Source organism: Corynebacterium sp. HMSC070E08 (genome assembly GCF_001808895.1).
Taxonomy (GTDB): domain Bacteria; phylum Actinomycetota; class Actinomycetes; order Mycobacteriales; family Mycobacteriaceae; genus Corynebacterium; species Corynebacterium hiratae.
This window is the reverse complement of the sequence record NZ_KV794749.1, coordinates 1-55,997: the sequence shown is the minus strand read 5'-3', so window position 1 is coordinate 55,997 and position 55,997 is coordinate 1. Positions and strand designations below refer to the sequence as shown.

The following is a 55,997-nucleotide window of genomic DNA, read 5'->3' as shown; positions in this document are numbered from 1 at the left end:
ATACCTACTGGATTTATCATGAGCCGGAACGAACTGCACCCCTTGACGTCCAGGAGGAAGCGCTTCACTGGCACGCCGAGTTGGCGGCGAAGGTGGGCAAGACGCTGATGATCCATAATCGCGAGGCAGATGAGGAGCTCATGCGCGTGCTGGGGGAGTGCGCTCAAGTGCCGAAGGTCATGTTGCACTGTTTCTCCTCGCCACTTGAAGTGGCCAAGGAGGCTCTGGAGCGTGGCTACGTTTTGTCCTTTGCTGGCAACGTGACGTTCAAGCGCAACGAGGAGATGCGTCAAGCCGCAGCGCTCGCGCCAGCCGGGCAGCTGCTCATTGAGACGGACGCGCCGTACATGACCCCGGAGCCCTTCCGTGGTGCGCGTAATGAACCTTCGTTGATTGGTCATACGTACCGCTGCGTGGCGCAGGCGCGCGGCCAAGAAGTGGAGGACTTGGCCGCAGAGGTGGCTGAAACCTTCGCCGAGGTCTTCGGAGTGTGATGATCTTCACTCAAAGCAAAGGTGCTGCTCAACGGTGGCGCGCGTGTTTGGTGTGACGAGTGTGTTGCCAGTGGTGGCGGCGTGTGAGAACGTCTCGATCGTTACGCTCTGTTACCGTATCGTTATCCAAAGTTAGTCCGGCCTTGATGTTGCCGGCTGGCGTGCATTCGCACGCCACGTCAGGTGCTGAGGAGAGTTCAAAGACCTCTCTGGGCACGAAGCAACGCAGAGACGAGTAAAGGTTTATGTCCCCGAAGAAGCAGATCAAGCGAATCAACAACTCCCGCTCCCTGCCACTGCGCATGGCCACCGGCGGTGTGCTCGGCACGTTGGCTGTGGGTGGTGTCGTTGCCGTCGGTTCTCAGAAGGACATCACGCTCGACATCAACGGTGAGACCACCCAGCTGGCTACCTTCGCCGGCGATGTTAACGCGGCTCTCGAGGCCGCAGGTGTGAGCGTTGGCGGGGAGGACGTTGTCTACCCGGCGCTTTCTGAGCGGGTCTCCGATGGTGACTCGATTACCGTTCGCACCGCCAAGCCGGTTGCGGTGACCATCGATGGCGTGGAGACGAAGATGTCCTCCACTGACCTCACCGTGTCTGACCTGCTGGGCGGCCTCGACGGCATCGTCCCAGGCGCTGCTATCACCTCCGGTTCCAAGACCGTCGAGGATGATGAGGTTCTGACTGAGGGAATGAACCTTGAGGTGGTATCCCCGAAGATCATTAAGCTCTCTGACGGTGGCTCTGTGTCCTACGCCAGCGTTGCGGCTAAGACCGTGAAGGACGTGCTAGAAGCCCGCGGTATCACCGTGGGCAAGGATGACCGCGTGTCGCCGGACCTTGACGCTCCCGTCAAGGCCGGCACGGCCATCACCGTGGACCGCGTGGACATCTCCGAAGAGGAGAAGACGGAGGACTTCGACGCACCAGCTACCTACGTTGATGACCCGGAGCTGGAAGAAGGCACTGAGGAAGTCCGCGAGGAGGGCACCCCAGGCTCGCGCACCGTGACCCGCAAGATTGTGAAGGTCAACGGTGCGGAAGAGTCCAACGACATCATCAAGGAAGACGTGCGCACCGAGGCCGTCGCCGCAGTCATCGCGCGCGGTACCAAGCCGAAGTCCACCGCACCGGCCGTTGCTGAGGGCTCCGTATGGGATGCCTTGGCACAGTGTGAGGCCACCGGTAACTGGTCCATCAACACCGGTAACGGTTTCTCCGGCGGCCTGCAGTTCACCCCGTCGACCTGGGCTGCCTTTGGCGGCACCGAGTACGCCCCGCAGGCCTGGCAGGCCTCCCGCGAGCAGCAGATCGCCGTGGCCCAGAAGGTTCAGGCCGCACAGGGCTGGGGCGCATGGCCCGCCTGCACCTCGAAGCTCGGCCTGCGCTAAAGCTTCAGCGCCCTGCGTATTAGTCTGGATGACATGACACAACCCCACTTGCTGGGCCCGGTGGAGATCCGCGAGCTCGCCGCTGAGCTCGACGTGACGCCGACAAAGAAGCTGGGCCAGAACTTTCTGCATGATCCCAACACCATCCGGCGCATCGTGGCTGCCGCGGACCTGCAACCGGAGGACCGCGTGGTGGAGGTCGGCCCTGGTTTGGGTTCGCTGACCTTGGGACTACTGGGTGAAGTCGAGCACGTGACGGCCGTGGAGATTGACCCGCGCCTGGCAGGCAAGCTCCCAGATACCGTGGCGGCGCGGGCAGCCAACTTTGCGGATCGCCTCACCGTGGTGGAGAAGGACGCACTCACCGTTGAGGCAGGGGAGTTGGGGGAGCCGACCGCCTTGGTAGCTAACTTGCCCTATAACGTGGCGGTGCCGGTGCTGCTCCACCTGCTGGAGGTCTATCCATCCATTCGTCGTGTCCTGGTCATGGTGCAGCTGGAAGTAGCTGAGCGCCTCGCCGCCGCGCCGGGCAGCAAGGTCTATGGCATCCCCAGCGTGAAAGCATCCTTCTATGGACCGGTTCGCCAGGCCGGCACGATTGGCAAGAACGTGTTTTGGCCGGCACCTAAGATTGAGTCAGGGTTGGTGCGCATCGACTGCACCCGCCCCTTCGACGAGTCACTGCGCCCGCGTCTGTTCGCGCTGATCGACGCCGCCTTTGCGCAACGCCGCAAGACACTTCGCGCCGCCCTGGCAGGTTTCTATGGTTCCGCCGCAGCAGCCGAGGAAGCGCTGCGCGCGGCGGATATCGATCCGCGCCTGCGCGGTGAGAAGCTGGGCGTGGAGGACTTCGTCCGATTGGCGGAAGCCTCATGAGTAGGACAGGAGACGACTCCCCGCAGATCTGGCAGGCGCGCGCCCACGCCAAGGTCAACCTGCACCTGGGGGTGGGGGAGGCACGCGCGGATGGTTTCCATGAGCTGGCTACGGTCTTCCAGTCCCTCGACGTGCATGACCGCATTAGCTACCGCTGGGGCGAGGAAAGCAGCGTGGTGGTCACCGGCAACCACGCGAAGGGTGTGCCGGCGTCAACCGAGAATCTGGCGTGGCGCGCGGTAGAGCTGGTGGCTCACAACCTCATGTTGCCAGCTGCCGGCACGCTCACGATGGAAAAGAACATCCCCGCCGCCGGGGGCATGGCCGGTGGCTCCGCTGATGCCGCGGCCGCCTTGCTTTTGGCCAACCAAGCTTTGAGCACCGAATTCGGCCGTGAAGCCCTCAGCATGGAGAAGCTCTACGAACTCGCCGCGGAACTGGGCTCCGACGTGCCTTTTACCCTCATGGGCGGCACCGCCTTGGGGCGCGGGCGCGGCGAACTCTTGACCCCGATGCTCTCGCGCGGGCGCTATATCTGGGCAATCATCACCAATGCGGAGGGTTTGTCCACACCCACTGTCTTCCGCAAGCTGGATGAGCTGCGCGCTGCCGGCCGTGGAAGCACACCGCACTTGGACACGGAAGCCGTGGGCCAAGCCCTCGTCGGCGGCAACCCCCACGAGCTTGCCGCGGTGATGCACAATGACCTCCAGCCGGCAGCACTCTCTTTGCGTCCGGACTTACGCAAGATTCTCGACACCGGTGAGGCCGCCGGCGCCCTCAAGGGCATCGTTTCCGGGTCTGGGCCTACCTGTGCCTTCCTCTGCGAGGACGAGGAGACCGCACAGGAAGTGGTGGCCCAGGTCTGCGCCGATAACCGCGGAACCCGTGGCCTGGTGACCGCAGGCCCCGCAACCGGAGCAACGCTGGTCTAGCGCCAGCGCTGTAGGTAGCGGTCCTTAGAGGACGGCCATCTCCACGGGCTTGAAGTCGAGCTTGTAGCGCTGCGGCTCCTGGTCACCGAGGAGGTCAAGGACCACCAGTTCTTGCTTGTTCGCATCGGTGACGTAGGCATAGCCGTTTGCCGCCTTGAGGATCGGACCCGGCTGCTGCCACTCCTCGTTTTCCTTCCACGGGGAGATAGCGTCAATCTTCTTTGTTACCTCGCCGGAATCCGGGTCGATGACGTTGAGCTTGCCGTCGGTCGTGAGGACTAAGGCCTCGCCCAGGGGACCGCGGGCCAACGAGCGGAACCAATAGGATTCGCCCAGTTCAACCTTCTTGGCAGAGTAGTCCTCCGTATTGATGAGGGTCACTGAGGTGGGACGCTCGAAGTCGACATCCTTGTCGGTCTTGTTGTCTGCCAAGATGATGTTGGATTCCTCCGAACCCGCAGAATTGCCGGAGCGCTGGTATCCGTCCTTGCCCGCGTAAGCGGAGACGTCGATCTTGTGGAATTCGGTGCCGTCGAAGACGACGGGCCCATCCTCGCAGCCGAAGAAAAGGGAACCGTTGCCGGCGGCAGCTTCGCCGTGGACGCCAGGACACTCAGTGGTTTCCGCAAGGACCTTGCCGGACTTGTCGAGGTGCTGGATGGTGTGGCGCTCGTCTTCCGTGCCCTTCGTGGTGACCACGGAGCCGTCTTTCAGCGGGACGGCCACACCGTGGTGCGCAGCGCCTGTCTCGACGGTGTTGACGGGCTTGGCGTCTTCCTTGCCGATGTCCTCGGTCTTGTAAATCCGTGCCACACCATCGCCGTCGGAGAAGAGCGCGGTAAAGCCGTCGTGGTGAACCACGTGACCGGCGTGCGGTGCGTCGATGGCTGCGCTGAGAAGCTGCGGCTGCGCCGCGTAGTAGTGCTTGTGGTCGCCGTGGGGCTTGGTGATGCGCCCCGTGTCGAAGGTGAGGAAGCTATCGCCCTTGGTCACCATGATGTGGCGGTTATCGCCGGCATCGCTTAGACGGAGGAATGCTTTCAGATCTTCGCTCTCGATGACCTCACCGGTTTCGCCGTCGAGCGTGGTGAGGCCGTTTTTGTGGGAAAGAAGGATACGGTTTGGCAGCTCAGCTACCTCAGTCTCACCTTCCGCGGCTTCGAAGCCGTCATGGCTGTGCTCCCCATCATGGTCATCGTCGTGCTCGGCATGCGCGTGGGAGGCTTCAGCGCTGGAGGGCGACGTGGATTCCTCGCTGTCAGGGGAGGAGCAAGCGGACATGGTGAGGATCGTGGCGGAAAGTGCGGCGCACAGGGCGAGACGTTCTTTTTTCATAGTGCGCCAGAGTATTGGAAGTGAAAATCAATAGCAATAAAGGTAATGGTGCGGGGGTAACCGCGCCGAGGCACTAAGATGAACACTCGATATGGCGAACCTCATTAACCTTGAAAACGTAACCAAGTCCTTTGGGCTTAAGACCCTGCTGGACGGGGTCTCCCTCGGCGTGCAAACCGGTGATCGCATCGGCATCGTCGGCGTCAACGGCGGCGGCAAAACGACGCTGCTGGAAGTTCTCACCGGTATCGAATCCCCAGACTCGGGCCGCGTGTCCCACAACTCGGAATTGCGCATGGCGGTGGTGACCCAGCGCTTTGAATTAGAAGAATCGCTCACCATCGCCCAAGCCATCATCGAGCCGCTCGGGCTGGAAACCTTCGAGTGGGCATCCAACGCGAAGGTGCGCGATGTCCTCGGCGGCCTCGGCATTGTTGACCTAGGGCTAGACACCCCTGTGGGCTCGCTCTCCGGTGGTGAGCGCCGCCGCGTCAACCTGGCTGCCGCACTCGTTCAAGACCTCGACATCGTGGTGCTCGATGAGCCGACCAACCACCTCGACGTCGAAGGTGTGCAATGGCTGGCCAGCCACCTGCTTTCGCGCAAGCTAGCGGTCGTCGTCGTCACGCACGACCGCTGGTTCCTCGACACCGTGGCCACCACTACCTGGGAGGTGCACGACGGTGTCGTCGATGCCTACGAGGGTGGCTATAACGACTGGACCTTTGCCCGCGCCGAGCGCGCCCGCCAAGCCGATGCTATTGAGCAGCGCCGGCAGAACTTGGCCCGCAAGGAGCTGGCGTGGCTGCGTCGCGGAGCGCCGGCGCGTACCTCGAAGCCGCGCTATCGCATCGAGGCAGCCGAGGCACTCATCGCCGACGTCCCCGCACCGCGCGACAAGGTCGAGCTCATGGCCTTTTCCAAGCAGCGCCAGGGACGAGTCGTCATTGAGCTCGAGGACGCAAAGGTCACAACCCCGGACGGTCGCACGCTCGTGGATCACCTCACCTGGCGCTTGGCGCCGGGCGAGCGCATCGGCCTCGTTGGTGTTAACGGTTCGGGCAAGACCACGCTGCTGCGCGCCCTTGCTGGTGAAGTCGAGCTTGCCGCTGGCAAGCGCATCGAGGGCAAGACGGTGCGCCTGGGCTGGCTGCGCCAGGAGCTCGATGATCTGGATCCGGAGCGCCGGCTTCTCGACGCCGTCGAAGACGTCGCCACCTACGTTCACCTGGGCAAGAAGGAACTGTCCGCGTCCCAGCTCGCGGAGCGCCTGGGTTTTTCCGCCAAGCGCCAACGCACGCCGGTCGGCGACCTCTCCGGCGGTGAGCGCCGCCGTCTGCAGCTGACCCGCGTGCTTATGGCGGAGCCAAACGTGTTGCTTCTCGACGAGCCCACGAACGATCTCGACATCGATACTCTCCAGGAACTGGAGTCCTTGCTGGACTCTTGGCCGGGCACCTTGGTGGTCATTTCGCACGACCGCTACCTCATCGAGCGCATCGCGGATAACACCTATGCGCTGTTTGGGGATGGCAAGCTGACCAACCTGCCGGGCGGAATCGAGGAATACCTGCGCCGCCGCCAGGAGATGGAGGCCGCCACTGCGCGCGGCGTCCTCGATTTAGGAGAAGCCTCCAAGAACTCTGACGAGCAGAGCGCGGACGCCGCCCCGGTCAAGCGGTTGAGCTCCCAGGAGGAGCGCGAGCTGACCAAGAAGATGAATGCGCTGGAGCGCAAGATGGGCAAGCTCGACGATAAGACGGCGAAGCTGAACGAAAAGATGGCGGTGGCTGCAGAGAAGATGTCCTCCGGTGAGGGAGACAGCGGTGAGCTAGCGAAGCTCGACTCCGAGCTCAAGGCCATTGCCTCTGAGCGCGAAGAGCTAGAAATGGAATGGCTGGAGTTGGGGGAGAAGCTCGAGGGGTAGGCTCAGCCCTACCCGAAGAGCGCCGCGATGCCCAGCATCGCCGGCAGCGAGAGGAAAGTGGTGAGGAAGACCGTATCGCGCGCCACCGTTTCTCCCGACTGGTAAGTCGCGGCATAGTTGTAGACGTTCTGTGCGGTCGGAAGCGCGGCCAAGATAAGCGCTGCGTAGAGCTCGTTGCCGCTCAGCCCCAGCGCCAAGCCGGCCGCCAGCGCAATCGCCGGCATAGCAATGAGCTTGAGAACCGTGGCGGTAATCGTCGGCAGGCGGTCAACGGCTAACAGCCCGTCACCGGTGAGTGAGGCGCCAAAGCTCATCAGGATCATCGGGATGGAGGCACCACCAAGGATCTCGAGCGGAGCCATAATGACGTCGGGGACGTGCCAGCCTGCGGCGGACACGATGAAGCCGGCGATCGCCGCGATGACCACTGGGGCTGTCAACCCTGAGACCACGGAACTTAAAATCGAACGCAGGCTTGTTCCCTGGGCGTTGAGGCCGGCGATGATGAAGGGCGAGAGGACTGCCATTTGCAGCACCAGCGCTGGCACCACAAAGGTGGCATCACCGATGACATAGGTGGCGATGGGCAGGCCGATGTTGACTGAGTTGTAGTAGCTGGCTGCGGCTGCGCCGGCCATGGTTTCCGCTCCACTGCGCCGGAAGAATAACGCGCTCAGCACCCAATACAAGGCCATCGTGGTGACCGAAGCTATCGCGATGACGGCGACAACCGGCGAGGCAAAGGCCGCGGTATCAGAGGTGGCCACGCTGGAAAAGATCAGCGCTGGGGTCGCCGCCCAGAACGCCGTGCGATTGAATTGCAGGCGCGCCTCACCTTCGCCGATAACGCCGCGCCGAGCCATGATGAAGCCCACGCCGATAACCACAAAAATGATGGCGAAACCGGTTAAGACGTCCAGCAACAGTGATCACCTTTCGGATACTCGTTAAAAAATCCATACTAAAGCCAGCCTTGGCTATTCTTCCATGCCGGCATGCAGCCACCGGCAAGTGATAACAAAGTGGTATCGAAAATCCCACATGAGCGGGAAGTCTTTTTCCGCCGAAGCATTTTTGTGGCACGGTGGAAGGCATGAATTCTTTCCGTCGTGTTTCCCGCATGTCCGCCACCGCCGCCGTGGCAGCTACCCTCACCGCTGCTCTGTCGGTGTCCGCTGCCCAGGCCGCCCCGGTTAACTCCTCTTCCGCACAGCTGCAGGACGTAAACCAGCTGTCTTCCCAGGCCGTTGAGCAGGTCAACTCTTTAGAGATCGAGCTGCCTGCGCAGGCCTATGACCTGGCGAAGCAGTTTAATGTCCAGTTGCCGGGCTTCATTAAGAAGCCGACCCCGTCCGTCGCCGGCGAACTCGTTGGTGCTACCCACGCCCACCTGCTCAAGCAGGGCCACCACGAGGATGCCAACGCCAAGAACATCGCGCAGGAGTGGGCAAACCAGGCAGCAGCTGGCAAGGTCACCTTCCACGACAACGCAGGCGATGGGCTGACCCACCTGGAGGAGGGCAGCGGCAACATTTACAAGCTCACCGAATCTGAGGCCAAGGAGCGCGTGGACTGGCTCAACCGCGACGTGCCCGTGACCAAGACGGATGGCACCGGCTTCGGCGTCGCCCAAGCTTTTGACGGAACCTACGTCTATGTGGCGGAGTACTTCTTCAACAAATAATCCTCCCGAGAGGCTCTTTTTAAGGCCCTGCTGGAATTGGGCTAGCTCAGTTCAGCCATTGGCGGGGCCTTCTGCACGTTTTCGTGGAGAAGGTTACAGTGGGGCCCATGATTTTGATCAACGTACAGTTCCACGTCAAGCCCGAGTATGCCGAGACCTTCCTCGACGAGATCGACTGGTACACCAAGGCCTGCCAGGCTGAGCCCGGCTGTATCGATTTCAAGTGGTTCCGCGATCCGGAAGACAAGCAGCGCTTCCTGCTCCTCGAGTCCTACAAGGACGGCACCGACGTTGACCACGTCAACACCGAGCACTTCAAGCGCTCCTGCGAGGAGCTCCCGAAGTACCTGGTGGAGACGCCGGACATCATCAACACTCACATCGATGGAAAGACCAATTGGGATAAGATGGCTGAATTCTCCGTATAGGAGAGTGAGCAGCTTGGCTTCCAGTAAGAAGGAAGCACACAAGTAACGGCGAAGCGAGAACGGCCGGGGAGGCACATCCCCGGCCGTTTTCTATGTGCTCAGACCTAGAGGCGAATCACGTCAACTGCCCGAGTTGCCAAAACATGTGCTCCCGCCGCAGGATCTGGCCAGAACTTTGTCAACTTTGGCAGTGCTGCTGGGACAATGCTGCTAGCGCACTGCCCTGATTGGAGAGCAGCTGACTCGAGAGCGGCCGAAGGCTAGAGCGAGCAGGCCGTGGTGCTGGACTTGTCCCCGTTGGCGTACTGCTCGAGGGCGTCGGAAAGCGCCTGCACATACAGCGCTGCGCCCTCGGCCTGTGGGTGCACGCCGTCGTCGTAGAGCAACGCCGGGTTCTCTTGGGCCATGCCGCACCAGTCGGCCACGTAGACGTTGTCGTGCTCCTTTGCGGCCTCGATAATCTCTGCGCGCGCCTGACCCATCCAGTCGCGCTCGCCGTAGGGCACGACGAGGATAACCGTGCGATCGGAACCGAGGATGGTGAGGAGCTCGTCCATCTCGCCGTCCGCAGCCGGCCCGTTCGTTCCCAGCCCCACAAAGACGGTGGAACGTAGCTGTTCAGAGTCCTTCAGCTGTCGAATCGCAGGAATCGCCTCCCCATACTGGCGGGAAACCGCCGCATCGATGAGGATTCCGGGGAAGCGCTCGTTGAGGGCTTCGGAAGCAGCAAGCATGACCGAATCACCCACCGCGTTGATCTCCGTGCCCGCAGGTAGCGCCCGCTTCTCCTTCGGCTTCGTGGTTTCTGTCGGCGTTGCTGGGGCCGATGCGGCGGTCTGCTCATTGGCCTGCGACATGCGCTCCAATTCTCGCTCGAGCTCGGTCTGGTCCTGTGACGTGACCAGCCCATAGGCCACGCCCAGCGCCGAGAGGATCACCATGGCGGGCACGGCAGGCCACATGGCCTTGCCGAAACCGTCCTTCATCTCGGCCACAGTGGGGCGCGAGGCCCAATAGGTGCGCCACGTGGCGACATATCCGGCGCGGCGGAAGGGGTTCTCAACGAACTGATACGTCACCTCAGCCAGCAGGCAGGACACGGGAAGCGCGAGTAGTCCCAGCAGCCACGCCGGGGCATCAGACAGCTCGCGGAGGATCATCACCACCGGCCAATGCCACAGGTACAGCGAGAAGGAACGCTGGCCCAGCCACCGCATCACCCGGGTGCGGAAGAGCCATGTGAGCGGTCCGGTCTCACGCACCACGCCCCAGATCATTGCCGCGCCGAGGAGGCTGGTGAGGACCAGGCCGCCGCGGTAGGTGAACTCAAGGTCCGCGCCCATCCACACCAGCTGCGCCAGGTATCCGATTAAGGCAAAGGACCCGATGGTGCCGGCGATAACGCCTGTGCTTGTCGACGCCCACGAATCCGCCTTTGCCTCCTTCGACGTCGAGGTGAGTAGAAGGGATAAAAGCGCACCGATGAGGAGGCCGAAGGCATGGGTATCGGTGCCGTAATAAACACGTGTGGGGTCTTCGCCCGGAGTGAACAGCAGCGCCATCGCGGCAGCGGAGGCGGCGGCGAGGACAAGAGAAAGCGCGATGGGCAGGCGCTTGGGCTGGCGCCGCGACAGAGCAAAAGCTCCAAACATCAGTAGGGGCCACAGGAGGTAGAATTGCTCCTCAACCGCTAGGGACCAGTAGTGGGCAAAGACTTGCACCTCATTGGGTGCAAAGTAGGTCTGGCTGGTGGCGATCTGGGTCCAGTTGTTGACGAAGAAGAAGGTCCCCAAGAATTGTTCCCGGATCCCCACGGCGAGGTCCCCGCCAATCATGGCGACGAGGGCCGTGCACAGGCATAAGACGACGAGCGCAGCCGGAAGGATACGCCGGAAGCGCCGGACCCAGAAGTCGGTGAGGCTGATGCGCCCGCTCACGGCGAATTCGCGCACGAGCAGCGAGGTAATGAGGAAGCCGGAGAGGACAAAGAACATGTCGACGCCGAGGTAGCCGCCAGGGAGTAGATCCCCGAAGAAGTGGTAGAGCACGACCGCCAAGACCGCGAGACCGCGCAGCCCATCCAGGCCCGGTACCGGGCGCAGGCGCGCGCGACGCTGGCGCGTGACGGTGGCAGATTCCTTTGGCACCGCTGGAGTGTCAGCGCCCTTCGTGTTGTCCTGTCGCGCGGTTTGGCGCTGCTCGCGGGAGGGGCGTGGTGTTTTGAGCTGCTTGCTCGTCGGTGTGCCGACGGGCTGCGAGCGCCGCGCCAAGGCGCGCGATATCTCATTCTCAGGCCGTGGTTCGGGGGAACTCTCGGCGGGTGTGGGCTGAGCTGGGGGCTGCGAAGCGGCCTTGGCGATCCGCTCGACAGGCTGAGCCGGACGGGGCTGTTCGTCGCACTGCGGCCGGGTAGATTGAATACGCTGTGGCCGCGTAGCGCGCGGGAGCGGGCGGCGGCGCGGCGAGGGGGTTTCCTCGGCGGCCTCGCGGGCTTTGTGCAGCTTGGCCTTGCGCACAGCGGATGCCTTGGGGAGGGACCCCGGGTCCAGCTCAAGGGAGGTGTCCGTGGCCCGACGAGGGACACGGGGCCCAGGGGATCGCAGGAACTTCTTCACTGAACACTCCACACGTAAGGGATCGGGGGTCTAGGGAACCGGGGTAATCCTACTCGGGTGGTGGCAGAGAATCGGGAAGGTTTCCTGGGAGCGTGTTAGGTGCGCAGAAGCTGGCGCAGCACCGTGCTCACACCATTGTCGGTATTGGCAGGCGCGATAATATCCGCTATTTCCTTCAGCTTCGGATGCGCGTTGTCCATGGCGATAGCCGTCCCAGCGGCGCGCAGCATTTCGAGGTCATTGAGGTAGTCACCGAAGGCCACGGTGGCGGTGATTGGAACGTTGGCAAGTTCAGCGAGCTTGAGCAAGGCTGTGCCTTTATCCACGCCGCGGGCCATGACATCGAGCCAGACCTTGCCCGATACCGCCACGTTGTCCTCCGGTACGGCACGACGAATCGGCTCGTAGAGGTGAGCCTCGGAACCGGATTCGCAGAAGATGGCGATCTTGATGATGTCGCTATTGGGGACGTCGTCCAAGTCGTCGACCCACGTGACCGCCTTGTAATACTTGGAAATCTCCGCGCGTGCTGCCTGCGTGACATCCCGCGCCACGTAGGCGGTCTCCGGAGAACATAGAACGACGGTGTGCGCCTCGCTGATGGCGGCTGCGGCCTCGCGCGCCGCGCGCACGGTTTCTTCCTGCAGCGGGAAGGTGGCGATGATCTCGCTGCCGCGCAAAATCACCGAGCCGTTCTCGGCAATGAATGTGCCACCCTTTGGGAACATGTCTTGTAGGGTGGCCAGCTGGCGTCCCGAGGCCGGAACCAGCTCGCAGCCGCGGGCAGTGGCGAGCTCCTCAAGCTCTGAAAAGTCTGCGGGCAGCTGACCGTGGGCATCGAGGAGGGTGCCGTCCATGTCAAGAGCAACAAGCTGTGGGGGCAAGAATTTCACACCAATCTGAAGGTTGGGTTTAGAAGTAGGGGTCGATGTTAAAACCAGCCTCAAAAACAGGTGGCTGAAACATGTGTGATATGGAACACTGGTGCGCATGACTACGACTGATCCAGTACTCGTTTCCGTCCGCAACCATACCGGAGTCCTCGAACTCAATCGGCCGAAGGCCCTGAACTCGTTGACCCCGGACATGATCGATATCATCCGCCGCTCCCTCGAAACGTGGGCGCAGGACGATGAGATTGAGCAGGTCCTGATTTACTCCAATAGCCCTAAGGCATTTTGCGCGGGCGGCGATGTGCGTCACGCGCGGGAGGGAATCGCGGAAGGCAAGCTGGAGGAGGTCGATGCCTTCTTCGCCAGCGAGTACCTCACTAACGGTGATATCGCAGAGTTCCCGAAGCCCTATATCGCCGTCATCGACGGTGTTGTCATGGGCGGTGGATTGGGCATTTCCCTGCACGGCTCGCACCGCGTGGTGACGGAAAAGGCCTTCGCCTCGATGCCGGAGATGAACATCGGCTATGTCACCGACGTCGGTGTGGCCTATGCGGCCCAGCGCATGGTGGGCACCCGCGGTATCGCCTCACCGGGCTTGGCCAAGTTCTGGGGTCTTAGTGGATACCGCATGTATGCCGCAGACATGTTGTGGACTGGCGTGGCAACCCACGTTGTCAAGGATGCACACGAGCTGATTGAGGCCGCCATTGAGCGCGGTATTGATGCCGCGCTGGAGGATCTCGCCCTGCCCGCACCCGAAGAGCCCGCCCCGCTGGAGCAGGTGGCCAAGGACCTGGAGGAGACGTTTGCCCTGCCAACGTGGGAGGAAATCTCCGCGGAGCTGGACAAGCGCCCGCTCATTGCCGGTGAGGTCCGCCGCCTTATGGCAGGGGCGTGCCCAGCTGCCATTATCGCGGCTAACGAGCTTTATGAGGCAGAGGCCGGTGTCGACGACATTCACGAGGCCCTCCTTTTGGAACTCAAGCTGGGCATGCACATGTACCGCCGTCCCGACTTTTCTGAGGGCGTGCGCGCGGTACTAGTGGACAAGACCCAGGACGCAGCGTTTAACCCGGCCACCACAGAGGAGGTTGACGTCGAGGAGTTCCGCGCCGTGCTGAACTCCTAACGCTCCCAGCCGCTCACGCACTCAGCGCTGTCCGAGCACTTATAGGGGGCGCGCCCGGTGGTAGGCAGCGCGCGCCCGCTGCTCGTCCACGCCTGCCGGCACCGCAACGTTGAGGGTGGCTTGCGTGGCCGCCGGAGTCGGTGCGGGGAGGTGGAACGCGGGGGCATCGGACAGCGCGAGGCCTTGGCGGCCGTCGGGAAGCTGCACTGGCAGCAAGGTCCACAGGCCCAGAACTGGCATGGCCAGCTGTGGCAAGCGTGCAGAGCGTGCCTCAGTGATGGACACGCGGGCCCGAATCAACTCGGGGATAGCCTGGTCATATCCGAAGCGGCGCAGGTTCGCCGCTGCTTGGGCGGACATGGAGCTGGACAGCTCATCTGCCCAGGCCCAGGTGAAGGCGTTCGTGGAGGCGTCGATCGTCGCGATGAGGTGCGCGGGCACCGTGAGCGAGCCGTAATCGGAGTTCACCACGGTCCGCGACGTAACAGGATCAAGGTCCGCCCACAGGTTGGGGAAGCGGGCCTCCAAGAAGAAGTTGTGCTCGGTGGCGAGGAAGTGGGCGTCGGCCAACACCTCGCGCGCGCTGAGCCCAACGCGGCCCGGGGCCTGGGGGAGAGCTACGATCCGGGAGCCGTGGAAAAGCGCGAGATTTTCCGCGTGGCTCTGCGGAATGCCCAGGTAGGAGGACAACTCGGCGGTGGCTAGGCGCTCGTCGACGCCACCGGCGACGTCCCCTGAGTGCTCAATTCCGGCCAGGATGCTCACCCGAGGATCCGGGTTAATCTCCGCGAAATCGACGGCGACCAATGCTTCGCCATCGCCCTGTGGGACGCGGACAACAGGCCGGTCGCCCACCAGCCGTCGTGCCAAGCCGCGCAGCAGGGCAGAGTCAGGTTGTGGCCCGTGGAATTCCGGCTGCGGTGCGTGCTCTGCCATGCCGGTGGCCCAGCGAAGCTCCCCGTTGTGGATGGTGGCAAGACGCAGTCCATCGAAATCATAGACCCCGGAATCAGTGCTAAAACGCACGACGGCGCGCTGATCCAGGTCTGGCTGCCCTTCCTCCGAGGCTGCTGATACGGAATCGGTGGGAATGAAATTCACCTCGACGTCGCGAACGACGCCTAGGCGTGAGGCAAACGTGGCGTCGATGCCGGCTTGGATAAAGGCGCCAGCGGAGTACAGGTTCTGGGCTGAATCCATGGGTCTCCTTGACTAGTTTGTATTCCTGCGGAAGGGGTGCTCGATGGCCTCCTCGTAGGCCTGAAGGAGGGCTTGGGTGGATTCTACCCAGGAATGTTTTTCAGCTTCGCGGCGGGCGGCCTGTCCCATCTGCGCCCGGCGGGAGGAATCACGCAGGAGGCCGAGAGCGGCGCTGGCCCACGCGGTGTCGTCAGCGTCGGGCTCGATGAGATGTCCTGTGACGCCTTCTTCGATAACGAAGGGGATGCCGCCGGCATTCGTGCCGATGACCGGAACCCCAGAGGCGAAGGACTCGAGAGCCACGAGTCCCAAGGTCTCTGTGGCGGAGGGGAAGAGGAAGACATCCCCCACGGCGAAGGCGGCGGCGAGCTCCTCGCCGGAGAGGTAGCCCGTGAATACGGTGTGCGCAGGATCGAAGTTGGACTTGAGCTCCTCCAAGGCGGGGCCATCGCCGACGATGGCCAGGCGGGCGTCGCTAAGCTGTGCCCTCACCAGTTCCATCACGTGATCGAGGCGTTCCAAGTCCTTCTCCTTGGAGACGCGGCCGATATAGGTCACCAACGGGGAATCCGGGTTACCGTCGGTCAGGCGCTCGCGCATCTGTTCCGTGGCGCGACTGGGGTGATAGGTCTGCGTATCAACAGCCTTGGGCCACAGCTGCACGTTGCGGATCCCCATCATCCGAGCCTTATCCACCATGGGGCCGGAGGTGCACAGGTTCACCGCAGCCTGGTTGTGCAGATACTTCAGCGCGGCTTCGGTCAGCGGCCTAGTCCACCCAATCCCCAGCGCTTCAACGTACTCGGGGACATTGGTGTGGAAGCTGGCTACCAGCGGTACGGCATCGCGCTGCGCGGCAAAGACGCCGAGGGCCGCGGTCCAAATGGGATTGACCGCGTGGATGACATCGGGATCGAAATCCCGGATTTCCTTGAAGAATTTCCACGAGGGCAAACCGAATTTAATCTCCGGGTAGACCCACAGCGACAAACTGGGGATGCGGGTGACCTCGAAGCCGGCATAGGTGTCAGGGGCCTTGCCTGTGGCAAAAATCCGCACCTCATGGCCCATCGCGGCCAGCTGGTCCAGCGTGCGCGTCAGGCGGGTGACCACGCCGTCGATCTTGGGCAGGAAGACCTCGGTAACGATAGCGATGCGCACGAAGGTTTAAGCCTCCGCAGCGTCCGCGCCGTTGGCCAAGGCTTCGGGAACACCAGCGTGCTGCTGGCGCGTCCACAGCGACTGGGCTGGAATCTTGGAGCGGTCAACACGGTCGGCGTACTTACGCGCGACTTCCTCCACCTCGTGGAGCAACCCCTCCGACAAAGTGGTCGGCTCCAGGCCGAGCTCGAGGAACGTGTCGTTGGTGACGTGGAGTTCATTCTCTGCGGATTCCTTGCGCGGGTTCGGCACATAAGCCACTTCCGCACCAGAGATCTTCGCCAGTAGTTCTGCCAGGTCACGCACGCGGTGGGTTTCGGTCATCTGGTTGATGATCTTGACGCGCTCCCCGCGTGCCGGCGGATTCTGCAGGGCTAGCTCGATGCAGCGCACCATGTCACGAATGTGAATAAAGGCGCGGGTCTGTCCGCCGGTGCCGTGGACGGTCAGCGGATAACCAATGCCGGCCTGAATGAGGAAGCGGTTGAGCACCGTTCCGTAGTCACCGTCATAATCAAAGCGGTTAATGAGGCGCTCGTCCTTCTGGGTCTGCTCAGTGTGCGTGCCCCAGATGATGCCCTGGTGTAGGTCGGTGATGCGCAGCTCATCATTCTTGGCGTAGTAGGCAAACAGGTGCTGGTCCAGGACCTTCGTCATGTGGTAGACCGAGCCCGGGTTGGAGGGGTAGAGGATTTGCTGCTTGACGACGCCATTCTCGCCCGCATCCACCTGCACATCCAGGTAGCCCTCCGGAATCTTCATACCGGCGGTGCCGTAGCCGTAGACACCCATGGTGCCCAAGTGGGCGACGTGGATATCTTGCTCAGATTCCACGATGGCGGCGAGCAAGTTGTGGGTGGCGTTGATGTTGTTATCCACCGTGTAGCGTTTGGTGCGCGAATTCTTCATGGAATAGGGGGCGGCGCGCTGCTCAGCGAAGTGCACCACCGCATCCGGGTGTTCGGTATTCAGGAACTCCAGCAAGCCGTCGTAGTCCTGGGCCACGTCGAGGTTACGGAAGCCGATGGTCTTGCCGGAAACCTCGGTCCACGCGGCCAGGCGATCCTCAATGGAGGCGATGGGTGTTAAGGATTCCGCGCCCAACTCCTCATCGATGGCGCGCCGGGAGAGGTTATCCACGATGATGACCTCGTGGCCTTGGTCGGAGAGATAAAGGGAAGCGGGCCAACCGCAGAAGCCGTCTCCGCCGAGAATCGCTACCTTCATTTTTTGTCTCTCCACTTCTTGGGTCGGGGTCAAAACGTGCTGTACCAGCAGGGGTCTAGTCTATGTTGACACGCGTAAGTTGGGGGTTCGTTACGTGGCACACTTTTTTCGAACATACCGTTTGCTCGCCTGCGTCGGGGGCGCGCGGGGTAAACAGTAGATGAATGTTCTCTAAGAGCCTGTAGACTAGCCCGCATGCTTGAAGCCGTGCTGAATGCCTTCGCCGATTCCGTCAACGCGCTTCTCATCGGAATCCTGGTGGCCATCGGCATCATGCTTCCGCGGGGGAGCTACCGCAAGATCGCGGCCCTCGTCATCGTCGGTGACTGGTTCGGCGTGCTCACCGCCGCTGCTGTGGTGATGTTCGTCTTCGTCGGTATCCAGGACAAGGTGGCCGCCGCGCTGGAATCACCGCTGCTTGGTTGGGGTCTGGTGGTCATCGGCCTGGGGCTGGGCCTTCTGGCCTGGCGCTCCAAGGGCGAACCCAATGACATGGTGCAGAAACTCCTCGGCCCACTGCGCACGCCCTCGGCCAAGACTGTCGCGGTGGGCTATGCCATGGGTGTTATCCAGTCCTTGACCTCCGTACCCTTTTTCTATGGGCTGATGCACCTTGCTGCCGGGGATTTCAGCAACACCGTTAAATACGGAGGCCTTTTCTTCTATGCCACCTTCGCGCTCTCGCTGCCCACGGTGTGCGGGCTTTTCATCGCGCTTGTGCGGGCGAAGCCAGACTCCTGGGCTGGTCGCGCCTTCGCGTGGGCGCGGGAAAACTCTGCAGCAGTGGCACTATGGAGCGGCTACGGAGTGGCCGCCTTCCTGGTGGTGATGGGTCTCGTTGCTCTTCTATAACGAGCCGGCTGGTGGGCAAGAGTTCAAAAGTGAACTGCCCTAGTTGCCAAAGTTCTGGTCAGTTTTTGCGGCGGGCTCGGGAGTTTTGTCAACAACGGCAGTTGCGGTGCTAGTCGTAGAGGACTTCGTCGAGGGGGAGGGCGTCGCCAAGCGGCGCCTGATTCTTAGCAATGTCGACGTAGCGCGCGGCGTGCGGGATGAAGGCGGCCGATTCCTCAGGGCTCAACTCACGCCGCACCTTGGCGGGCACCCCGGCGGCCAAGGCACCGGCGGGAATGTTTTGGCCCTCGAGCACCACCGCGCCGGCGGCGATGAGAGAGCCTGTGCCCACGGTGGAGCCGGAAAGCAAAGAAGACTTCATTCCAACCAGCGTGCCCGCGCCCACGTGCGTGCCGTGGAGCATGGCCATGTGGCCCACGGTGACGTCATCCTCCAGCACACACGGCGCAGTGGTTTCGACGTGGATGACGCAGTTGTCCTGGATATTGACGCGGGCGCCAAGGCGAATGGCACCAACATCCCCGCGCAGCACGCTGCCATAGAACACGGAAGAATCTGGCCCGATGGTGACGTCACCGATGATGGTGGCATTCGGTGCTATCCAGGCGCTGCGGTGGATGCGGGGTGTGTGCCCTTGGAAGGGGAGGATGAGCATGGCGGACTAGCTTTCTTCAGGGGTGGGTTCGACGGACACAGCGAGTGACTCGGAAATTTCATAATCGCCGGGCTCGGCGTTGAGTTGGGACAGCGTCTCTCTTTCTGCAAGCGACAACGGGATGGCCCATCCCTTCTTGGGGTCGTGGACGGGACGCTGCTCCTTAGTCGTGGGGGAGAGATGCACCGTGGTCTGAGGGCCACGCAACTGCGCGGGCTCACCGGAACGCGCCACCTCACTGAGTATTTGTGCGCCGGCTGGGGAGGTGACCAGGATGATGAGGCCGCCGGCCGTGTGGACGGAGAGGTGGTCTACAGAGACCTCGACGGCGTGGGGATCCGGGGAGGCCAAACGGACAGTGTTGGAGCCGCCAAGCTTGTCGACGACATTCTTAACCGCAGAAAACAATCCCATGGCGCGATCCTAGCGCGGGGGTACCATCGGGCACTGTGATTGACGCGAAAGATACAGCACTCGTCATTGAAGGCGGCGGCATGCGCAATTCCTATACCGCCGCGTGCATCGTCAAGCTCCTAAAGGAGGAGGTGGAATTTGGCTGGGTTGGAGGTGTTTCCGCGGGCTCTTCACACACCGTGAACTTCCTCTCCCGCGACGTGAGCCGCTCGGAAGAATCCTTCGTGGATTTTGCCAAGAACCCCAGCTTCGGTGGCCTGGGTTCGCTGCTGCGCGGTAGCGGCTACTTCAATGCGGAGTTCATCTATGAGAAGGCCGCCGATCAGGACATGCCCTTTGACTGGGAAGCATTTCAGGCCAACCCGGCGCAGATGTGTATTTCCGCCGCGCGCGCCGATACCGGGGAGAGCGTGTACTGGGGGCGCAATGACATAAAGACACAAGAGGACCTGATGGTGCGCGTTCGCGCGTCTTCGACGTTGCCGCTGATCATGCCGATGCGTGTTATCGATGGCGCACCGTACGTCGACGGTGCGATGGGGGAATCCGGTGGCATCCTCATCGAGCAGGCGGAGAAGGCCGGCTTTGAAAAGTTCTTGTTCCTTGGCTCGAAACCGCGTGGCTACGTGCGGCCTGAGGTAGGGCGGCCCGCGGCGCTGCGACGAATCTTCCGAAAGTACCCTGCCGTGGCGGAGTCAATGATTGCCCGGCCGCCCCGGTACAACGCCTCCAAGGAGCGGCTTCTGGAGCTGGAAAAGGAGGGGCGTGCACAGCTTTTCTTCCCAGAGGATATGCAGGTGGCTTCGACCGAGCGCTCGGTGACTAAGCTGCGCGCGAACTATGAAGCCGGGCGCGCGCAGACCTATGCGGAATGGCCGGCGTGGAAGGAATTCCTCAGCAGTTAAGGGAAACGCTGTGCCTAATCCGCCACGAGGGTTTCGATGGTGAGCTCCGGGTGCTCCTTCTCAATGAAGGCCAGCTTCCACTTATCACCAAAGAGCGCGATGAGCTCGCCGTCGGTGCGGGTGAAGATCTCCACGCCGCGCTGGCGGCCCAACTCGGGCGCGGATTCGGCGTCGGTGCGGCGCGCCACGGAGTAGGGGATGGGCTCGGTGATGGTCTCCACGTTGTACTCGACCTCCATGCGAGCCTGCATGACCTCGAACTGCATGGGGCCCACCGCGGCCATGACTGGGGCGGCATCGCCACGCGTATCGTTGCGCAGAATCTGGACCACGCCCTCCGCAGCCAGCTGGTCCAAGCCCTTGCGGAATGCCTTGTAATCACCCAAAGACTTCGCGCGTAGGATGCGGAAGGACTCCGGCGCGAACTGCGGCATGGGCTTGAACTGTACCTTCTTGCCTGTGTAAATCGTGTCACCGGGAGCCAAGGAACCGGCGTTGACCAAGCCCACGATGTCACCCGGGTAAGCCGTGTCCACGGTGTCACGCGTGCGGCCGAAGACCGTCAGCGCATACTTGGTGGAGAAGCTGCGGCCGGATTGGGCGTGGTTGACCTGCATGCCGCGCTCAAACTCACCGGAGACCACGCGCATAAAGGCCAAGTTATCGCGGTGCTTGCGGTCCATGCCCGCCTGCACCTTGAAGATGACGCCCGCAAAGTCGTCAGTAACCTCACGTACCTCGTCGATGGCGGAGGTGGCCGCTTCAATGGCCTGCGGATCCGAATCGCGGGAGCGCGGAGCCGGGGCGATGGCGCACAGGGTATCCAGAATCTGGTGCACGCCGAAGTTCAGCATCGCGGAGGCGAAGATGAGCGGGGAGGTCACGCATTGCTCGAAGAGTTCCTGGTCGTGCAGGGCGCCGTCCGCAGCCAGCAGCTCTGCCTCCTCCACGGCTGTTTCCCAGGCGTCCTCTTCCTTCGCGGCGGCTTCCTCAGGCGCGTAGTGCTCCTCCGGGGCGATGGTGGAACCACCGGCGGTGCGCAGGAAGTGCACGTACTCATCGGCCTCGCCGTCATCGTTGATGTGGGCCAAGCCGCGGAAGTCGCCGGCGATACCCACCGGCCAGTACAGTGGGGTGGGCTGCAGCTGGATTTCGTTGACGATTTCGTCGACAAGCTCCAGCGGCTCACGGCCCACGCGGTCCCACTTGTTGATCACCGTGATGATCGGCAGGCCGCGGGCCTTGCACACGCGGAAGAGCTTGAGGGTCTGGGGCTCGAGGCCCTTGGCGGCGTCGATAAGCATCACGGCAGCATCCACCGCCGTGAGCACGCGGTAGGTATCCTCCGAAAAGTCCGCGTGGCCCGGGGTATCCACCAGGTTGATCATGTAGGGCTCGCCCTCGTGGCCCTCGGGCGCGTACTCGAACTGCAGCGCGGAGGAGGCCACGGAAATACCGCGTTCCTTCTCCATCTCCATCCAGTCAGAAACCGTGGACTTGCGGTTGCCCTTGCCGTGCACCGCGCCGGCCTCGTTGATGACGTGCGCGTGGAGCGCCAGCGCCTCCGTCAGCGTGGACTTACCAGCATCCGGGTGGGCGATGACTGCGAATGTGCGGCGGCGGGAAGCTTCGGAGGCAATACTCATGCGGGCTAGTTTAGCCGCTGCCTGCTACCACTCCACATTGAGCTGGCGGCCCAGATCATCAAAGATGCGCCGGGCCACGGAGAGCTTCTTCGCAATCGGCCGCTGCAGGCCTGGCTTGCGCTTCTGGTTGTAATACTCGCCGGAGTCGAAATGGATGCCCGGTGTGCCGCTGAGGAAGTAGGCCAAGTTCTCCCCACCCTTGTCCGCCTTGCCCAAGACGTATTGAGCCGCAGTGGTCGAATAGAGCTTGCTCGTCCTGCTCGTTGAGTTATGCCCGAAACCAGTATTCAATATCCCCGGGTGGAAGGCCACGGAGGTCAGCCCGTGGGAGGCGAGGTAGCGGGTCAGCAGGATATCGCCCAACTTGGCGTTGCCATAGGCGCGCTCCGCCGTGAATTTTTCAAAAGTATTCGGGTCACCGGGGTCGAAAGAGGAATACAGCATGTTGGCCAACGAGGCGGTCTGCACCACGGTGGCATTGCTGGCCCGCAGCGTATCGCGCAGCAAGGAGGTCAGAAGAAAAGGCGCCACAACGTTGATCTGCCACGTGCGCTCGAAACCATCGGCGGTGGCGAAGGGGCCGTCGAACATGCCGCCGGCGTTATTGCCCAAGGCGTCGATCCGCGGGTATTGGCTCAGCTCCTCGGCGAGGCGGCGCACCTGGCCCAAAGACTCATAATCGGCCACATGAAAGTCGGCGCCGATCTCCTCAGCCACAGCCTGCGTCTTCTCCGGGTTGCGGCCCACGAGCACGAGCGAATCCTGCGGGCGGCGCTGGTGAAGGATACGGGCAGCGGCCGCGCCCACGCCGTCAGAGGCTCCGGTGATGACGATAGTTTTCGGGTCGTTATTCAATGGCAGGCTCTGGCTCGTGCGGCTCATACTTGGACAGTGTAGGACGTTGAGCGTGGTCGCGCCGGGGGTTATTTCGTCCGGGAATGGATTTCCTGCTGGGCCTTGTTGAGACCCTCAGCCACGATGAGACGTGCGGCCTCGGCGGCGGTGGCGATGGTGGAATCGAGCTCAGCGCTGGCGTCGACAGGCGCGAGCACCCAATCCGGGATGGAACCACCCTTGGGTGGGCGCCCGATACCGATGCGCACGCGCAGGTAATCGCGCGTGCCCAAGCGCTCGCTCAGTGACTTAAGGCCGTTGTGGCCGTTTTCGTTGCCGCCCTTCTTAATACGCACCTTGCCGGCGGGCAGGTCGAGCTCATCGTGGATGACGATGATGTTCTCTGCCGCAACGCCCAGCAGCGTGGCCAACGGGGCGATGGGATCGCCAGAGAGGTTCATGTAGGTGTGTGAGCGCAGCGCTACGACCTTCGTGCCCCCAAGCTCGAGCTGTGCCGCGCTGAGTTGGTGTCCGGTGACAGGCTCGAGCATGTCACCAGATTCGGCGAGGAGATCATCCACGGCCATGTACCCCACATTGTGGCGGGTCGCGGCGTATTTCGCGCCGGGATTACCCAAACCCACGATGAGCCACTCGGCGCTTAAATCCGAGGGGTTAAGTCCGGAGGCGGCGGCCTTCTGTGTTTTCTTATTCGGTGCTTCGCCGGCGCGGCCAAAGAGGCGGGTGAAAAAGTCACGGATGGCAGACACAACTACTTCCTTGATGGTTTTCTTTAGGCTGGGTAACCATGAGTCAACTTCTTGAGACTATCACTTGCCCTGTCCTACCTGCTCCGATGGCGGGCGGGCCCACCACGCCTGAACTAGTGGCCGCCGCCGACGCCGCCGGTTCCTTCAGCGCGCTGGGGCTGGGAACCTGCTCCGTCGACGCCGCGCGGGAGGCCATCGCTGCGTGTGCCGGTACGCGCTTCGGGGTCAATATCTTTCACCCGCAGCGCGCGCTGACCGAAACGGAACTCGCGGCTGCACGGTCCCTCGCCGCGGAAGAAGGCGCCGTGCTTGGCGACGTCTCTCTCAACTTCGGCTGGCAGGACAAGCTCGAAGCCGCGCTGGAGGGTGGGGCAGCAGTGCTCTGGTCGATGTTCGGCGTCTTTAGCGAGGACGAGGTCGCGCGCATCCATGACGCTGGGGCAGAGGCGTGGACCACGGTCACCAACCCCGAGGAGGCGCAGGCCGCGGCCGCCCGCGGCATCGATGTGTTGTGCGTGCAGGGCCCTGAAGCTGGCGGGCACCGTGGTGTGTGGGACCCGAGTGCGGAACCCGATCAGCGCCCTCTCGAGGAACTCGTCGCGGCGGTCCACCAGGTCACGGACCTTCCGCTCATTGCCGCGGGTGGTCTGCGCACGGCGGAAGATGTTGCCACGGCCCTGGCCTGGCCGGGGGTAAAAGCAGTCAGCTGTGGTTCCGCCTTCCTGCTGTCCGAGGAGGCGGGAACGAGTGAACACAACCGTGGCCTTCTGCGTCGCGGTGGCCAGACGGTGTCCACCCGCGCGTTCTCTGGGCGCTACGCCCGCGGGCTGGAGACCGCCTACACGCGGGCACACCCGGACCTGCCTTTGGTCTACCCCTACCTCAACGCGCTACTGAAACCTCGTCGCGCCCAGCTTGACGCGGACGTGGACTATTGCCTCGTAGGTGTCGATGTAATGAAACTTGGCGGGGGTAGTGTGGCGGAGATCCTCGCTCAACTACACCCAAACGGGCATGAATAACGGTTAATATTTACGGATGGACAGAGTTTTACACCCTTTTTGACGAGTAAAGGATACAAAGCACGTGACTTCGAACGCGCACATTGGGCACGAGGATTGGAACGAGCGCCTGGAGCTGGCCCAAGAGATGATCCCGCTCATCCACCAGCTGCACCGCAACAATAACGTTGTCACCTCTATCTACGGCCGCCTGCTCATCGGCGTGACCGACATCGACATCATCAAGGCGCACCGCTACGCCCGCCGCATTGCTGAGCGCGAGCTTTCCACCGCAGAGACCCTGCCGATTGTGAAGGAACTGTGCTCGATGAACCTGGGCACCGCTTCCATTGACCTTGGCCGCCTGGCTACCGGCTTCGAAGAGTCCGGCTCCGATAACCTGCGCAACTACCTCGAGGAGACCCTCGTGGATCTCGTCGGCGCCGGTGTGGATAAGGAGTCCACCGACGTCGTTCTCTACGGCTTCGGTCGCATCGGCCGCCTCTTGGCTCGCATCCTCATCGCCCGCGAGGCTGCCTACGGCGGCGTGCGCCTGCGCGCTATCGTCGTGCGCAAGAAGGGTGACATTGACATCTTCAAGCGCGCCTCCCTCCTGCGCCGTGACTCCGTCCACGGTGCCTTCAATGGCACCATCGCTGTTGACGAGGAGAACGAGGTCATCTGGGCCAACGGCACCAAGATTCAGATGATTTATGCCAATGACCCGGCGGACATTGACTACACCAAGTACGGCATCGACAACGCCATCGTCGTCGACAACACCGGTGTGTGGCGCGACCGTGAGGGACTGTCCCAGCACCTGCAGTCCAAGGGTGTGGCTCGCGTGCTGCTCACCGCTCCGGGCAAGGGCGATCTGAAGAACATTGTCTACGGCATCAACCACGGCGACATCGAGGACTCCGACCAGATCCTCTCCGCCGCATCCTGCACCACCAACGGCATCACCCCGGTGCTCAAGGTCATCAACGACCGCTACGGCGTGGTTCATGGCCATGTGGAGACCGCACACTCCTTCACCAACGACCAGAACCTCATCGATAACTTCCACAAGGGTGACCGCCGCGGTCGCGCAGCTGGCCTGAACATGGTGCTCACGGAAACCGGTGCAGCCAAGGCCGTGTCCAAGGCTCTGCCGGAGTTCGAGGGCAAGCTCACCGGTAACGCCATCCGCGTTCCCACCCCGGACGTGTCCATGGCTGTGCTCAACCTCGAGCTGGAGAAGGAAGCTGACCGCGACGAGGTCAATGACTTCCTGCGCAACGTGTCCCTGCACTCTGACTTGCGCCAGCAGATCTCCTACATCGCTTCTCCGGAAGTTGTGTCCTCTGACTTCGTTGGTTCCACCCACGCCGGTGTGGTCGATGGTCTCGCCACCATCTCCTCCGGCAAGCACCTCGTGCTTTACGTGTGGTACGACAATGAGTTCGGCTACTCCAACCAGGTCATCCGCATCGTCGAGGACATGGCCGGTGCCCGCCCGGTGGTCTACCCGAAGCGCGTTGACGTCTCTGAACTCTAAGAGCTAGAACAAGAACACCGCCCGCGCTGCATGGCGCGGGCGGTGTTGCTGTTTTGAGGGCCTGCTCTGGTTTGCGACCTAGCTTTGCCAGGATGTTTCAAACACGCAACTGCCCGATTTGCCAAAAGTAGGGGCTGAGATTGAAAAATCCGGGCGACTTTCGTCAGATTGGTCGGTTTAGCGGGAAGATAGCGCTCGAGTATGGAGTAAATGCCGTGCGCGCAATGTTGCAGCCACACCGAGCACTGCGGCCAACATCACAGCGACGGCATAGCGCAAAGGTGAGTGCGCAACCAAAGGCCAGGCGGGGAAGGCAAGGATCCATAGGCCGGTTTCTGCCAAGACATCGCCGCCTAACGTGATGGAGACGATCGTCCCTACGATTGTGAGGGCGATAGCACTCACGATGCCGAGGCGAATCACCAGTATGAGTGATACGGCCGCGATGACAAAGCCCACCCCAACCGCCAGGGGGAAAGCCAGAAGCTGGGCAGCGATATCGCCACCTGCGAGTGCACTGGTCAGGCATGCGGCAGCGCAAACCGCCACGATGACGGACAAAAACCACATGAGGATTCCGGATGTGCCGAACCGTGTTTCCATATACACCAGCGGCCACGAATCTGACATGCGCGGCCATACGAGGACAGGCAAAATACCTGCGCCGACCGGCAGCAGAAAGAAGTAAAAGAAACCTTCGACGTAGTTAGCGGGATAGAGCAGGGCGACAAAGCCTAGCGCCAGAATGCTGAGCATCAGGCAAGAGAACACCGCTGGGCTAAAAGCTGCACGGTGGAGTCCTAGCAGCGTAGACCACAGCGAGGACTGTGCCGCCGCACGTGGGTGGTTCGTAGGCTGCCATACTTGGGCTTTTTCCACGGTGGTATCAGCCACGTCGGCGTCAGCCTGGGCTTTTGTAGAACGCGTGAAACGGTGTCGCAGCGAGAACATTGGCTGGTATCGTCGCGGCGTGTAGACTGCGGCTAATGCTCCGAGCACGGCGAGGATGACGCACAATATGAAAGCCGGTAGTGGACTGCTGCTTAGAAGTGGGTCGTGTGGTTCAAGAGGCACCGAGTTCTGGTGAATACGCAATGCGCGTAAAAGCAGTCGTTGCGGCCATGCTGGGGGAAAGGCCCACCACTTGCCTGATTCAACAGTGCTCGGAAGGATGCTGAGCATTTGCCACAAGGCCGCAGCAACCAGTGTAAAGGCGAAGCCCAGTCGGCGGGCACAGGCAGCGGAAAGCCCGGCAATGCCAAGTGCACCAAGGAAAGAATAAAGCCCGGCGACGAGGATAAGCTCGTGGTTCTCGCGCCCCTGGATGGCGACAGCGAGCCAGGAACCACCAAAGTTCAGCATGTGGAAGAGCGCAATGCTGGCAATGACGCCGAGAAGCCGGACAGCGTTCTCCCGACGCGGGTTGAGGTTTCTCCACTGCGTCCCGCCGCTGCGGGTAACGGCCTCACGGTGTTCTGGGACCGCAGCGAATAGCGCAACAAGTGGGGCGTACATGCCGGTAACAAATAAGGATTGCCAAGCCAAGACGCCTGTGGCATCACTGTGCACCGATGCCATAGATGAAAAGATCACCGTCATGATGACCAGCGGTAGAGCAAGTAAAGGCAACCACTGTAAGGTGCTTCCACGGCTGCGCAGTAGTTCTGCTGAAAGGTAACTCGGGCGAGGATCAGTAGTGTGCTTAGGCACGTGACTCTCCTCCCCGGTTGGTAGGCGCTTGGGAGGGGTGGCCAGGTGAGGTAAGTCGGAAGAATTCCTCCTCCAACTGACCACGTGGAGCTAGCTCGTGCAGGGAACCGGAATAGCGAATCGTGCCCTCGGCCAAGACGGTGATGCCATGGGCAAGGTGCAGGACCTCTCCAAGTTGGTGGGAGCTGACGATAACGGTGTGCCCAGCTGCGGCTAGTTGTTGTAGTAGCTCTCGCAATTCCTTGATGCCTTGGGGATCGAGGCCATTCTGGGGCTCATCAAGAACAAGTACCTCTGGATCGCCGAGGAGAGCTTGTGCTAACGCCAGGCGGGCCTTCATACCAGTGGAAAAGGATTTCGCCTTCTTGGAGCCAACGCCGTTGAGCCCAGCGATGGAGAGAACCCGGTCAATCTCGGAATCAGGAAGGCCCAGAAGTCGAGCGTGAACGCGAAGATTCGCCGAGGCAGAAAGATGGCCATAAAAGGCTGGCCCGTTCACTGAGGCACCAATGCGGCGAAGCACATTGCGGTTCCAAGGTTGGCCCGCCACGTTGATGGAGCCTGAGTCAGGCGGCAGGAGACCTAAGAGGATGGAAAAGAGCGTCGATTTTCCTGCCCCGTTGCGCCCGAGGAGCGCATGCACGCGGCCCGGGGAGATGCGGAAGGAAACATCATCGAGGACTCGTTGCCGACCAAAAGACTTCGAGATGTGCTCAAAAGAGATATCGCAATTCATAAAATGCAGTATCGCCGGGGCTCATCATAAAGGAATCCGCCTGCATGATGGTCTTCAGCGAGCAGACCTCCTACCGTGGTAGGAGCTTAGGCAACCCCAGCACGCTGCGCTAAGAGAACGAGGGCCACTCGGTCACGTGCGGCGAGTTTAGACATGAGCGCGGAGACGTGAGTTTTCACCGTGGTTTCTGCGATGACCATGTCGGCGGCTATCTCCGCATTTGTAGCACCACGCGCGATGAGCGAAAGCACTTCCATCTCGCGGCGTGTTACAAGACTGAGTCCTTGGCGTTCCTGGGCGCTGAGGTTTTCGCGCGTCAGCGCCGAGCGATAAGCCTCCAGCACTGGGCCGGTTACCCCGGCGGCCAGCACCGATTCTCCTTGCGCCACGTTGCGAACGGCGGTCACAAGAACCTCTGGGTCGGCATCCTTCAGCAGGAAGCCGTGGGCGCCAGCGGAGATGGACCGCGCCACGAGTTCTTCATCATTGAATGTGGTGAGCATGATGATGCGGCACTCGGGCTTGCGCTCGAGTATGGCTTGAGCCGCTCCGATGCCGTCCATGCCGGGCATGCGAATGTCGAGGATAGCCACATCAATGTGGTGGCTTAGTGCTGCTGTCACGGCGTCCGCCCCAGTGGCAGCGGTTGCCGCGACCTCGATGTCTTCTTGCGCAGTGAGGATGGTAGACAACGCTGAGAGCAGCATTGCTTGATCATCGGCCAATAAGACGCGGATTCTAGATCTGCTGTGTGGCATCCTTGGTCTCCTTCATCGGTATCTGTGCGTGCAAGGAAAAGGAATGAGCATCGCCGGAATAGTCGAGGCGACCGCCAAGCGAACGAGCTCGTTCCGCCACTCCGACTAAGCCCACGCCGCTGCCCGCGACGTTGCTTGGCGTGGGATGAGGATTGGTGGAGGTGAGGGTGAGCGCGGCGGCGTCATCAAGTACAAGCTCAACCACGACATGCGTGCCGACGCCCTGATGGCGCAGAGCATTCGTCAAGCCCTCCGTGGTAATGCGCACCAATGCCATCTGCACCAACGACGGCACGGCGTATTCAGCTGGGAGGTTTGCGTCGACTTTCAGCCCAGCAGCGCGGAAGCCTTCGAGGATTCCTTCGATGTGCTCAAGTTGTTGAGCAGGCTCCAGAGCCGTGGGTCGGGGTGAGCGCAAGGCAGCGACGATTCCGCGAACCTCGCGCAGGGCGGTATCCGCATTATCGCGGATCGAAAGAAGTGCTTCTTCAGCCGCGCCGGAGTCCGCAGTCGCTGCAATGATGCCTGCATTAGCCTGAACCTTAATCAGGGTGAGGGAATGGGCAAGGACATCGTGCAGTTCCCGTGCAATGAGGAGGCGTTCTTCTTCTTGTGCCTGGTGGAAGCGCTCGCGGGCTAGTATCTCCCGTTGGCGATCACGGTCAAAATACCGGGCAGCGATGAAATACGTGCTGCCCAGCACTGCCCAATGGGCCACCACCATGGCAAGGAAGGGTGTGTCTACCTCATAGCGCAGAAGGTAAGTCTCAGTGTCGATGCGCCACATGAAGGGGGAGATAAAGGTACCGAGTGCGGTGATGAGGAGGACCACCCGCGGAACCAGCCTCTGGGTGATGTACCGCGAGGTGGTGTACACGGCCATGGGGGCGGTCAGCGCCCACGGGGTGAGGCCGCTATTGGTGGGGAGCTGGTTCATCCATATGACAGCCCAGGCCAGGAGCAGAACTAGGAATCCTGTTGCGCTCACGATTGGCCTCGAGCGCCACACGAGGAAGAACGGTATGAACAGCAGCGACAAGAGAGCCTCGAGTACTTCCACCGTTCCGGAAGAGGAAAACGCCAAGGCACAATAAAAGGCCGCTACGAGCCCCGCGACTCCTGCGAGTAGCGCGTCCCCCAAATGCACCGAGGACAGGAAGGTACGCGCGGTGCGGGAAGAGCTCATAGACGGCCATGGTAGTACATGCCGAAAGTACTACTTCTTTTTCTTGTCCTTCTTGCCCTTCTTTTTCTTTCCCTGCTTCTTGCCGGAGCCGTTGCCGTTGACCTTGTCGCGCTCCAAATCGGCTGCGACATCTGGTACGTAGGCAAATTCATTGCGCGGCGGGCGTACGTATTCGGCCTCGAGCTCGGGGCGATCTGGGATCTCAGGAACATCCTGCTCTACGTGCTGGTACGGAACCATCTTGAGGATGTGGTTGATCACGTTGATGCGCGAGCGCTTCTTGTCCTCGGATTCCACGGTGTACCACGGGGAGGACGGGGTATCGGTGTGGACGAACATTTCATCCTTGGCACGCGAGTAGTCTTCCCAACGGGTAATGGACTGCAAGTCCATGGGGGAGAGCTTCCAGCGGCGCAGCGGATCGTTGCGGCGGGACTTAAAGCGTGCGAGCTGCTCCTCATCAGAAACGGAGAACCAGTACTTAAGAAGGATGACGCCATCCTCGATGAGCATGTGCTCCAGCAGCGGAGCCTGGTGAAGGAAGCGCACGTATTCTTGCTGGGAACAGAAGCCCATGACACGCTCCACGCCGGCGCGGTTGTACCAGGAACGGTCGAAGATGACGATCTCGCCGGCGGTGGGCAGCTTCTCAATGTAGCGCTGGAAATACCACTGGCCCGCCTCACGGTCGGTGGGCTTCGGCAGCGCCTCGATGCGGCAGGTACGCGGGTTCAGGTATTGCGTAATGCGTTTGATGGCGGAACCCTTGCCGGCAGCGTCGCGGCCTTCCATAATGATGACCACGCGGGCGCCGGTCTCAACGACCCACTGCTGCATCTCGACGAGCTCTGCTTGGAGGCGCTTAAGCTCGTCCTCATAGGCTTGCTTGTCTAGCTTCGGCGGCTTGGTGGCAGACTTCTTAGACTGTGAACTCATACCTTTAAATTTACCTCTTAGCTGGGGAAATGCCTAACCGCAGGGGTTAGAGATGTGCGTGGGATGGAGCTGGGGATCAGACTGGCGATCAGTCAACCTCGTGTTGCATCACCGCGCCGCTGGCGGCGTCGACATCGAGCTCGTGTTCCTGGCCGTTGGCCTTGAATTCAATCTCCCAGTGCGGGCCCTTGCCGTCATCACCATCGTCGTAGTCGACTTCCTTTTCTGTGACGGCCTGGGCATCAACGCCGGCGTGGGCTAAGGCTTTCTCAAAAGCTTCATCGCCGCTGAGCATGCCGGAGCCCTCTGCGTTGCCGGTGGCCCCGGCGCCAGCCGTGCCGGCAGGCTGCTGAGCGTCATCATCGTCGCGGTCATCATCACGGTCATCGTCGCCAGCATCCGTGCCCGTCGCTGTGGCCGTTTCCGTCACGGTTTCCACCGGCGCGGGAGTCGGCGTCGGGGCGGGCTCGGCCTCCTTATCCGACGAGCACCCCACCAGCGCGGTGCTGGCGCAGAGTGCGATGCCGGCGGCGGTGAAACGGGAATGAAGAGTCATCGAGGCTCATCCTCCTCAGTCAATCAGGGGGAAATGTGGTGCCTCACCGTATCGAAATCAGAGCGTGCTCGCTGAAGAGCCTGGATATGGCTGACTGTTAACGGCCGTGACAGGTGCAGCCTTCGCCGCAGCCACCGGCAGCAGGGGGCTCACCGAAGCGCGTAGTGTTCTCAATTGCCCCTAGCCCTTCGAAGCTGATGCGGGTGCGGGAGCCGTCGCCCAGCAGCGCCTCCTCACCACGCGCGAAGCCCACACCTTCCGGAGTGCCGGTGGCAATGACATCGCCCGGATTGAGAGGGTAGAGGGAGGAGCAGAAGGCGATGAGCTCGGCCACGGAGAAGATGAGGTCATCGGTGTTGTCGTCTTGGCGCACGTCGCCGTCGACGGTCGTGGTGAGCCGCGCGGCCTTGCCCGGGGCCCATTCATCAGCCGTGGTCAACCACGGCCCGAAGCCGGCGGTGCGGTAGAAGGATTTGCCGGCGTGGAACTGCGTGGTGGCGCGCTGATAATCCCGCAGGGTGTAGTCGTTCATGATGGCATAGCCGGCCACGTAATCCAGCGCATCTTTCGTGCTCACCCGGTGCGCGCGGCGTCCCATGACCACGGCGAGCTCTCCTTCGTAGTCCAGCTTCTTCGTGGCATAGTCCGGGACATAAACGTCGTCGAAGGGCCCGGTCAGGGCCTCCGGAAACTTGATGAAGAGCGTGGGCTGCGTGGGAAGCTCGCGCCCCATCTCCCGGGCATGCTTGGCGTAGTTGACGCCAACGCAGATAATCTTTCCCGGGTTCGGGATGACGGGGGCTAGGTCGGCATCGTTGAAAACCACAGGCTCGCCGGACAGCTGCGCGGCCTTGCTCCAATCGGGGCTGGCGAGCAATTCTCCGACGTCCTCATAATCCAGCTCGGTGCCCACGTTGGGGCCGTCGATGCGGATAGCGCAAGTACCAAAACTGGTGCGGAGAGTAGCGAGCTTCATGGCGGCTAGTCTAACGCGCGAAGAATCTCATCGACGGCATCGGCACAGATGATGGGAATCTCGTGGGCCTCCTGCTTAGTCCACGGCTTGAGCACGAATGCGGCCGGATCCATACGGCCGGGCGGGCGGCCGATGCCTACTGAAAGCCGCTGATAATCCTTGGTGCCCAGGGACTTCGTGGTGGAGCGCAGGCCGTTATGGCCGTGGTCCCCGCCGCCGAGGCGTCGCTTGATGGTGGCGAAGTCGAGCTCCAATTCATCGTGGATCACGATGATGTGATCATGAGGAACATTGAAGTATTGGGCGAGTGCCTTGATGGGACCGCCGGACAAGTTCATGAAGCAGCGCGGCTTGGCGACGATCACTTTGGTATCGCCACGTCGCGCTTCGGCGACATCCGTGTTTGTCTTTTTGTGAACAGAAAAGGAAGCGAATAGCTCGTGGGCTAGTTCATCAGCCACGTCAAAACCGATGTTGTGGCGAGTGCCGGCGTACTTCGGCCCGGGGTTTCCTAGGCCAACGACGAGAAAAGGAGAAGAAGTCACGCAGCCATTCTAAGCCGCTGGGGTGAAGACACAAGAGCGCACCGCCACCTGCACGCTCACCCCCTCGGTATGTAGGGGAGGGAGTGAGAAAGAATGCAGGCAGCGGTGCGCTAGAGAATGAGGAGTGATAAGGAGAGGGGAGTTTTACTCCTCGTCGGCCTTCTCCTCGGCGGCGCCCTCGTCTGCGGACTCGGCGCCAGCCTCAGCGCCGCCGTCCTCGGCAGCCTCAGCGGCAGCCTCGAGCTCCTCATCAACCTGCGGCTCGGAGATGGAGACGATGACGGTGTCTTCCTCGGCCACGAGGGTGGTGCCCTCCGGCAGGGTGATGTCGCCAGCGGTGACCACGGTGCCATCCTCGAGACCCTCGATGGACACGGCGATCTCCTCCGGAATGTTGAGTACGTCGGACTCGACCAGGAGGACGTCGGCATCCTGGATGGACATGAGGCCCGGAGCCGGCTCGCCCTCGAGGACAACCGGAACCTCGACCTCAACCTTCTCGCCACGCTTAATGGAGAGCAGGTCGATGTGGTCGATGTTGAAGGTCAGGACGTTCTGGTCGACGTGCTTGACCATGACCAGGTGCTGCTCGCCCTCGAGCTCCAGCTCGAACACGGCGTTGACGCCGTGGTTACGGACCAGTGCGGTCATTTCCAGGCGGTCGACGGCGAAGTGCAGAACGTCGACGGCGTGGCCGTAGACAACGCCCGGGATCTTGCCTGCAGCGCGCAGACGGCGAGCGAAGCCCTTGCCAAACTCAGAACGGACTTCAGCCTTCAATACGGGGCGCTCAGAAGCCATAAGTAAATCTCCTTAAAGTATCGTTGTGCGGCAAGGGCTCATGAAGAACCGTGTAGATACGACAAAAGCCTGCCGATGGACGTCTTGGACGAGTCATCGCAGGCTTAATACAAGATTCACTGCTTAACTTGTGCTATCGCGTCGATAACGGATTTCTCCCTCGCCGAGACGCACAAGATTTTAGCAGCAGCGTTGTCGCAGAACCAAATCTAGTGAGTCTCAAACAGCGTGGTCACGGAACCGTTCTCGAAAATCTCGTGGATGGTGCGAGCCAGCAGCGGAGCAATGGACAGCACAGTGAGGTTGTCCCAGCCCTCGGTGGACTGCGGCAGAGTATCGGTGGTGATGACCTCGACAGCGCCGCACTCGGACAGGCGCTCGCGAGCCGGGTCGGAGAAGACACCGTGGGTACAGGCAATAACCACGGATTTGGCGCCGGCCTCCTCCAGTACGCGGACCGCGCCCGCGATGGTGCCACCGGTGTCAATCATGTCATCGAGCAGGATGCAGTCCTTGCCCTCGACGTCACCGACGACGCGGTTGGACACCGTCTTGTTGGCTTCGGTGTTAGAGCGGGTCTTGTGGACGAAGGAGAGTGGGGCATCGCCCAACTCGTGTGCCCACTTCTCTGCCACCTTCACGCGGCCGGCATCGGGGGAGACCACGGCCAGGTTGTCCATCGGGTACTTGGACTTGATGTAGTCGGTCAGGATCGGCATGGCGTGCATGTGGTCGACCGGGCCATCGAAGAAGCCCTGAATCTGGTCGGTGTGCAGATCCACGGACACGATGCGGTCGGCACCGGCAGCGGCGAGCAGGTCCGCCACTAGGCGGGCGGAGATGGGCTCGCGGCCGAGGTGCTTCTTGTCCTGGCGCGCGTACGGGTAGAAGGGCAGGATGGCGGTGATGCGCTTAGCAGAGCCGCGCTTGAGCGCATCAATCATGATGAGCTGCTCTACCAGCCACTTGTTGAGCGGCTGGGTGTGGGACTGCATCACGAAGCAGTCAGCACCACGGACGGACTCCTCGAAGCGAATGAAGATCTCACCGTTGGCGAAATCGCGGGCGGTGGTCGGAACCAGATCGGTCTTGAGCTCCTTGGCCACAGCCTCAGCCAACGCCGGGTGAGCGCGCCCGGTGAAGAGCATCATGTTCTTGCTGCTGCCGGTAACCTTGCCAGTCATCAGTAGATATCCCTTTACTTGTCGTTAGTTAGTGGTCTGATCGTCAGCCTGGGCGTCCTGTGCCTTGTCGGCGGCTTCTGCTGCCGGCGTGCCCGGACGCTTCTTTTGCACCCAACCTTCGATGTTGCGCTGCTTGCCGCCGGAGACCGCGAGCGCTCCCGGGGGAACGTCGTCCTTAATTACTGTACCCGCACCGGAGTAGGCGCCATCACCGACGGTGACGGGGGCGATGAACATGGTGTCTGATCCGGTGCGCACGTGGCTGCCGATGGTGGTGTGGTGCTTGTTGACGCCGTCATAGTTGACGAAGACGGAAGAGGCACCGATATTCGAGTAATCACCCACGGTGGCATCACCGATGTAGGTCAGGTGCGGCACCTTGGTGCCGCGGCCAATCTGCGCCTTCTTCGCCTCGACGAAGCCGCCCAGCTTGCCCTCTTCACCCACGATGACGCCCGGGCGGATGTAGGTAAACGGGCCAATCTGCGCATTGCTGCCAATGACGGAGTCGAATCCGTGCGTGCGCACGACGCTGGCGCCCGCTCCAACCTGCATGTTGGTCAGGGTGGTGTCGGGGCCCACCTCAGCACCATCGGCGATGGTTGTCGCACCCCACAGCTGGGTGTTCGGGTGAATGACAACGTCCTGGCCAATGGTCACGTTGACGCCGATCCAAGTGGTATCGGGATCGACGATGGTGGCGCCGCCGCGCATGGCTTCCTCGACCACACGGCGGTTGAGAATGCGGCCGGCCGCGGCCAACTGCACGCGGTCATTCACACCGGAGAGCTCCTCCGGATCGACAGCAACGTGCGCGCCGACGCGGTGGCCTCCCTCGCGGGCGATCTCCAGCACATCGGTGATGTAAAGCTCGCCCTGGGCGTTGTCGGAGTTGAGCTTCGTCAAGGCGTCGCGAAGCACGGCTCCATCGAAAGCAAAAACGCCGGAGTTGACCTCGCGCACCGCGCGCTGCTCCTCGGAGGCATCCTTTTGCTCCACGATGGCGGTGACCGATCCATCCTCGGCGCGCAGCACGCGGCCGTAACCGGTGGGATCCTTCAGGGTCATGGACAGCACGGTCACGGCGTTGCCTTGGCCGGTGTGGGTCTCGTGTAGCTGACGCAGTGTCTCCGGGCGCAGAAGCGGAACGTCACCGTTGGTCACGATGACGGTGCCGTCGAAGTCAGGCAACGCACTCAGGCCGCACTGGACGGCGTGACCGGTACCGTTCTGCTCCTCCTGGACGGCCTGGGAGACCTCGCAGTCCAGCTCCTCGGAGATGGCATCGACGGCAGGGGAGACCTGGTCGCGCTGGTGGCCCACGACGACCACGAGGTGCTCCGGGTTCAAGCCAGCGGCTGCGTGGAGAGCGTGGCCGAGAAGTGACCTCCCGCCAATCTCATGCAACGTCTTCTGGGTTGAGGATTTCATGCGGGTACCTGCGCCTGCGGCAAGGACGATGGCGGCGCAGTTCGTTACTTCAGCCACGAGTGTGTGCTTCTCCTGTGATTGGGGATGTCAGGACTTACTTTTTTCATCATAACGCCTGCGTTCTATTTTTCGCGTGAGACCTCCGGAAGTGCCCGGGCACGCCAGGCGCCGAGCAGACCGATGCAGGCCAAGAACAGAATGGCTGCCGAGGGACCAGCCAGCGCGATCACGGCGGAGATGCCGCCAATCACGAGGAGAATGACACCCATCATGGTGTTTGCAGCCCCGACGTAGCGGGTGCGCTTGTCTTCGCCAGCCATGTCCACCACATAGGTCTTGCGCGCCACGCGAATGGCAGTGTGCGCCAGGTTGACCAGGAAGAAACCGAGAGGCAATGCCCACATGCTTACCGCTGCCGGCGCCCACGCGGCACACGCGACGATGCCCAGCAGGATGATCGCTGCGGCACCCGCACCCCAGGACATGACCAAGCGGGAGGACTTATCTGAGAGCACACCGGATACACGGCCACCCACGAGGCTGGCCAGGCCTGAGGCCAAGACGAAGCCGCCGAGCCCACTCAAAGCCTGCGAACCGATGCTCTGCGAAAGCACCACGATAAAGGAGGTGGACAGGGCAGACACCAAAAGCAGGGCACGAACGTTGACGAAGCTGCGGAAGCGGGAATCCTGGGTGTATAGCTTCCAGGTATCCGTCCACCAGCTGCGGTTCAGGCACTTCTGGCCGGCATCATCCGGCACCGGCTCCTCGATGGTGCGGAATACTGCTGCCGCCAAGAACCACGTGGCCGCACCGATGGCCAGCAATGCCGCCAAGCCCCAGCGCGGGAGCTCACCCAGCACGGCGAGGATGCCACCGGTAATCAAGGTGACCGCGCCGCCGAGCTGCGTGGCCCGGCCGGTCACTACTCCGCGGTGGCCCTTGGAAATGGTGCGGCCCTGCACGTCTTTGCCGGTCAGCGAACACAGCGCGCGCAGCACGGCGAGAGCTGCCAGGGCGAGGCAGACGATGAGGCCGAGGAGGGGGCCGTCGACAAGCACCGCAGCCGCCGCGATGATCGCCGCGCACAGACCCTGGCCCACCGAGCCCAGCACCCACAGGCGTTTGCGTGCTGGATGGGACACCACCCACGGGGTCAGCGCCGCCTGCGGGAGCATGGAGCCGGACTCGCGCAAGGGGACCAGTAGGCCCGTGAAGAAGCCCGGCACCCCGGCCACGCTAAACAGCCAGGGTAGGACCGTCTTTCCGGAGAGCAATTGATCGCCCACTCCCTGCAGGCCATTCGACCAGACGAAGCGGCGGGCATTGGCGGACTCTTCGGACGGTGAGGAGCCGTGGGGAGATGCTGAACGCGAAGCCATGACTGTGATCTTAAGCCCGGCTCGCTCCAATCCGGGGTCTAAGGTTCACCTGATCTCTATCCTGGGAGGCATGTCTATCTCCGCTCGCCCTACAGTATCCCGCCGTATTTTTGTCCAGGGTTCCGTGCTGACTGTTGCCGGTGCCGCCGTGATGGGGTTGAGCGCCTGCTCCACTTCGGGGTCGAAGAATCAACCGGAGCCGCTGGGCTACGACGGCGAGCCGCGTGCCCTGCCCATCCCGCCCGTGGAGGAAGGGGAGGTCGTCGACGGCACGCGCGTATTCAAACTCACCGCCCAGGACGGCTACTCGGAGATCCTCCCCGGCAACGACCGCACGCGGACGTGGGGCTTCAACGGCGCCTTCTTGGGCCCCACTCTGCGGGCTCGGCGGGGCGAGAAAGTCCGCGCGGAAATCACCAACGACCTCATTGAGATGACCACGGTGCACTGGCACGGCATGAAGCTTCCGGCCTATTCGGATGGCGGCCCGCACTCACCGATTGAGGTGGGCAAGACCTGGAAGCCCGAGTGGGAGATCATCCAGCCCGCGGCCACGCTGTGGTACCACCCGCACCCGCACATGGCCACGGCCACGCATGCCTACCGCGGGCTGGCGGGCATGTTCCTCATCGGTGACGATGTGGCCGATGACCTGGACCTGCCGCAGGACTACGGTGTCGATGACATCCCGGTAGTCATCATGGATGCCAAGTTCACCGATGACGGCCAGATTGATGAAAAGAGCGATAACACTCTGGGCCTTCTGGGCACCACGCCTCTGGTCAATGGCATCACCAATGCGCGCTTCGACGCCACCACGCGCCGGGTTCGCTTGCGCCTACTCAACGGTGCTTCGATGCGCTTCTACACGCTGGAGCTCAGCAACGGTCCCTTCCATGTCATCGCCACGGACACGGGGCTTCTCGACGCCCCCGTGGAAGTCGACTCCCTCTTCCTCGGCCCCGGCGAGCGCGCCGAAATCATCGTGGACTTGGGGCCCGGCAAGGAAGTCCAGCTGCGCTCGGTGCCGCGCAAGGATAATTTTGGGGTGCCCAAGGACAAGGACGCGGCCGACTTCGGCTTCCAAGATTCCTTCGACCTGCTCACCATTTCCGGGCCGGCGGAAAACGCCTCGGAACCACCCGCCCTGCCGGCAACCCTTGACCCCGCCGCGGCGGAGACCCCGTCCACGGAGGGGCTTGAAGAGCGCGAGTTCGTGCTCAACACCTTCATGATCAACGGTGAGCAGATGGACATGGCACGTGTGGATACCGTCATCGATCACGAAGCCCCGGAAATCTGGACCGTGACCAATGAGAACTCTGACTGGCCGCACAACTTCCATATCCACAACGCCCGCTTCAAGGTTCTGGAGTGGGACGGCGACGAGAAGATGGATGTGTTCAACTCCGGCTGGAAAGACATTGTCAACCTTCCGCCGAAGGTCACCGCACGCCTGCTGGTGGAGTTCGGTCACTTCCCGGATAAGACCATCCCGTACATGTACCACTGCCACATGCTGCTGCATGAGGACGAGGGAATGATGGGGCAGTACGTCATGGTCAACAAAGGCGAGAAGCCCGACGTGCGCGTCAAACCCGCCGCCTTAGTCTTCGACCAAACCGCCACCGCCCACTCCGCACATGCCGGCCAAGTGGTGGACTCCTCCCGCAGCCCCTATGCGACGCCGGAGGCGAAGGCTTAACCGAGAGCCAAGTTTGGGCTTCAGCAGCTTGAGGATGTGGTGGTAGCTGGGGTCAGTTTCGTCGGCGTGCGTGCTAACTACGCACGTCTATGGAGGCAAGCCTGTTTCCAATCGTGTTGTCGCCCCTGTCATCGTATGCAAAAGCTGCGGGTGTGAAGTCGCCGGGAACCTCGAATACCCAGGTATATGGTGTGGAGAATCCCGGGCCAATGGAGTTGTTCTGAATATCCCGGTTTGCTTGAACTCTCCAGTGGTCGTCGAGGGGTTCGTACATGCGGCCCTCTTGGTCAGCAATCCAAGCGAACATGCCAAAATCGGCGATAAACGGGGTTTTCCCTTCGTTGAAGACTGTTCCGGAAACGACGACGAATTGTGCGCCCTCGTTCCGAGGAGCTTCCATGGCGGTATCAGGTGCACCCGGGTTGAATTCTTTAGTTCTCAGCTCAACGTTGGGGGAGAGCGTCACGGAGTCGATGATGACCTTTTCGTTTCCGCTCATAGCTGGTTCACCGAGCTTGGGGAGATCGTCGAGGGTTTGGCTCTTGGCGCCGCCATCTTGTGTATTTGAGCTGTTAGCGTTGTTCATCTCGCCTGCTTGCGAGGACTCCGGTTCTGCAGAGGCTGTGGAAAGCTGCCCCGGTTCAGAGCCAATGAACGCATAGGTAGCGCCTGCACCCACTGCAACGCCGACCACGGCAGCGACTGGAACCATCCACCATGCCGCCTTCGGGGATGCTGACTTAGCGGATGAGCTGGAACCAGCCGATTGTGGTGCAGTAGAAAACGGGTTCTGTCCTAGTGTCGGTTGTGGCGGTTGCTGTGCATCGTTAGGGAACATGACTGACCTTTAGAGAGAAGAGAGTGAATGAATTTTTCACAGTGTAAACCCACAGCACTGCGTTTCCACTATCAGAGCATCAGTGTGCGTCACAGAAGGGGAGGGTTCGGTTTCCCTAAAAGTGCAGACCTGCTGGTCGTCGACAAGCAGTGCGTTGGCGCTTCACGACGCCCACGCTGCATCAATGCACTTCCAGGTCTTCACTTTTGGAAACAATGAGTGTCAAGGGTGCTTGAGTAGACACTCTGAGGCGGCACGGGGCTAGCGGTAGTGAACTGCAACAAATTCACTATCGTTATGTGAGCAGTACGCTAGGGTCAGTATCTGTGATTCAGGAAGTCGACCCGCTCATCCATTCCCTGTACCAGGTCTTTGACCTCATCGGTGTGGTACTCAACGGCATCATCGGTGGCACGATTGCGCGCCGCAGGAAATTCGACATCATTGGCTTCGTCTTTCTGGCGCTCTTTTCGGCGCTGGCGGGCGGCATGATTCGTGACATGCTGATCTCTCATGGCCCAGCAGCCGCTATCTCTGATCCGTGGTATCTCACTCTGGCATGCGTGGGTGCGCTCATTGCTTTCTTGATGGACCTCAAGGGCAAGGTCTGGGAGATCTTCCTTGAGCACGCGGATGCTGTCATCTTGGGTGTGTGGTGTACGACTGGCTGTGTGAAGGCGCTGGCCTACGATATGCCGTTTATTGCCTGCGTCTTCTTAGGTGTTCTGACCGCAGTGGGCGGCGGTATGGTGCGCGATGTTGCTTCCGGGCAGATTCCCTCGGTCTTTGGCGGCAGCCCGCTGTATGCCGTGCCGGCGGTACTTACCGGAATCGTGATGGCTTCCTTCGCACACTTCGATAAGTTTGCCCTCGGTATGATCGTCTCGCCCTTCGTGGGCTTTGGTCTGGCAGTTACGGCGTATTGGCGCGGGTGGGTGCTTCCGCGAGCAGGTGTAGCGCCCCTGAATTACACTGCGGCGCAGGTGGCATCGATCGCGCGGAGAGCCGAAATTAGGGGTTTTCGGCGTGGCCGCAGAAATCGTAAATAGGTTCTCGCGGGATTTGAACCTATCACTTGCGCAATACGGTCAGTTCCACGCAGCCCCCGAAGGCTCTCGTCCAGCGCTTTCTCGATATGTTCCTTCGCTTTTCTCCATACGTGTCATCGCACCGTCGAACCATGTACGGTGCCCGGGGCGCTCAGCTGCCCGCCTCGCTGCTCGGTCCGCAATAGTGCTTTCGGACCATGATCTTTACGCCGCTTAACCTGCTTCTCGATCACCTCTCGGGCGACTGCCACCGCGTGATGATCATGTGTCTTAGGAGTGCCCGATTAATCAATTTAATCCTCACCCCGTTTCAAGGTCTTGATTTCGGCTTCTAGAGCTTTCATGTCTATTTCGTTGACCTTAGAATCGAGTTGGCGTTGGTAAGCATCCCATTCTTCCTCGGCTTTGTTTACTGCCTGCTCGTGTTTCCTCTTCCCATATCCTTTGAGGACTTCGCGTTCGTTGAAGATGAGCCAGGCTTCCGTTTTTTCCACCCAATCCTTCAAGAGCATGGTTTTTCCCATCTCGGCTTGGTCTTCTGCATAGTCCAAATACATTGTGGTGAGCCTGCGCATACGCCTAGCTTCGTCTTCGTTAAGGAAGTTTTTCGCAATGCCCATGTCGCTTTTGTGGGGCGATTCTCCGCCCCACGTCGTGAGCCCAGCGTATGGCTTAGTGTGGTCTGCGCGTTCCCAGATTAGCTCTGCTGCGGTTCGGCCGTGGGTGGCGAAGTGGAGTCTGTTTTGAATCCCTGCGAAGAATTGTTGGACTTCTTTAAATGATTTCTTTTCCTGGTAGTCAGCGCTGGTTGCGGCTATGACGTCACAGATTTTGCGGAAAAATTGGCGTTCGGAGACCCGAATCTCTCGAATGGTTTCAAGTAATTCGTCGAAGTGGGTGTCAGCACCATCGTTTTTGAGTTTTTGAGCGTCGATGGCAAAGCCTTTGGTGAGGTATTCCCGTAGAACTTCTGTGGCCCATTTTCTAAATTGCGAGCCGCGTGGACTTCGTACGCGGTAGCCAACGGCGAGAATCATGTTTAGGTTGTAGTGATTAACGGACCTGGTTTGACCTGGTACTTTCAAAAGTTGTTTGAAAGTAGCTTCTGCACCTAATTCGCCTGAGCGTGTGATTGACTGAATATGGTGCGAGACGGAAGCTGTGGTGACGTCGAAGAGATCGGCCATCTGCTTCTGGGTGAGCCAGGCGTCGTTGTCTTTTAGTTGGAGTCTTACGTGTGCTTTACCATCTTGGGTGGTGTACATAGCGACTTGGTCGGGGGTAGTCACTGGTATCCTCTCCTCGATTTTCTCGTTCTTCCTGCTTATTCAGTGACGAGTCCGCAGCGAATTTGTCCGGCTCGTGGTCAAGCTCGAGGACAGCACTGTCATCCTCATCCTGCAGTGAAACAGAGGCACCGGACATGGGGGTCAAGATACGGGATATCTTCACGTTCGACCACGTGGTCAAAGGTTTCTGCTCAGTGGGCGAGTATATTATTGATGCGGCGCGCTACATCTGCGATTACCTGTTGGTCTGTAAGTGCCCGGAGCGGTTTCCACAGGTTCCGAAGTATCGCCAGCGCAATAACCCGCCACCTGAAAACGCAGGTAGACGGGCTATGCTAATCAGCTTCCCCACCAGGACTCGAACCTAGAATGACGGTACCAAAAACCGTAGTGTTGCCGATTACACCATGGGGAAACTGCGCACACAACGTGGGCGCTGGGGGACATGTTACCTGACGGGTGCGGGCGAGACCTAAACAGGTGGCCAATCTTCTTTATTGCGTTGCAAGCTGCCGACTTTTAGCTGGTGCGGGCGATGTCCAGTGGGGGAGATACAGTAGAAGACATGGTTCGACAAAGGATGACCGGGCGTGAGCGCCGTGAGCAATTGATCTCCATTGGGCGCGCGGCCTTCGCAGAACGCGGCTTCGATGGTGCCAGCGTGGAAGACATCGCCGCGCGCGCCGGCGTGTCCAAGCCGGTGGTCTATGAGCACTTCGGCGGCAAGGAAGGCCTGTACGCCGTCGTCATCGACCGCGAGCTCGTCGCTTTGGAAAAGGTCGTCACGGAATCACTGCAGACGGGTTCGTGGCGCCAGCGCATCGAGCAGGGGGTCGTCGCTTTGCTGACCTACGTGGAGGAGGAGACCGATGGTTTCTTAATCCTCGTGCGCGACTCCAAGCCAGGGGAGGAGCGTAGCTTCTCCACGCTGTTGAACACAGCGGTAAATCAGATTGCGCATATCCTCGGTGAGGCCTTCGAACACCGCGGTCTCGACCCCGAGCTGTCGGTGCTCTACGGCCAAGCGCTCGTCGGCATGGTGGCCACCACGGCCCAGTGGTGGCTAGATGAGCGCGAGCCTTCGCGCGAGACAGTCGCAGCGCACATCGTCAATTTGTGCTGGAATGGTCTTTCTGGCATGGAAGCAGCACCGAAGTTGAAGGGAGCCAAGTAGGTGGCAACGCCGATGCTGGGCGGGCTGCTCAAAGTAGCCGCCTCAGATCCGAAACTCAAAGGTCTCGCTACTCAAGTGGGCACACCGTCGCTGCACATCACGGGCATCGACCAGGCGCGCCCCTGGGCCATTGGCACGCTGGCTCACCACGCGCCGGTGCTGGTGGTGACTGCCTCCGGGCGTGAGGCGGAGGACCTCACCGCAGAGCTGGCAGCCATGCTGGGGGATAAGGTCGCCTACTTTCCCGCGTGGGAGACGTTGCCGCATGAGCGGCTGTCGCCGGCCCCGGATATCGTCGGCAAGCGCGCGCGTGTGCTCGACCTAGTGGGGGCGGGCAAAGCCCAAGTGGTGGTGACCTCTGCCCGCGGGTATTGCCAGCCTATCCTGAGCAAAGTGGAAGGCCGCGAGCCCATCTTCCTGAAGGAAGAAGCTGAGCACGAGCTCTCACATATCCTTTCGGAGTTGGAGTTTCGCGCCTACAAGCACGTGGATATGGTGGCCAAGCGCGGCGAGTACGCCACGCGCGGCGGCATCCTCGATGTTTTCCCCACCACCTCGGACTACCCGGTGCGTGTGGAGTTCTGGGGCGATGAGATTACCGATATCCGCCAGTTCTCCGTGGCGGATCAGCGCGCCATCCCGGAGATTGAGGTCGGCGAGGTCGCCATCTATCCCGCTCGCGAGCTGCCGATTACTAATGAGGTTGCCGCACGCGCCCGTGAGCTGGCTCAGAAGTTTGGCGGGAATGCGGCTCTGGCAGAACTGCTGACCAAGGTAGGCGAGCACATCCCTGCCGACGGTATGGAGGCGTTGCTTGCCGTGCTAGCCGACGACCCCTTTGTCACCCTCCCCGAACTCCTCACGGCGGGCACGCACGTGGTGCTCGTGGCACCGGAAAAGATCCGCACGCGCATTGCGGACCTGGAATCCACCGATGCGGAGTTCTTGGCTGCTGGCTGGGAGGCCGCCGCGATGGGCGCGGATGGTCCGCTGGCTGCCGAGGGCTTGGATACCTCGGCGTCGAGTTACCGCTCCTATGAGTCGCTTGAGGCGACGTGCCGGAATATCGAGGCCCCGCTGTGGACTTTTGCCCCGCCGGGGATGTTCGCCGCCGCTGAATCGGAGACTCTGCCGCTGGATTTTGAGCCCGGACCTACCCCACGCGGTGATATCTCAGAGATTGATGCGATGATGGCGCAGCTTCTAGCGCACACCACCGCTGGTGGGCGGGCTGCGTTTATTGCTCCTGCCCAGGGTGCGATCAAGCGCATGGTGGAGCGTTTCGCGGAGAAGGGGATTCCCACCAAGGTGGCCACGCCTGGGTGGGAGCCGAGCCCCGGCGAGGTCACCCTCTATCAGGCCTTGTCCCATGCGGGTCTGGTTTTCCCAAAGGTGCGCAAGCTGAAGGATGCTGAAGCGCTGCCGCTCGTGGTTATTACGGAAACTGATCTGACGGGTAACCGCGTCGGTGATATTGCGGGTGCGAAGCGTCGCCCAGCAAAGCGCCGCAACCGCGTGGATCCCCTCGCCCTGAAGCAGGGGGATTACGTGGTGCATGAGACCCATGGCATCGGCAAGTTCCTCAAGATGGCCGAGCGCACCGTACAGTCCGGTGATGAGACGTCGCGCCGCGAGTACATCGTGCTGGAGTATGCGGCGTCCAAGCGCGGTCAGCCGGCCGACCAGCTGTGGGTGCCCATGGATTCGTTGGATCTGTTGAGCAAATACACCGGCGGTGAGGCGCCGACGCTGTCCAAGATGGGCGGCTCGGATTGGAAGAACACCAAGAAGAAGGCGCGTGCCGCGGTGCGTGAGATCGCCGGTGAGCTGGTGGAGCTTTATGCCAAGCGCCAGGCAGCCCCTGGCCACCAGTTTGGGCCCGATACGCCGTGGCAGGCGGAGATGGAGGATAATTTCCCCTTCGTCGAGACTGAAGACCAAATGCTGGCCATCGATGCCGTCAAGCAGGATATGGAATCCACGGTGCCGATGGACCGCGTGGTCGTCGGCGATGTGGGCTATGGCAAGACCGAGGTTGCGGTGCGCGCGGCCTTCAAGGCCGTGCAGGACGGTAAGCAGGTGGCGGTCCTCGTGCCCACGACTCTGCTGGCGCAACAGCACGCCGATACCTTCCGCGAGCGCATGCAGGGCTTTCCGGTGGATATTGAGGTCCTCTCGCGCTTTACCTCGGCCAAGGAGTCCAAGGAGATTCTCGCCGGCTTGGCGGATGGTTCCGTGGACATCGTCATCGGCACCCACCGCCTGCTGCAAACGGGCGTGCAGTGGAAGAACTTGGGCCTCATCGTGGTGGATGAGGAGCAGCGCTTCGGCGTGGAGCACAAGGAGCACATCAAGGCGCTCAAAGCCAGCGTGGATGTGCTCACCATGTCCGCGACACCGATTCCACGCACCTTGGAGATGTCCATGGCGGGCATCCGTGAAATGTCTACGATTTTGACGCCTCCGGAGGACCGTCACCCGGTCCTGACCTATGTGGGCGCGTATGAGGATAAGCAGGTGGCAGCGGCCATCCGCCGCGAGCTGCTGCGCGACGGCCAAGTTTTCTTCATCCACAACAAAGTCGCCGACATCGAAAAGAAGGCCCGCGAACTGCGGGACCTGGTGCCGGAGGCGCGCATCGTCGTCGCACACGGCCAGATGAACGAGGACGTGCTTGAACGCACCGTCCAAGGTTTCTGGGACCGCGAGTTCGACGTGTTGGTGTGTACAACCATCGTGGAGACCGGTCTGGATATCGCTAACGCGAATACACTCATCGTGGAAAACGCCCACCATATGGGTCTGTCCCAGCTACACCAGCTGCGCGGGCGCGTGGGCCGCTCCCGCGAGCGCGGCTACGCTTACTTCCTTTACCCGAAGGGCGCCACGCTGACGGAGACCTCCTATGACCGTCTGGCCACCATCGCCCAGAACAACGATCTGGGTGCGGGCATGGCCGTGGCCATGAAGGACCTTGAGATGCGCGGTGCCGGAAACGTTCTCGGTGCCGAGCAATCCGGCCACATCGCCGGCGTGGGCTTTGACCTCTATGTGCGCCTTGTCGGTGAGGCGGTGGAGACCTTCAAGGCGCTCGCGCGCGGGGAGACCCCCGTGGTCACTGACGAAGGGCCGAAGGAAATCCGCATTGACCTGCCGGTGGATGCCCATATCCCTGAGTCCTATATCAACTCCGAACGCCTGCGCCTGGAGGTTTACCGCAAGCTCGCGGCTTCCAAAGACAACGCTGATTTGGGGCACGTGGTGGAGGAAATGCAGGACCGCTACGGCCCCGTCCCGGAACCTGTGGAGCGCCTTCTCGCCGTGGCCCGCCTGCGCCACCAGGCCCGCCGGGCTGGGGTCAGCGACATCACGGTGCAGGGCACGCGTATCAAGGTCCACCCGGTGGAGCTGGCGGATTCGAAACAGGTACGCCTCAAGCGCCTTTACCCGGGGTCGAATTATCGTGCGGCGGCCAAGGCCATCCAGCTCAGCTTCCCCAAGGCAGGGCGGAATGTCACAGACCCCAAGCTGCGTGACATTGAGCTGCTGCAATGGGTGGCGGATTTCCTAGCGTCGATGTTTGAACTCGAGCACGTTGACGTCAGTGGTGCTAAGACTAAGAAAAACGTCATTAGCGTAGGAGAGAAGTAATGGACGCCGCGAACAACCGCATTGGATATCCTCGGGCGAATCAACGGATTGTCATGGTGGCGGTGTGGATGTTCGCGGCGTTGATCAGCATCCCCGTCTCGCTGGTCATAAAGTTCAGCGGTGAGAACGGCGGTTGGCTCACCTTCATGTTGGTGATGTTTGGGATTTTCCTGGTCGGCGTGTGGGTACTGCTTGGGCTGCTCCCGCTATTCATCCGCAGTGACTATGAGAGCAAGCTGGAATGGGCCTGGGTGTCGATGGTGCTGGTGTTCATCGGATTCATCCTGGGCAACGCCAACCTGCCGGATTTTGGAGACATCGGACCGGCCACCGTACCGACGTGGTGGTGTGGCAACGAGGAAGCGGCCGCGATCACCGGCGGCATCCTCCTCGTTATCAGCGGCATCGGCCACGTGATGTGGCTCGCAAGCTGCATCACGTACGCGGTGCTCTCGCACCGCTCAGCACCTGAGGTGTTCTAGAGAACGAGGCGCCCAGTGCCCAAGCCCCACACCGCGGCGACAGCGCCGACAATCACCAGCGCCACAACGCACCATTCGAAGGTGTTAAACACGCGCTCCTTCTTGTGCAAGCGTGTGGCCACGTAAGGGATCATGCTCGGGACCACAGCCAGCGCGCCAAGCAGCACGTAGACCGGGTCGGCGGCGTAAATGAGCCAGACGGAATAAATGAAGGCGACGAGGCCGATGTAGAGGTGGCGGCGGTTCTCGCGGCGGCTCACCTCCGGGCCAGACAAGTCGAAGCGCACCCCGGCGTGCGGGTGGGTTAGCCCCTTGCCGCGCACCGCCAAGAGCACCAGGTACAGCGAGGAGAAGATGTAGGGCAGCAGGTACATGATGGTGGCCAGCTGCACCATCGCGTTATAGGACGTCTCGTTGAGGAAGAAGACGATGACGAAGAGCTGAATCGTCAGCGTGGAGATCAGCTGCGCAACCCAGGGCGCGCCGGCGATGTTCACAGTGCCGATCTTGCGGGGGAGAAGACCATCGACAGCCATCATGACGATAGGTTCCGCGCACAGCATCTGCCAGGACACATAGGCGCCAAGCACGGAAAGGCACAGGCCCAGGGAGATGAGCGCGCCGCCCCATTCGCCGACCGCGGCGGTGAGCACGGAGGCCATCGAGTTATCCGGAAGCGCTGCGAGCTCTTCCTGGGTAAGGACGCCGAAGCTCAGCGTGGACACGGAGACCAGCAGTGCCAAGACGCTGATGAAGCCGATGACGGTGGCGCGGCCGACGTCGGCACGCGTGCGAGCCTGCTTGGAGTAGACCGAAGCGCCCTCCACGCCGATGAAGACCCACACGGTGAAGAGCATGATTCCCTGCACCTGCTCAAAGAGGGACTTATCAGAAGCCTTGCCCCAGATATCCAGGGTGAACTTGTCCCAGCTAAATCCCACGAAAGCGAGGATGACGATGAAGGCCAGGATGGGCACGATCTTGGCCACGGAGGTGACCATGTTCATGATGGCCGCCTGCTTAATACCGCGGGCCAGCACCGCAAAAATACCCCACGACAGCAAAGACACCGCAATGGCGGAAACCCAGCGGTGGTCGGCGTCAAAGAGGGGGACGTAGTGGCCGATGGTGTTGAAGAACAAGGTGGCGTAGCCCACCTGGGCCATCACGGAGCCCAGCCAGTAGCCCCAACCGGAGGTGAAGCCGATGAAATCACCTAAGCCGGCGCGGACATAGGAGTACACACCGGAGTCGAGGTGCGGCTTGCGGTGCGCCAGGATTTGGAAGACGAAGGCGACGGAGAGCATGCCCACGCCGGCGATGAGCCAGCCGATGAGCATGGCGCCCGGGCCGGCGACGGAGGCGATGTTTTGCGGGAGAGAGAAGATACCCGCGCCCACCGTGGAACCGATGATGAGCGCGACAAGCGTCCACAGCGTCACGGAGTGCGTGCGCGGCGATTCGGTGAGATTGGAAGTGGTCATTGGTTAAAAATACCCCTTAAGGCGGGCTTTTGTGCAACTGCAGCGAAAGCTCTTGGAGCCCGGGACCTATACTCGTTGCTTATGACTGTCCTGTTGTTAGATCCGCGCTGGCCCACCCTAATCCCTTTGGAGGCCGTTGGAAAACTGCAGGGACCTGTTGTTTTTACCGATGAAGTACCGGTGAAGGTGCGGTGGAATTTCGACCAGCTCCTGTGCGGTGAGGATCCGGCAGGCCACGGTGTTGTGGTGAGCACAGATCCGTCCCACCCGCAGGTGCGCGCGCTTATCGACGCCCACGCGGAGCTCATCCTTGCCCCCTCCCTGGAGGAGCCGATATGGCAGGCGCGCGAGGTGATGACGCGGGCCCGGCGCATCGGGGAGTGGGAACGCGATCAAACCCATGAGAGCTTGCTGCCGTATCTGGAGGAAGAGTCCGCGGAGTTCGCCGAGGCGGTGCGGGAGCGCGCCTCTGACGCCGAGCTGCTCAAGGAACTCGGTGATGTTTTCTTACAAGTCCTTTTCCATGCCGAGATAGCGGCGCGCCGCGGAGCTTTTAGCCTCGATGACGTCGCCATGTCCTTCGTCAACAAAATGCGCTCCCGCGCGCCCTACCTTTTTGACGGCACGGAGGACGTCGTGGAGGTAGAGGAGCAGGAGCGCCTGTGGGCCGAAGGCAAGGCCCGAGAGAAGGACTAGCCCTTCTGGATAATGGAGGACAGCAGGGGAGCGTAGTCGGTGAGTGTGGAGGACAGGCCAGTGCCGCCGGTGACGATGGTGTCTTCCTTAACGATCTTGCACTCGAGGGCGCGGTCAGCGGTCTGGCCGGAGTACTTCACAGCGGCGAGGGCCAGCGCGCCGAGATCCTCGGAGTTGCCCAGAGCCATGAGGTTCTTCGACAGCTGGTTGCGGGTGGTGTCCGGGCCGAGCAGCTCGCCCTCGGTCGCCTGATCCATCAGCGTCAGGGTGCTGCGGAGGGTGTTGCAGTCAGCATTCTGGATGCCTTGGGAAAGGAAGCCGCCCAACTCCTCGAGGGATGCGGCGGACGCGGTGGCGGGCACGACAGCACCCAGGGTGACAACAGCGGCAGCGGTGGCAGCGATACGGCGGATGAACATGGAACTCCTTGAGATTGAAGAAAGGGCGTTGAAAGAACGTGCAGGACCGGCGTAGGCGCGGCGGACCGTTCATCGGTGCAGTGTAGCGCACAATGTTACGCATGGGAATACTTTGACATAATTACTCAAAATATTTTTGCTTAGCTAGGTTCCTTTCGTCGCCAAGCGGCGCCCTCTGTGTCGGTCTAACCCACACGTGAAACCGTCTGTAGTATTCACCTTTATGACACAGGGGCTACGGAGGATTGGGGGCTGTGGCCTCGGCATTGTCTTGGCCATCATTCTGATCATTTCCCTGGTGGCGTGGAGTCTTTCCTTCCTTGATAAGCCTTCCCCGTTCCGGCAGCTGTCCCCCGTTCCGGAGGATCTTCCACCCGTCGGTGGGGCAGAGGTGCCCAATATTGATGTCGAAGCGCCAGGGCGCACCGCGGACAAGTTGACGTGGTGGTCTGATCAGCTTGCCGACGCCACCAGCATCCCCGCCCAAGCTTTGCGGGCCTATGGCAACGCCGAATTGATCGCGCGGCAGTCGTGGCCGAACTGCAATCTGCGCTGGAATACCCTCGCCGGGATTGGCTGGGTGGAAACCCGTCACGGGACCTATAACGGCAATATATTCCACCGTTCTTCACTCGATGAGAACGGTCACCCCGAGCCGCCCATCGTGGGTATCCCTCTCGACGGTACGAACAACACCACCCACGTTCCGGACAGCGATGGCGGCGTGTTTGATGGCGATACTGAGTTTGATCGGGCGGTAGGCCCCATGCAATTCATCCCGTCTTCGTGGGAGCATTTTGGTCGCGACGCCAACGGTGATGGCGTAGCCGATCCAAATCAAATCGATGATGCCGCGCTGGGCGCTGCCGCCTTGTTGTGTTTCGGCGATAGAGACCTTTCGACGCCGGAAGGCTGGCGCTCAGCCATCCTCAATTACAACCAATCCGAGGATTACCTGCGTAAAGTGGCCGCTGCGGCGAATTCCTATGCCATCGAACAGCCTGCGACGTCCTAGCGCCTTTCTAGATCTTTATCACGTTGTCCGTTTCCGCCCGACACGTTCCGAAGTTTTCTGGAACAATTGGCTGCAGGTGGTTTGGGAGCCCTTCCCAGAACACGAACCCAAGATCAATTTGGCTCTATAGGAGTGAAAGCAGCATGGCTGACATCATCCACGTAATGGCACGCGAAATTCTTGATTCCCGCGGTAACCCCACCGTCGAGGCTGAAGTATTCCTCGACGATGGAGCACGCGGTGTGGTCGGCGTTCCGTCTGGCGCTTCCACCGGTGTTCACGAGGCTCACGAGTTGCGTGACGGTGGTGACCGCTACTTGGGCAAGGGTGTTCTCAAGGCAGTTGAGAACGTCAACGAAGAAATCGCTGATGAGCTTGCCGGCTTTGAGGCCGATGACCAGCGCCTGATCGACCAGGCCCTCATCAAGTTGGACGGCACTGATAACAAGTCCCGCCTCGGCGCCAACGCCATCCTGGGCGTCTCCATTGCCGCTGCCAAGGCTGCTGCCGAGTCTGCTGGCCTGCCGCTCTACCGCTACGTCGGTGGCCCGAACGCTCACGTCCTGCCCGTTCCGATGATGAACATTCTCAACGGTGGCTCCCACGCTGACTCCGGCGTGGATGTCCAGGAGTTCATGATTGCTCCGATCGGCGCGGAGTCCTTCTCCGAGGCGCTGCGCCAGGGTACTGAGGTCTACCACGCCCTCAAGAACGTCATCAAGGACAAGGGACTGTCCACCGGTCTGGGCGACGAGGGCGGCTTCGCTCCGTCCGTCGAGTCCACCAAGGCTGCACTCGACCTCATCGTTGACGCAATCAAGAAGGCCGGTCTGAAGCCGGGCGAGGACATTGCTCTGGCACTCGACGTTGCTTCCTCCGAGTTCTTTAAGGATGGCAAGTACCACTTCGAGGGCGGCGAGCACACCGCTGAGGAGATGGCCAAGGTCTACGAGGATCTCGTTGCCAACTACCCGATCGTCTCCATCGAGGACCCGCTGCAGGAAGATGACTGGGAGGGCTACACCAAGCTCACCGCAGCCATCGGTGACAAGGTCCAGATCGTGGGCGATGACTTCTTCGTCACCAACCCGGCCCGCCTCCAGGAGGGCATCGAGAAGAAGGCAGCCAACGCACTGCTGGTGAAGGTTAACCAGATCGGCACCCTGACCGAGACCTTCGACGCCGTCGAGCTGGCTCACCGCAACGGCTACCGCACCATGATGTCCCACCGTTCCGGCGAGACCGAGGACACCACCATTGCTGACCTCGCGGTTGCCCTCAACTGCGGCCAGATCAAGACCGGTGCCCCGGCACGTTCTGAGCGCGTGGCCAAGTACAACCAGCTGCTGCGCATCGAGCAGGAGCTCAGCGACGCAGCCGTCTACGCCGGCCGCTCCGCATTCCCGCGCTTCCAGGGCTAGTTTCTAGGAGTAGCCGGGAACCGGCCACTCGCTGAGATAGCGTCTAAGCGAAAGGTGTCACAGGAAACTGTGGCACCTTTTTTCGTCGGGGTGGCCTCCATAGCGCTGTGACGCATGTTATTTCTGAGACACGACGCGCGCCGCGCACCACCTGGGCTGTAGCGGGATACAATGACTTCCCGATGGCACGCACTACTTCTTCCCGCACGAAGCGCCGGAACACCGTTCCGGTCCACACGCGTGCCCGCGACGCGCAGCGCACCAAGCCGAAGAAGAGCCCGGCCCAGCCTAAGGGGCTCGACATTCTGGGTGTGGGCGTCATTATCGCCGTCGTGCTCGTAGTCCTCTTAACCATTGCCGTTCCGCTGCGCAATTACTACCACGGCCAGTCGGAGATAGCGCGCCTGGAAAGCTCCATCGCCGCCAAGCAGGAGCAGAAGGAAAACCTCCTCACCGAGATTGATAAATACCGTTCGGAGGAATACGTCAAACAAGAAGCGCGCCGCCGCTTCGGTGTGATGGATGAAGGAGAAACCGCGTTCCGCATCATGGATCCGCGGATGGACTCAGGCGATACGGTGACCTCGGAACGCCGCGAGGACGTCGACGAGCGAGCGTGGTACACGGTGCTGTGGGATTCGGTGTCACAGGATGCTGAGACCCCACCGGACACTGAAACCCCACCGGAAGCGGAGAACCCGCCGGAAGACTTAGTCGAAGCTCCTGCTGAATAGGACGCACCCGCGCCTCCGTGTCACAATGGTTCCTATGACCGTGACCGATGCTGATATTGAAGTCGTCCGCGAACAATTGGGCCGCACCCCGCGCGGCGTCGTGGACATTGCTTACCGCACCCCCGACGGAGCTCCTGCTGTGATTAAGACGGCGCCTAAGCTTCCCGACGGCACTCCGTTTCCTACCCTCTATTACCTCACCGATCCGCGCCTGACCGCTGAGGCATCGCGCCTTGAAGTTGCCCACGTCATGAAATGGATGGAGCAGCGTCTCGCGGCGGATGAGGACTTGCAGAAGGACTACCAGGCAGCGCACGAACACTACCTGGAAACCCGCAATGCCATGGAGGACTTGGGCACTGATTTTTCCGGTGGCGGCATGCCTGAGCGCGTTAAGTGCCTCCACGTGCTTATTGCTTATGCCTTGGCAGAAGGCCCGGGCCGGGTGCGCTTTGGCACCGAGGCCGTCGCGATGGCTGCAGAACACGGTAAACTCCGGGGAAGCGCCATCCCGGAGGATTGGCCCACCGTGGGGGACCTGGGCATTGATATGACCCAGTTTGATTTTTCTAACGCCGGTTAAGAGAAAGGCTAGCCTTATGACTCGCGTCGCTGCTGTCGACTGCGGAACCAACTCCATCCGCCTGCTCATCAGTGAGATCCAAGAGGATGGCAAGATTCGGGATATCTCCCGCACGATGGAGATCGTCCGCCTCGGACAAGGCGTCGACGCCACCGGTGAATTCGAGCCAGAGGCACTCGCGCGGACTCGTGCAGCCCTCGAAGAATACGTCAAGCAGATGAAATTTGAGAAGGTTGAGCGCGTGCGGATGGTGGCAACCTCGGCAACGCGTGATGCCAAAAACCACCGCGAGTTCTTCGATATGACCGAGGAGCTTCTTGGTCAGGTCCAGCCGGGTGCCCGCGCGGAGATCATTTCCGGGGAGGAGGAAGCACTGCTGTCCTTCACCGGTGCGGTGGGGGACCTGCGCTCTGAGAAGGGGCCCTACTGTGTCATCGACTTGGGCGGCGGTTCGACGGAGTTCGTCGTTGGGACAATCGACGGCGAGATTCTCGGCTCCCACTCTGCGCAGATGGGGTGCGTGCGACTCACTGAGCGCATGATGCGCAACGATCCGCCTACCGAAGCAGAGATTGAGATCGCTACTGATTACGTCGCTGAACGCATGGCTGAAGTGGAAAAGATCGTGCCCATCGACAAGGCCCAAACCTTCGTCGGCTGTGCCGGTACCTTCACGACGCTCTCGGCGTTGGCGCAGGGCATGGAACGCTACGATGCTGACTCCATCCACGGATCCGAGCTGCGCTTCGACGCGCTGCGGGTGCTCACCCGACAGATGATCGGTTTGTCCTCGGACGTGAGGGCCCTCAACCCCGTCATTCACCCGGGCCGCGCCGATGTCATCGGCGGCGGCTGCGTGGCCGTGGAGGGCATCATGACGATGATTGAGCGCAACAGTGATGCCCGTTCCTTCTTCATCAGTGAGAAGGACATCCTCGATGGCATCATTAGCGGCCTTGTCGCAAACTAAGCGAACTAGGCCGGTACCGTCCCGCGGACCGGCACAGTTCTACGGTTGCCGACCCTATTTTCGGCATGTGTCCACCCGTGCCCTAAGATAAGTGGGCACGGTTTGGCCCCCATAGCCCAATCGGCAGAGGCAGTCGACTTAAAATCGATTCAGTGTGGGTTCGAGTCCCACTGGGGGCACTCTGTGAAGTCTCGAGACATCGTTCCGGTCGGTGTCTTGAGATTCTTCATTTTAGTTGCCTCGCTGGGGTTGAGTTCGTTGTCTTTCTTCTTGTGGTAGCTCTTCTCATCAGTGAGCGTGTAGGCGGCGATTTGTGTGCCCCAGGGGCGGTTATCTGGCCCTTCCGGTTTTAGAGTGCGTTGATTTTG

The 55,997-nt window shown here is 61.3% G+C and carries 52 protein-coding genes and 1 tRNA gene (1 of these 53 running past the window's edge); 24 read left to right on the top strand and 29 right to left on the bottom strand.

Annotation, left to right across the window (positions count from 1 at the left end; all coding sequences use genetic code 11):
* The 4 genes from HMPREF2526_RS05065 to HMPREF2526_RS05050 all read left to right on the top strand — a co-directional run.
* On the top strand, positions 1-494 hold the 3' portion of the coding sequence (locus tag HMPREF2526_RS05065) for a TatD family hydrolase (protein WP_070510395.1). Its footprint begins 331 nt before the window's first position; the window shows 494 of its 825 coding nt (coding positions 332-825); the start codon falls outside the window, past its left edge; it ends in the stop codon at positions 492-494.
* 245 nt (positions 495-739) lie between these two features.
* Complete coding sequence (locus HMPREF2526_RS05060) at positions 740-1,888, top strand: resuscitation-promoting factor (RefSeq protein ID WP_070546192.1); 1,149 nt, start codon at positions 740-742, stop codon at positions 1,886-1,888.
* Between the two features lie 33 nt (positions 1,889-1,921).
* Entirely contained in the window at positions 1,922-2,764 is an 843-nt protein-coding gene (gene rsmA, locus HMPREF2526_RS05055) for a 16S rRNA (adenine(1518)-N(6)/adenine(1519)-N(6))-dimethyltransferase RsmA (protein ID WP_046646940.1), read from the top strand.
* On the top strand, positions 2,761-3,699 hold the full coding sequence (locus HMPREF2526_RS05050; RefSeq protein WP_046646939.1) for a 4-(cytidine 5'-diphospho)-2-C-methyl-D-erythritol kinase: 939 nt from the start codon (positions 2,761-2,763) through the stop codon (positions 3,697-3,699). The genes rsmA and HMPREF2526_RS05050 overlap by 4 nt, the downstream gene beginning before the upstream one ends.
* A gap of 24 nt (positions 3,700-3,723) precedes the next feature.
* On the opposite strand, the gene HMPREF2526_RS05045 is transcribed toward HMPREF2526_RS05050, so the two are convergent.
* Entirely contained in the window at positions 3,724-5,034 is a 1,311-nt protein-coding gene (locus tag HMPREF2526_RS05045; protein ID WP_070510391.1) for an NHL repeat-containing protein, read from the bottom strand.
* Positions 5,035-5,125: 91 nt separating this feature from the next.
* On the opposite strand from HMPREF2526_RS05045, the gene HMPREF2526_RS05040 reads away from it, so the two are divergent.
* On the top strand, positions 5,126-6,961 hold the full coding sequence (locus HMPREF2526_RS05040; RefSeq protein ID WP_070546190.1) for an ABC-F family ATP-binding cassette domain-containing protein: 1,836 nt from the start codon (positions 5,126-5,128) through the stop codon (positions 6,959-6,961).
* 8 nt (positions 6,962-6,969) lie between these two features.
* Here the strand turns inward: HMPREF2526_RS05040 and HMPREF2526_RS05035 are convergent, their stop codons facing one another.
* Positions 6,970-7,884, bottom strand: a complete 915-nt coding sequence (locus HMPREF2526_RS05035; protein ID WP_049154236.1) for an AEC family transporter — start codon at positions 7,882-7,884, stop codon at positions 6,970-6,972.
* A 170-nt stretch (positions 7,885-8,054) separates the two neighbouring features.
* Between HMPREF2526_RS05035 and HMPREF2526_RS05030 the strand changes: the two genes are divergently transcribed.
* Positions 8,055-8,645, top strand: a complete 591-nt coding sequence (locus tag HMPREF2526_RS05030) for a hypothetical protein (RefSeq protein ID WP_049154238.1) — start codon at positions 8,055-8,057, stop codon at positions 8,643-8,645.
* Between the two features lie 107 nt (positions 8,646-8,752).
* Entirely contained in the window at positions 8,753-9,073 is a 321-nt protein-coding gene (locus HMPREF2526_RS05025) for a putative quinol monooxygenase (RefSeq protein WP_070510385.1), read from the top strand.
* Positions 9,074-9,333: 260 nt separating this feature from the next.
* Here HMPREF2526_RS05025 and HMPREF2526_RS05020 read toward each other — a convergent pair whose 3' ends face one another.
* A complete protein-coding gene (locus tag HMPREF2526_RS05020; RefSeq protein ID WP_083295522.1) occupies positions 9,334-11,589 on the bottom strand; it encodes an acyltransferase family protein in 2,256 nt (751 codons plus the stop codon).
* Positions 11,590-11,783: 194 nt separating this feature from the next.
* A complete protein-coding gene (locus HMPREF2526_RS05015) occupies positions 11,784-12,581 on the bottom strand; it encodes an HAD family hydrolase (protein ID WP_246819858.1) in 798 nt (265 codons plus the stop codon).
* A gap of 97 nt (positions 12,582-12,678) precedes the next feature.
* On the opposite strand from HMPREF2526_RS05015, the gene HMPREF2526_RS05010 reads away from it, so the two are divergent.
* A complete protein-coding gene (locus HMPREF2526_RS05010) occupies positions 12,679-13,713 on the top strand; it encodes an enoyl-CoA hydratase/isomerase family protein (protein WP_070546188.1) in 1,035 nt (344 codons plus the stop codon).
* 39 nt (positions 13,714-13,752) lie between these two features.
* Here HMPREF2526_RS05010 and HMPREF2526_RS05005 read toward each other — a convergent pair whose 3' ends face one another.
* Genes HMPREF2526_RS05005 through HMPREF2526_RS04995 form a run of 3 tightly spaced genes read right to left on the bottom strand, consistent with a single transcriptional unit; the run spans position 13,753 to position 17,301 of the window.
* The gene (locus tag HMPREF2526_RS05005) at positions 13,753-14,913 is read right to left on the bottom strand and encodes a DUF6882 domain-containing protein (RefSeq protein WP_070546186.1); all 1,161 of its coding nucleotides are present in this window, start codon (positions 14,911-14,913) and stop codon (positions 13,753-13,755) included.
* Positions 14,914-14,925: 12 nt separating this feature from the next.
* Positions 14,926-16,074 (bottom strand): glycosyltransferase family 4 protein, encoded by a 1,149-nt coding sequence (locus HMPREF2526_RS05000; RefSeq protein ID WP_070546183.1) that lies wholly within the window; start codon positions 16,072-16,074, stop codon positions 14,926-14,928.
* Positions 16,075-16,080: 6 nt separating this feature from the next.
* Positions 16,081-17,301 (bottom strand): NAD-dependent epimerase/dehydratase family protein, encoded by a 1,221-nt coding sequence (locus HMPREF2526_RS04995; protein ID WP_049154246.1) that lies wholly within the window; start codon positions 17,299-17,301, stop codon positions 16,081-16,083.
* A gap of 195 nt (positions 17,302-17,496) precedes the next feature.
* On the opposite strand from HMPREF2526_RS04995, the gene HMPREF2526_RS04990 reads away from it, so the two are divergent.
* On the top strand, positions 17,497-18,153 hold the full coding sequence (locus HMPREF2526_RS04990) for a sulfite exporter TauE/SafE family protein (protein WP_046646929.1): 657 nt from the start codon (positions 17,497-17,499) through the stop codon (positions 18,151-18,153).
* A gap of 109 nt (positions 18,154-18,262) precedes the next feature.
* Here the strand turns inward: HMPREF2526_RS04990 and HMPREF2526_RS04985 are convergent, their stop codons facing one another.
* Together HMPREF2526_RS04985 and HMPREF2526_RS04980 are read right to left on the bottom strand one after the other, a co-directional pair.
* Entirely contained in the window at positions 18,263-18,808 is a 546-nt protein-coding gene (locus HMPREF2526_RS04985) for a gamma carbonic anhydrase family protein (RefSeq protein ID WP_049154248.1), read from the bottom strand.
* Between the two features lie 6 nt (positions 18,809-18,814).
* A complete protein-coding gene (locus HMPREF2526_RS04980; RefSeq protein ID WP_070546181.1) occupies positions 18,815-19,222 on the bottom strand; it encodes a hypothetical protein in 408 nt (135 codons plus the stop codon).
* A gap of 35 nt (positions 19,223-19,257) precedes the next feature.
* Between HMPREF2526_RS04980 and HMPREF2526_RS04975 the strand changes: the two genes are divergently transcribed.
* Positions 19,258-20,127: a patatin-like phospholipase family protein gene (locus HMPREF2526_RS04975; RefSeq protein WP_049154251.1), complete on the top strand. Its 870-nt coding sequence runs from the start codon at positions 19,258-19,260 to the stop codon at positions 20,125-20,127.
* 14 nt (positions 20,128-20,141) lie between these two features.
* On the opposite strand, the gene HMPREF2526_RS04970 is transcribed toward HMPREF2526_RS04975, so the two are convergent.
* Genes HMPREF2526_RS04970 through pth (HMPREF2526_RS04960) form a run of 3 tightly spaced genes read right to left on the bottom strand, consistent with a single transcriptional unit; the run spans position 20,142 to position 23,377 of the window.
* A complete protein-coding gene (locus tag HMPREF2526_RS04970; RefSeq protein ID WP_049154253.1) occupies positions 20,142-21,773 on the bottom strand; it encodes a peptide chain release factor 3 in 1,632 nt (543 codons plus the stop codon).
* Between the two features lie 24 nt (positions 21,774-21,797).
* Complete coding sequence (locus HMPREF2526_RS04965; protein ID WP_049154254.1) at positions 21,798-22,655, bottom strand: SDR family NAD(P)-dependent oxidoreductase; 858 nt, start codon at positions 22,653-22,655, stop codon at positions 21,798-21,800.
* A gap of 41 nt (positions 22,656-22,696) precedes the next feature.
* Positions 22,697-23,377: an aminoacyl-tRNA hydrolase gene (pth, locus tag HMPREF2526_RS04960; protein ID WP_049154256.1), complete on the bottom strand. Its 681-nt coding sequence runs from the start codon at positions 23,375-23,377 to the stop codon at positions 22,697-22,699.
* Between the two features lie 38 nt (positions 23,378-23,415).
* Between pth (HMPREF2526_RS04960) and HMPREF2526_RS04955 the strand changes: the two genes are divergently transcribed.
* Both HMPREF2526_RS04955 and HMPREF2526_RS04950 read left to right on the top strand, forming a co-directional pair.
* On the top strand, positions 23,416-24,399 hold the full coding sequence (locus tag HMPREF2526_RS04955; protein WP_070546179.1) for a nitronate monooxygenase: 984 nt from the start codon (positions 23,416-23,418) through the stop codon (positions 24,397-24,399).
* Between the two features lie 64 nt (positions 24,400-24,463).
* The gene (locus HMPREF2526_RS04950) at positions 24,464-25,918 is read left to right on the top strand and encodes a glyceraldehyde-3-phosphate dehydrogenase (protein ID WP_070546177.1); all 1,455 of its coding nucleotides are present in this window, start codon (positions 24,464-24,466) and stop codon (positions 25,916-25,918) included.
* A 177-nt stretch (positions 25,919-26,095) separates the two neighbouring features.
* Here HMPREF2526_RS04950 and HMPREF2526_RS04945 read toward each other — a convergent pair whose 3' ends face one another.
* The 12 genes from HMPREF2526_RS04945 to HMPREF2526_RS04890 form a co-directional block, all read right to left on the bottom strand.
* Positions 26,096-27,628 carry an ABC-2 family transporter permease gene (locus HMPREF2526_RS04945; RefSeq protein WP_083295520.1) on the bottom strand — a complete coding sequence of 511 codons (1,533 nt, stop codon included), beginning with the start codon at positions 27,626-27,628 and terminating at the stop codon, positions 26,096-26,098.
* Positions 27,621-28,364, bottom strand: coding sequence for an ATP-binding cassette domain-containing protein (locus HMPREF2526_RS04940; protein WP_070546175.1), 744 nt, complete (start codon positions 28,362-28,364; stop codon positions 27,621-27,623). Before HMPREF2526_RS04940 ends, HMPREF2526_RS04945 begins: the two co-directional genes overlap by 8 nt.
* A gap of 86 nt (positions 28,365-28,450) precedes the next feature.
* Positions 28,451-29,122 (bottom strand): response regulator, encoded by a 672-nt coding sequence (locus tag HMPREF2526_RS04935; protein ID WP_070546173.1) that lies wholly within the window; start codon positions 29,120-29,122, stop codon positions 28,451-28,453.
* Positions 29,103-30,308 carry a sensor histidine kinase gene (locus HMPREF2526_RS04930; RefSeq protein ID WP_070546171.1) on the bottom strand — a complete coding sequence of 402 codons (1,206 nt, stop codon included), beginning with the start codon at positions 30,306-30,308 and terminating at the stop codon, positions 29,103-29,105. Before HMPREF2526_RS04930 ends, HMPREF2526_RS04935 begins: the two co-directional genes overlap by 20 nt.
* Positions 30,309-30,338: 30 nt before the next feature.
* Positions 30,339-31,244, bottom strand: coding sequence for a polyphosphate kinase 2 (gene ppk2, locus HMPREF2526_RS04925; protein WP_070447108.1), 906 nt, complete (start codon positions 31,242-31,244; stop codon positions 30,339-30,341).
* A gap of 88 nt (positions 31,245-31,332) precedes the next feature.
* The gene (locus HMPREF2526_RS04920) at positions 31,333-31,800 is read right to left on the bottom strand and encodes a PepSY domain-containing protein (RefSeq protein ID WP_246819157.1); all 468 of its coding nucleotides are present in this window, start codon (positions 31,798-31,800) and stop codon (positions 31,333-31,335) included.
* Between the two features lie 97 nt (positions 31,801-31,897).
* Positions 31,898-32,776, bottom strand: coding sequence for a fumarylacetoacetate hydrolase family protein (locus HMPREF2526_RS04915; protein WP_070546169.1), 879 nt, complete (start codon positions 32,774-32,776; stop codon positions 31,898-31,900).
* Between the two features lie 5 nt (positions 32,777-32,781).
* Positions 32,782-33,321 carry an aminoacyl-tRNA hydrolase gene (gene pth / locus HMPREF2526_RS04910; protein ID WP_070510332.1) on the bottom strand — a complete coding sequence of 180 codons (540 nt, stop codon included), beginning with the start codon at positions 33,319-33,321 and terminating at the stop codon, positions 32,782-32,784.
* A gap of 144 nt (positions 33,322-33,465) precedes the next feature.
* Positions 33,466-34,122: a 50S ribosomal protein L25/general stress protein Ctc gene (locus tag HMPREF2526_RS04905; RefSeq protein WP_070546168.1), complete on the bottom strand. Its 657-nt coding sequence runs from the start codon at positions 34,120-34,122 to the stop codon at positions 33,466-33,468.
* A 209-nt stretch (positions 34,123-34,331) separates the two neighbouring features.
* Positions 34,332-35,306 (bottom strand): ribose-phosphate diphosphokinase, encoded by a 975-nt coding sequence (locus HMPREF2526_RS04900; RefSeq protein ID WP_049154279.1) that lies wholly within the window; start codon positions 35,304-35,306, stop codon positions 34,332-34,334.
* 24 nt (positions 35,307-35,330) lie between these two features.
* Positions 35,331-36,794 (bottom strand): bifunctional UDP-N-acetylglucosamine diphosphorylase/glucosamine-1-phosphate N-acetyltransferase GlmU, encoded by a 1,464-nt coding sequence (glmU, locus tag HMPREF2526_RS04895; protein WP_070546167.1) that lies wholly within the window; start codon positions 36,792-36,794, stop codon positions 35,331-35,333.
* A 65-nt stretch (positions 36,795-36,859) separates the two neighbouring features.
* A complete protein-coding gene (locus HMPREF2526_RS04890; RefSeq protein ID WP_070515884.1) occupies positions 36,860-38,119 on the bottom strand; it encodes an MFS transporter in 1,260 nt (419 codons plus the stop codon).
* 70 nt (positions 38,120-38,189) lie between these two features.
* Here HMPREF2526_RS04890 and HMPREF2526_RS04885 point away from each other — a divergent pair, with 70 nt between their 5' ends.
* The gene (locus HMPREF2526_RS04885; protein WP_070546194.1) at positions 38,190-39,824 is read left to right on the top strand and encodes a multicopper oxidase family protein; all 1,635 of its coding nucleotides are present in this window, start codon (positions 38,190-38,192) and stop codon (positions 39,822-39,824) included.
* A gap of 73 nt (positions 39,825-39,897) precedes the next feature.
* Here the strand turns inward: HMPREF2526_RS04885 and HMPREF2526_RS04880 are convergent, their stop codons facing one another.
* Positions 39,898-40,536: a DUF4352 domain-containing protein gene (locus tag HMPREF2526_RS04880; protein ID WP_070510327.1), complete on the bottom strand. Its 639-nt coding sequence runs from the start codon at positions 40,534-40,536 to the stop codon at positions 39,898-39,900.
* 455 nt (positions 40,537-40,991) lie between these two features.
* Between HMPREF2526_RS04880 and HMPREF2526_RS04875 the strand changes: the two genes are divergently transcribed.
* Positions 40,992-41,711, top strand: a complete 720-nt coding sequence (locus tag HMPREF2526_RS04875) for a trimeric intracellular cation channel family protein (protein ID WP_232751610.1) — start codon at positions 40,992-40,994, stop codon at positions 41,709-41,711.
* Between the two features lie 293 nt (positions 41,712-42,004).
* On the opposite strand, the gene rhuM is transcribed toward HMPREF2526_RS04875, so the two are convergent.
* Positions 42,005-43,000, bottom strand: a complete 996-nt coding sequence (rhuM, locus tag HMPREF2526_RS04870; RefSeq protein ID WP_083295519.1) for a RhuM family protein — start codon at positions 42,998-43,000, stop codon at positions 42,005-42,007.
* 565 nt (positions 43,001-43,565) lie between these two features.
* On the opposite strand from rhuM, the gene HMPREF2526_RS04865 reads away from it, so the two are divergent.
* From HMPREF2526_RS04865 to HMPREF2526_RS04855, 3 genes are read left to right on the top strand one after another with little or no spacing between them, the layout of a single operon-like run.
* Positions 43,566-44,174 carry a TetR/AcrR family transcriptional regulator gene (locus HMPREF2526_RS04865; protein WP_046648318.1) on the top strand — a complete coding sequence of 203 codons (609 nt, stop codon included), beginning with the start codon at positions 43,566-43,568 and terminating at the stop codon, positions 44,172-44,174.
* 12 nt (positions 44,175-44,186) lie between these two features.
* Entirely contained in the window at positions 44,187-47,825 is a 3,639-nt protein-coding gene (mfd, locus tag HMPREF2526_RS04860) for a transcription-repair coupling factor (protein WP_049155534.1), read from the top strand.
* Positions 47,825-48,307: a hypothetical protein gene (locus HMPREF2526_RS04855; protein ID WP_070546165.1), complete on the top strand. Its 483-nt coding sequence runs from the start codon at positions 47,825-47,827 to the stop codon at positions 48,305-48,307. Before mfd ends, HMPREF2526_RS04855 begins: the two co-directional genes overlap by 1 nt.
* Here the strand turns inward: HMPREF2526_RS04855 and HMPREF2526_RS04850 are convergent.
* Positions 48,304-49,791, bottom strand: a complete 1,488-nt coding sequence (locus tag HMPREF2526_RS04850; protein WP_049155530.1) for an amino acid permease — start codon at positions 49,789-49,791, stop codon at positions 48,304-48,306. The two genes, HMPREF2526_RS04855 and HMPREF2526_RS04850, sit on opposite strands and share 4 nt — an antisense overlap.
* Positions 49,792-49,872: 81 nt before the next feature.
* Here HMPREF2526_RS04850 and HMPREF2526_RS04845 point away from each other — a divergent pair, with 81 nt between their 5' ends.
* Positions 49,873-50,487: a MazG nucleotide pyrophosphohydrolase domain-containing protein gene (locus HMPREF2526_RS04845; protein WP_070546163.1), complete on the top strand. Its 615-nt coding sequence runs from the start codon at positions 49,873-49,875 to the stop codon at positions 50,485-50,487.
* Here HMPREF2526_RS04845 and HMPREF2526_RS04840 read toward each other — a convergent pair.
* The gene (locus HMPREF2526_RS04840; RefSeq protein ID WP_070546161.1) at positions 50,484-50,906 is read right to left on the bottom strand and encodes a hypothetical protein; all 423 of its coding nucleotides are present in this window, start codon (positions 50,904-50,906) and stop codon (positions 50,484-50,486) included. The two genes, HMPREF2526_RS04845 and HMPREF2526_RS04840, sit on opposite strands and share 4 nt — an antisense overlap.
* A gap of 223 nt (positions 50,907-51,129) precedes the next feature.
* Between HMPREF2526_RS04840 and HMPREF2526_RS04835 the strand changes: the two genes are divergently transcribed.
* From HMPREF2526_RS04835 to HMPREF2526_RS04810, 6 genes are all read left to right on the top strand, one after another.
* Entirely contained in the window at positions 51,130-51,921 is a 792-nt protein-coding gene (locus HMPREF2526_RS04835; protein WP_049155526.1) for a lytic transglycosylase domain-containing protein, read from the top strand.
* A 143-nt stretch (positions 51,922-52,064) separates the two neighbouring features.
* Entirely contained in the window at positions 52,065-53,342 is a 1,278-nt protein-coding gene (gene eno, locus HMPREF2526_RS04830) for a phosphopyruvate hydratase (RefSeq protein ID WP_070546158.1), read from the top strand.
* Between the two features lie 182 nt (positions 53,343-53,524).
* Positions 53,525-54,076, top strand: coding sequence for a septum formation initiator family protein (locus HMPREF2526_RS04825; protein ID WP_070546156.1), 552 nt, complete (start codon positions 53,525-53,527; stop codon positions 54,074-54,076).
* 34 nt (positions 54,077-54,110) lie between these two features.
* Positions 54,111-54,659 carry a DUF501 domain-containing protein gene (locus HMPREF2526_RS04820; protein WP_070546154.1) on the top strand — a complete coding sequence of 183 codons (549 nt, stop codon included), beginning with the start codon at positions 54,111-54,113 and terminating at the stop codon, positions 54,657-54,659.
* Between the two features lie 16 nt (positions 54,660-54,675).
* The gene (locus tag HMPREF2526_RS04815; protein ID WP_070510312.1) at positions 54,676-55,629 is read left to right on the top strand and encodes a Ppx/GppA phosphatase family protein; all 954 of its coding nucleotides are present in this window, start codon (positions 54,676-54,678) and stop codon (positions 55,627-55,629) included.
* A 105-nt stretch (positions 55,630-55,734) separates the two neighbouring features.
* Positions 55,735-55,808, top strand: a tRNA-Leu gene (locus HMPREF2526_RS04810).
* Here HMPREF2526_RS04810 and HMPREF2526_RS13470 read toward each other — a convergent pair.
* The coding region (locus tag HMPREF2526_RS13470) for a hypothetical protein (protein WP_210384392.1) at positions 55,779-55,997 on the bottom strand (219 nt) is incomplete at its 5' end. The genes HMPREF2526_RS04810 and HMPREF2526_RS13470 overlap by 30 nt on opposite strands.

Excerpts from the sequence above, each read along its gene's own strand:
- HMPREF2526_RS05060 (WP_070546192.1), top strand. The coding sequence starts at position 740 with ATGTCCCCGAAGAAGCAGATCAAGCGAATCAACAACTCCCGCTCCCTG.
- rsmA (WP_046646940.1), top strand. The coding sequence starts at position 1,922 with ATGACACAACCCCACTTGCTGGGCCCGGTGGAGATCCGCGAGCTCGCC.
- HMPREF2526_RS05050 (WP_046646939.1), top strand. The coding sequence starts at position 2,761 with ATGAGTAGGACAGGAGACGACTCCCCGCAGATCTGGCAGGCGCGCGCC.
- HMPREF2526_RS05045 (WP_070510391.1), bottom strand. The coding sequence starts at position 5,034 with ATGAAAAAAGAACGTCTCGCCCTGTGCGCCGCACTTTCCGCCACGATC.
- HMPREF2526_RS05040 (WP_070546190.1), top strand. The coding sequence starts at position 5,126 with ATGGCGAACCTCATTAACCTTGAAAACGTAACCAAGTCCTTTGGGCTT.
- HMPREF2526_RS05030 (WP_049154238.1), top strand. The coding sequence starts at position 8,055 with ATGAATTCTTTCCGTCGTGTTTCCCGCATGTCCGCCACCGCCGCCGTG.
- HMPREF2526_RS05025 (WP_070510385.1), top strand. The coding sequence starts at position 8,753 with ATGATTTTGATCAACGTACAGTTCCACGTCAAGCCCGAGTATGCCGAG.
- HMPREF2526_RS05010 (WP_070546188.1), top strand. The coding sequence starts at position 12,679 with ATGACTACGACTGATCCAGTACTCGTTTCCGTCCGCAACCATACCGGA.
- HMPREF2526_RS05005 (WP_070546186.1), bottom strand. The coding sequence starts at position 14,913 with ATGGATTCAGCCCAGAACCTGTACTCCGCTGGCGCCTTTATCCAAGCC.
- HMPREF2526_RS04995 (WP_049154246.1), bottom strand. The coding sequence starts at position 17,301 with ATGAAGGTAGCGATTCTCGGCGGAGACGGCTTCTGCGGTTGGCCCGCT.
- HMPREF2526_RS04990 (WP_046646929.1), top strand. The coding sequence starts at position 17,497 with ATGCTTGAAGCCGTGCTGAATGCCTTCGCCGATTCCGTCAACGCGCTT.
- HMPREF2526_RS04985 (WP_049154248.1), bottom strand. The coding sequence starts at position 18,808 with ATGCTCATCCTCCCCTTCCAAGGGCACACACCCCGCATCCACCGCAGC.
- HMPREF2526_RS04980 (WP_070546181.1), bottom strand. The coding sequence starts at position 19,222 with ATGGGATTGTTTTCTGCGGTTAAGAATGTCGTCGACAAGCTTGGCGGC.
- HMPREF2526_RS04970 (WP_049154253.1), bottom strand. The coding sequence starts at position 21,773 with ATGAGTATTGCCTCCGAAGCTTCCCGCCGCCGCACATTCGCAGTCATC.
- HMPREF2526_RS04965 (WP_049154254.1), bottom strand. The coding sequence starts at position 22,655 with ATGAGCCGCACGAGCCAGAGCCTGCCATTGAATAACGACCCGAAAACT.
- HMPREF2526_RS04955 (WP_070546179.1), top strand. The coding sequence starts at position 23,416 with ATGAGTCAACTTCTTGAGACTATCACTTGCCCTGTCCTACCTGCTCCG.
- HMPREF2526_RS04940 (WP_070546175.1), bottom strand. The coding sequence starts at position 28,364 with ATGAATTGCGATATCTCTTTTGAGCACATCTCGAAGTCTTTTGGTCGG.
- HMPREF2526_RS04935 (WP_070546173.1), bottom strand. The coding sequence starts at position 29,122 with ATGCCACACAGCAGATCTAGAATCCGCGTCTTATTGGCCGATGATCAA.
- HMPREF2526_RS04930 (WP_070546171.1), bottom strand. The coding sequence starts at position 30,308 with ATGAGCTCTTCCCGCACCGCGCGTACCTTCCTGTCCTCGGTGCATTTG.
- ppk2 (WP_070447108.1), bottom strand. The coding sequence starts at position 31,244 with ATGAGTTCACAGTCTAAGAAGTCTGCCACCAAGCCGCCGAAGCTAGAC.
- HMPREF2526_RS04920 (WP_246819157.1), bottom strand. The coding sequence starts at position 31,800 with ATGACTCTTCATTCCCGTTTCACCGCCGCCGGCATCGCACTCTGCGCC.
- HMPREF2526_RS04915 (WP_070546169.1), bottom strand. The coding sequence starts at position 32,776 with ATGAAGCTCGCTACTCTCCGCACCAGTTTTGGTACTTGCGCTATCCGC.
- HMPREF2526_RS04905 (WP_070546168.1), bottom strand. The coding sequence starts at position 34,122 with ATGGCTTCTGAGCGCCCCGTATTGAAGGCTGAAGTCCGTTCTGAGTTT.
- HMPREF2526_RS04900 (WP_049154279.1), bottom strand. The coding sequence starts at position 35,306 with ATGACTGGCAAGGTTACCGGCAGCAGCAAGAACATGATGCTCTTCACC.
- HMPREF2526_RS04890 (WP_070515884.1), bottom strand. The coding sequence starts at position 38,119 with ATGGCTTCGCGTTCAGCATCTCCCCACGGCTCCTCACCGTCCGAAGAG.
- HMPREF2526_RS04885 (WP_070546194.1), top strand. The coding sequence starts at position 38,190 with ATGTCTATCTCCGCTCGCCCTACAGTATCCCGCCGTATTTTTGTCCAG.
- HMPREF2526_RS04880 (WP_070510327.1), bottom strand. The coding sequence starts at position 40,536 with ATGGTTCCAGTCGCTGCCGTGGTCGGCGTTGCAGTGGGTGCAGGCGCT.
- HMPREF2526_RS04865 (WP_046648318.1), top strand. The coding sequence starts at position 43,566 with ATGGTTCGACAAAGGATGACCGGGCGTGAGCGCCGTGAGCAATTGATC.
- mfd (WP_049155534.1), top strand. The coding sequence starts at position 44,187 with ATGCTGGGCGGGCTGCTCAAAGTAGCCGCCTCAGATCCGAAACTCAAA.
- HMPREF2526_RS04855 (WP_070546165.1), top strand. The coding sequence starts at position 47,825 with ATGGACGCCGCGAACAACCGCATTGGATATCCTCGGGCGAATCAACGG.
- HMPREF2526_RS04850 (WP_049155530.1), bottom strand. The coding sequence starts at position 49,791 with ATGACCACTTCCAATCTCACCGAATCGCCGCGCACGCACTCCGTGACG.
- HMPREF2526_RS04845 (WP_070546163.1), top strand. The coding sequence starts at position 49,873 with ATGACTGTCCTGTTGTTAGATCCGCGCTGGCCCACCCTAATCCCTTTG.
- HMPREF2526_RS04840 (WP_070546161.1), bottom strand. The coding sequence starts at position 50,906 with ATGTTCATCCGCCGTATCGCTGCCACCGCTGCCGCTGTTGTCACCCTG.
- HMPREF2526_RS04835 (WP_049155526.1), top strand. The coding sequence starts at position 51,130 with ATGACACAGGGGCTACGGAGGATTGGGGGCTGTGGCCTCGGCATTGTC.
- eno (WP_070546158.1), top strand. The coding sequence starts at position 52,065 with ATGGCTGACATCATCCACGTAATGGCACGCGAAATTCTTGATTCCCGC.
- HMPREF2526_RS04825 (WP_070546156.1), top strand. The coding sequence starts at position 53,525 with ATGGCACGCACTACTTCTTCCCGCACGAAGCGCCGGAACACCGTTCCG.
- HMPREF2526_RS04820 (WP_070546154.1), top strand. The coding sequence starts at position 54,111 with ATGACCGTGACCGATGCTGATATTGAAGTCGTCCGCGAACAATTGGGC.
- HMPREF2526_RS04815 (WP_070510312.1), top strand. The coding sequence starts at position 54,676 with ATGACTCGCGTCGCTGCTGTCGACTGCGGAACCAACTCCATCCGCCTG.